The 57671-nt window shown below is 57.6% G+C and carries 55 protein-coding genes (1 of these 55 running past the window's edge); 27 read left to right on the top strand and 28 right to left on the bottom strand.

All coding sequences use genetic code 11. The features are described from left to right. From RC85_RS04545 to RC85_RS04590, 10 genes are all read left to right on the top strand, one after another. On the top strand, nt 1-491 hold a 491-nt coding region (locus RC85_RS04545), incomplete at its 5' end, for a cation efflux transmembrane domain-containing protein (RefSeq protein ID WP_068259091.1). Nucleotides 492-656: 165 nt separating this feature from the next. Next, nucleotides 657-2213, top strand: coding sequence for a TolC family protein (locus RC85_RS04550; protein ID WP_235033161.1), 1557 nt, complete (start codon nt 657-659; stop codon nt 2211-2213). A 127-nt stretch (nt 2214-2340) separates the two neighbouring features. Then, nucleotides 2341-2841 carry a hypothetical protein gene (locus RC85_RS28370; protein ID WP_235033162.1) on the top strand — a complete coding sequence of 167 codons (501 nt, stop codon included), beginning with the start codon at nt 2341-2343 and terminating at the stop codon, nt 2839-2841. 145 nt (nt 2842-2986) lie between these two features. Further along, nucleotides 2987-4528, top strand: coding sequence for an efflux RND transporter periplasmic adaptor subunit (locus tag RC85_RS04560; RefSeq protein WP_068259099.1), 1542 nt, complete (start codon nt 2987-2989; stop codon nt 4526-4528). 39 nt (nt 4529-4567) lie between these two features. Then, the gene (locus tag RC85_RS04565) at nt 4568-7951 is read left to right on the top strand and encodes an efflux RND transporter permease subunit (RefSeq protein WP_068259103.1); all 3384 of its coding nucleotides are present in this window, start codon (nt 4568-4570) and stop codon (nt 7949-7951) included. A gap of 67 nt (nt 7952-8018) precedes the next feature. Further along, nucleotides 8019-8363: a hypothetical protein gene (locus tag RC85_RS04570; protein ID WP_068259105.1), complete on the top strand. Its 345-nt coding sequence runs from the start codon at nt 8019-8021 to the stop codon at nt 8361-8363. A gap of 102 nt (nt 8364-8465) precedes the next feature. Next, nucleotides 8466-8975, top strand: coding sequence for a hypothetical protein (locus RC85_RS04575; RefSeq protein ID WP_068259108.1), 510 nt, complete (start codon nt 8466-8468; stop codon nt 8973-8975). A 166-nt stretch (nt 8976-9141) separates the two neighbouring features. After that, the gene (locus tag RC85_RS04580) at nt 9142-11643 is read left to right on the top strand and encodes a heavy metal translocating P-type ATPase (RefSeq protein ID WP_084422344.1); all 2502 of its coding nucleotides are present in this window, start codon (nt 9142-9144) and stop codon (nt 11641-11643) included. A gap of 13 nt (nt 11644-11656) precedes the next feature. Further along, nucleotides 11657-11854, top strand: coding sequence for a hypothetical protein (locus RC85_RS04585; RefSeq protein WP_068259110.1), 198 nt, complete (start codon nt 11657-11659; stop codon nt 11852-11854). After that, complete coding sequence (locus RC85_RS04590; RefSeq protein WP_200836740.1) at nt 11851-12522, top strand: cation diffusion facilitator family transporter; 672 nt, start codon at nt 11851-11853, stop codon at nt 12520-12522. The genes RC85_RS04585 and RC85_RS04590 overlap by 4 nt, the downstream gene beginning before the upstream one ends. 52 nt (nt 12523-12574) lie before the next feature. On the opposite strand, the gene RC85_RS04595 is transcribed toward RC85_RS04590, so the two are convergent. Beyond that, complete coding sequence (locus RC85_RS04595; protein WP_068259112.1) at nt 12575-13051, bottom strand: DUF305 domain-containing protein; 477 nt, start codon at nt 13049-13051, stop codon at nt 12575-12577. Between the two features lie 203 nt (nt 13052-13254). On the opposite strand from RC85_RS04595, the gene RC85_RS04600 reads away from it, so the two are divergent. Then, nucleotides 13255-14664 (top strand): PQQ-dependent sugar dehydrogenase, encoded by a 1410-nt coding sequence (locus RC85_RS04600; protein WP_068259115.1) that lies wholly within the window; start codon nt 13255-13257, stop codon nt 14662-14664. A gap of 23 nt (nt 14665-14687) precedes the next feature. Then, nucleotides 14688-15086, top strand: coding sequence for a class I SAM-dependent methyltransferase (locus RC85_RS04605; protein WP_084422356.1), 399 nt, complete (start codon nt 14688-14690; stop codon nt 15084-15086). Here the strand turns inward: RC85_RS04605 and RC85_RS04610 are convergent. Both RC85_RS04610 and RC85_RS04615 read right to left on the bottom strand, forming a co-directional pair. Continuing rightward, on the bottom strand, nt 15083-16549 hold the full coding sequence (locus tag RC85_RS04610; protein ID WP_068259352.1) for a TolC family protein: 1467 nt from the start codon (nt 16547-16549) through the stop codon (nt 15083-15085). The two genes, RC85_RS04605 and RC85_RS04610, sit on opposite strands and share 4 nt — an antisense overlap. Nucleotides 16550-16617: 68 nt before the next feature. Then, nucleotides 16618-17094 (bottom strand): hypothetical protein, encoded by a 477-nt coding sequence (locus RC85_RS04615; protein WP_068259119.1) that lies wholly within the window; start codon nt 17092-17094, stop codon nt 16618-16620. A 156-nt stretch (nt 17095-17250) separates the two neighbouring features. On the opposite strand from RC85_RS04615, the gene RC85_RS04620 reads away from it, so the two are divergent. Further along, nucleotides 17251-17550 carry a hypothetical protein gene (locus RC85_RS04620; RefSeq protein ID WP_068259122.1) on the top strand — a complete coding sequence of 100 codons (300 nt, stop codon included), beginning with the start codon at nt 17251-17253 and terminating at the stop codon, nt 17548-17550. 209 nt (nt 17551-17759) lie between these two features. Here RC85_RS04620 and RC85_RS28190 read toward each other — a convergent pair whose 3' ends face one another. From RC85_RS28190 to RC85_RS26605, 4 genes are all read right to left on the bottom strand, one after another. After that, entirely contained in the window at nt 17760-18914 is a 1155-nt protein-coding gene (locus tag RC85_RS28190) for a hypothetical protein (RefSeq protein WP_068259125.1), read from the bottom strand. A gap of 113 nt (nt 18915-19027) precedes the next feature. Then, on the bottom strand, nt 19028-22597 hold the full coding sequence (locus RC85_RS04630) for an efflux RND transporter permease subunit (RefSeq protein WP_068259127.1): 3570 nt from the start codon (nt 22595-22597) through the stop codon (nt 19028-19030). Between the two features lie 11 nt (nt 22598-22608). Further along, complete coding sequence (locus RC85_RS04635) at nt 22609-24543, bottom strand: heavy metal-binding domain-containing protein (protein WP_200836821.1); 1935 nt, start codon at nt 24541-24543, stop codon at nt 22609-22611. Between the two features lie 468 nt (nt 24544-25011). Next, on the bottom strand, nt 25012-25578 hold the full coding sequence (locus RC85_RS26605) for a hypothetical protein (protein WP_157593877.1): 567 nt from the start codon (nt 25576-25578) through the stop codon (nt 25012-25014). A gap of 133 nt (nt 25579-25711) precedes the next feature. On the opposite strand from RC85_RS26605, the gene RC85_RS04650 reads away from it, so the two are divergent. Both RC85_RS04650 and RC85_RS04655 read left to right on the top strand, forming a co-directional pair. Then, on the top strand, nt 25712-27466 hold the full coding sequence (locus RC85_RS04650; protein WP_068259135.1) for a TolC family protein: 1755 nt from the start codon (nt 25712-25714) through the stop codon (nt 27464-27466). A 65-nt stretch (nt 27467-27531) separates the two neighbouring features. Then, nucleotides 27532-28920: a hypothetical protein gene (locus tag RC85_RS04655; RefSeq protein WP_068259136.1), complete on the top strand. Its 1389-nt coding sequence runs from the start codon at nt 27532-27534 to the stop codon at nt 28918-28920. A 33-nt stretch (nt 28921-28953) separates the two neighbouring features. On the opposite strand, the gene RC85_RS04660 is transcribed toward RC85_RS04655, so the two are convergent. From RC85_RS04660 to RC85_RS04675, 4 genes are all read right to left on the bottom strand, one after another. Further along, nucleotides 28954-29499: an RNA polymerase sigma factor gene (locus RC85_RS04660; protein WP_084422347.1), complete on the bottom strand. Its 546-nt coding sequence runs from the start codon at nt 29497-29499 to the stop codon at nt 28954-28956. 123 nt (nt 29500-29622) lie between these two features. After that, a complete protein-coding gene (locus RC85_RS04665; protein WP_068259141.1) occupies nt 29623-29907 on the bottom strand; it encodes a metal-sensitive transcriptional regulator in 285 nt (94 codons plus the stop codon). A 109-nt stretch (nt 29908-30016) separates the two neighbouring features. Next, entirely contained in the window at nt 30017-31519 is a 1503-nt protein-coding gene (locus RC85_RS04670; RefSeq protein WP_068259144.1) for a multicopper oxidase domain-containing protein, read from the bottom strand. Between the two features lie 121 nt (nt 31520-31640). Continuing rightward, the gene (locus RC85_RS04675; RefSeq protein ID WP_068259146.1) at nt 31641-34091 is read right to left on the bottom strand and encodes a heavy metal translocating P-type ATPase; all 2451 of its coding nucleotides are present in this window, start codon (nt 34089-34091) and stop codon (nt 31641-31643) included. 116 nt (nt 34092-34207) lie between these two features. Between RC85_RS04675 and RC85_RS04680 the strand changes: the two genes are divergently transcribed. Further along, a complete protein-coding gene (locus RC85_RS04680; protein WP_068259148.1) occupies nt 34208-34540 on the top strand; it encodes a four-helix bundle copper-binding protein in 333 nt (110 codons plus the stop codon). A gap of 430 nt (nt 34541-34970) precedes the next feature. Continuing rightward, nucleotides 34971-35381 carry a hypothetical protein gene (locus RC85_RS04685; RefSeq protein ID WP_162273166.1) on the top strand — a complete coding sequence of 137 codons (411 nt, stop codon included), beginning with the start codon at nt 34971-34973 and terminating at the stop codon, nt 35379-35381. A 217-nt stretch (nt 35382-35598) separates the two neighbouring features. Here the strand turns inward: RC85_RS04685 and RC85_RS04690 are convergent, their stop codons facing one another. Genes RC85_RS04690 through RC85_RS04730 form a run of 9 tightly spaced genes read right to left on the bottom strand, consistent with a single transcriptional unit; the run spans nt 35599 to nt 42423 of the window. Beyond that, a complete protein-coding gene (locus RC85_RS04690) occupies nt 35599-36078 on the bottom strand; it encodes a hypothetical protein (RefSeq protein WP_068259154.1) in 480 nt (159 codons plus the stop codon). Further along, entirely contained in the window at nt 36078-36890 is an 813-nt protein-coding gene (locus RC85_RS04695) for a radical SAM family protein (RefSeq protein ID WP_068259157.1), read from the bottom strand. Before RC85_RS04695 ends, RC85_RS04690 begins: the two co-directional genes overlap by 1 nt. Next, nucleotides 36859-37893, bottom strand: a complete 1035-nt coding sequence (locus RC85_RS04700; RefSeq protein WP_235033163.1) for a glycosyltransferase family protein — start codon at nt 37891-37893, stop codon at nt 36859-36861. The genes RC85_RS04695 and RC85_RS04700 overlap by 32 nt, the downstream gene beginning before the upstream one ends. After that, nucleotides 37890-38603 carry a glycosyltransferase family 2 protein gene (locus RC85_RS04705; protein WP_068259163.1) on the bottom strand — a complete coding sequence of 238 codons (714 nt, stop codon included), beginning with the start codon at nt 38601-38603 and terminating at the stop codon, nt 37890-37892. Before RC85_RS04705 ends, RC85_RS04700 begins: the two co-directional genes overlap by 4 nt. Further along, the gene (locus RC85_RS04710; RefSeq protein WP_068259169.1) at nt 38596-39339 is read right to left on the bottom strand and encodes a glycosyltransferase family 2 protein; all 744 of its coding nucleotides are present in this window, start codon (nt 39337-39339) and stop codon (nt 38596-38598) included. The genes RC85_RS04705 and RC85_RS04710 overlap by 8 nt, the downstream gene beginning before the upstream one ends. Before the next feature lie 4 nt (nt 39340-39343). Beyond that, nucleotides 39344-39790 carry a hypothetical protein gene (locus RC85_RS04715; protein ID WP_068259172.1) on the bottom strand — a complete coding sequence of 149 codons (447 nt, stop codon included), beginning with the start codon at nt 39788-39790 and terminating at the stop codon, nt 39344-39346. After that, nucleotides 39787-40503, bottom strand: a complete 717-nt coding sequence (locus RC85_RS04720; RefSeq protein ID WP_068259175.1) for a hypothetical protein — start codon at nt 40501-40503, stop codon at nt 39787-39789. The genes RC85_RS04715 and RC85_RS04720 overlap by 4 nt, the downstream gene beginning before the upstream one ends. Continuing rightward, complete coding sequence (locus RC85_RS04725) at nt 40500-41870, bottom strand: glycosyltransferase family 25 protein (protein ID WP_235033164.1); 1371 nt, start codon at nt 41868-41870, stop codon at nt 40500-40502. The genes RC85_RS04720 and RC85_RS04725 overlap by 4 nt, the downstream gene beginning before the upstream one ends. After that, nucleotides 41863-42423 (bottom strand): hypothetical protein, encoded by a 561-nt coding sequence (locus RC85_RS04730; RefSeq protein WP_068259176.1) that lies wholly within the window; start codon nt 42421-42423, stop codon nt 41863-41865. The genes RC85_RS04725 and RC85_RS04730 overlap by 8 nt, the downstream gene beginning before the upstream one ends. Before the next feature lie 139 nt (nt 42424-42562). On the opposite strand from RC85_RS04730, the gene RC85_RS04735 reads away from it, so the two are divergent. Next, the gene (locus RC85_RS04735; RefSeq protein ID WP_202907961.1) at nt 42563-42874 is read left to right on the top strand and encodes a VOC family protein; all 312 of its coding nucleotides are present in this window, start codon (nt 42563-42565) and stop codon (nt 42872-42874) included. 18 nt (nt 42875-42892) lie between these two features. Here the strand turns inward: RC85_RS04735 and RC85_RS04740 are convergent, their stop codons facing one another. Beyond that, entirely contained in the window at nt 42893-44110 is a 1218-nt protein-coding gene (locus RC85_RS04740; protein WP_068259179.1) for a hypothetical protein, read from the bottom strand. A 124-nt stretch (nt 44111-44234) separates the two neighbouring features. Between RC85_RS04740 and RC85_RS04745 the strand changes: the two genes are divergently transcribed. The 8 genes from RC85_RS04745 to RC85_RS04780 all read left to right on the top strand — a co-directional run bounded on the left by RC85_RS04745 (nt 44235) and on the right by RC85_RS04780 (nt 50201). Further along, nucleotides 44235-44744, top strand: a complete 510-nt coding sequence (locus RC85_RS04745; RefSeq protein WP_068259181.1) for a hypothetical protein — start codon at nt 44235-44237, stop codon at nt 44742-44744. A gap of 14 nt (nt 44745-44758) precedes the next feature. After that, on the top strand, nt 44759-45115 hold the full coding sequence (locus RC85_RS04750; RefSeq protein ID WP_068259182.1) for a hypothetical protein: 357 nt from the start codon (nt 44759-44761) through the stop codon (nt 45113-45115). A gap of 216 nt (nt 45116-45331) precedes the next feature. Next, a complete protein-coding gene (locus RC85_RS04755; protein ID WP_068259183.1) occupies nt 45332-45658 on the top strand; it encodes a hypothetical protein in 327 nt (108 codons plus the stop codon). 239 nt (nt 45659-45897) lie between these two features. After that, the gene (locus RC85_RS04760) at nt 45898-46224 is read left to right on the top strand and encodes an ArsR/SmtB family transcription factor (protein WP_068259358.1); all 327 of its coding nucleotides are present in this window, start codon (nt 45898-45900) and stop codon (nt 46222-46224) included. A gap of 61 nt (nt 46225-46285) precedes the next feature. Next, entirely contained in the window at nt 46286-47539 is a 1254-nt protein-coding gene (arsB, locus tag RC85_RS04765) for an ACR3 family arsenite efflux transporter (RefSeq protein ID WP_420821370.1), read from the top strand. An 11-nt stretch (nt 47540-47550) separates the two neighbouring features. After that, complete coding sequence (gene arsD / locus RC85_RS04770; RefSeq protein WP_068259185.1) at nt 47551-47925, top strand: arsenite efflux transporter metallochaperone ArsD; 375 nt, start codon at nt 47551-47553, stop codon at nt 47923-47925. Between the two features lie 31 nt (nt 47926-47956). Beyond that, nucleotides 47957-49732 carry an arsenical pump-driving ATPase gene (arsA, locus tag RC85_RS04775; RefSeq protein WP_068259188.1) on the top strand — a complete coding sequence of 592 codons (1776 nt, stop codon included), beginning with the start codon at nt 47957-47959 and terminating at the stop codon, nt 49730-49732. Nucleotides 49733-49763: 31 nt separating this feature from the next. Beyond that, nucleotides 49764-50201 (top strand): arsenate reductase ArsC, encoded by a 438-nt coding sequence (locus RC85_RS04780; RefSeq protein ID WP_068259190.1) that lies wholly within the window; start codon nt 49764-49766, stop codon nt 50199-50201. 28 nt (nt 50202-50229) lie between these two features. On the opposite strand, the gene RC85_RS04785 is transcribed toward RC85_RS04780, so the two are convergent. From RC85_RS04785 to RC85_RS04800, 4 genes are read right to left on the bottom strand one after another with little or no spacing between them, the layout of a single operon-like run. Beyond that, nucleotides 50230-51021, bottom strand: coding sequence for a hypothetical protein (locus RC85_RS04785; RefSeq protein WP_068259193.1), 792 nt, complete (start codon nt 51019-51021; stop codon nt 50230-50232). Then, nucleotides 51021-54947: a phage tail tape measure protein gene (locus RC85_RS04790; protein WP_068259198.1), complete on the bottom strand. Its 3927-nt coding sequence runs from the start codon at nt 54945-54947 to the stop codon at nt 51021-51023. The genes RC85_RS04785 and RC85_RS04790 overlap by 1 nt, the downstream gene beginning before the upstream one ends. A 24-nt stretch (nt 54948-54971) precedes the next feature. Further along, nucleotides 54972-55184, bottom strand: a complete 213-nt coding sequence (locus RC85_RS04795; protein ID WP_068259201.1) for a hypothetical protein — start codon at nt 55182-55184, stop codon at nt 54972-54974. Nucleotides 55185-55204: 20 nt separating this feature from the next. After that, the gene (locus RC85_RS04800) at nt 55205-55705 is read right to left on the bottom strand and encodes a hypothetical protein (protein ID WP_068259208.1); all 501 of its coding nucleotides are present in this window, start codon (nt 55703-55705) and stop codon (nt 55205-55207) included. 134 nt (nt 55706-55839) lie between these two features. On the opposite strand from RC85_RS04800, the gene RC85_RS04805 reads away from it, so the two are divergent. Next, nucleotides 55840-56247 carry a hypothetical protein gene (locus tag RC85_RS04805; RefSeq protein ID WP_157593878.1) on the top strand — a complete coding sequence of 136 codons (408 nt, stop codon included), beginning with the start codon at nt 55840-55842 and terminating at the stop codon, nt 56245-56247. Between the two features lie 35 nt (nt 56248-56282). Here the strand turns inward: RC85_RS04805 and RC85_RS04810 are convergent, their stop codons facing one another. The 3 genes in view from RC85_RS04810 to RC85_RS04820 are tightly spaced (at most 33 nt apart) and all read right to left on the bottom strand, a layout consistent with a single transcriptional unit that may run on beyond the window. Next, nucleotides 56283-56693 carry a hypothetical protein gene (locus tag RC85_RS04810; protein ID WP_068259213.1) on the bottom strand — a complete coding sequence of 137 codons (411 nt, stop codon included), beginning with the start codon at nt 56691-56693 and terminating at the stop codon, nt 56283-56285. A gap of 33 nt (nt 56694-56726) precedes the next feature. After that, a complete protein-coding gene (locus RC85_RS04815) occupies nt 56727-57281 on the bottom strand; it encodes a hypothetical protein (RefSeq protein ID WP_068259215.1) in 555 nt (184 codons plus the stop codon). Further along, nucleotides 57281-57671: the 3' portion of a hypothetical protein gene (locus tag RC85_RS04820; protein ID WP_068259218.1), read on the bottom strand. It continues 62 nt past the right edge of the window; the window shows 391 of its 453 coding nt (coding positions 63-453); its start codon lies beyond the right edge, outside the window — the gene reads right to left on this strand; it ends in the stop codon at nt 57281-57283. Before RC85_RS04820 ends, RC85_RS04815 begins: the two co-directional genes overlap by 1 nt.

Raw genomic sequence — 57671 nt, forward strand, 5'->3', positions numbered from 1 at the left:
TCGTCGGGATCGTTGCCGGTTCGACGGGTCTGGTTGCGGACTCGCTAGACATGTTGGCTGACGCGAGCGTCTACGCGATCAGCCTCTACGCCGTCGGTCGAGCAGCCCGCATCCGACGTGGTGCGGCCACCGCCAGCGGAGTGTTGCAACTAATTTTGGGCATCGGTGTTCTCGTCGAGGCTGGCCGACGATTCGTTAGCGGCGGCGAACCTGTTGGTCTCTTGATGATGGGAATGGGTGTTGTCGCCCTGACCGCCAATTCGTATTGCCTGCGCCTGATCGCCAAGCACAAAGGCGGCGACGTCAACTTCCGCGCTTCCTACATCTTTTCCGCCAACGATGTGATCGCCAACATCGGTGTCATCATTTCCGGCCTGATCGTCAAGCTTAGCGGCTCACAAATCCCCGACCTGATCATCGGCATCCTGATCGCGGCCGTCGTGGTTCGCGGGGGAGTGAAAATTTTAACAGACGTCCGGCAGGAAACGTAATGCCGTTACGATAGTTTGATGGCGGCTGGCTTGACACCGTAATCCCTACAGCCGGACCTTTGCCTCGCGTTTCACGTTTGGTCGTGAGGTTTGTGCCTGATGTTTCGGTGTTGCTGAACCGATGGAACAAGTGGGCTGGTCTGTATTTTCATGGAGGAAGACGCGGTGATCGCGAACGATAGGACCAGTGCGCGCCGACGGCGGGCGAAATGCTTGTTGTTGTTGGCAGCCTTGGGTTTCACGAGTGGATGTCAGTCGGTTGGGCAGCATGTCGCTCAATCGACTTCGAGCGAACACGTCTCGGCAACGAGCCAAACGCGGGTTGCTGAACCGCCTATCGCCGTGCGGACGGTTGCGTTCACGGACGATGACGACTTGCAGGTCGACGATCTCGATCAGCTGGACGAACTCGACGTCGAGCTAAACGACGCCGATTCGGACGAGGCTGATCCAGCCAACGATCCCGCGTCTCTACGCGACGCGATGGCTTTGGACGCGGCGAACGAGACGGCTGAAACCGATCCGGTCATTCAGGACCAGTATTCTTATGGTTTTGAGCAACCTATAGGGCTGACGCTTGAGTCCATTGAGTCGATGGCGTTGGGTTCGCATCCGGCCATCGCGGAAGCTCGTGCTCGTGTCGAATCAACGCGCGGGCAATATGTCCAAGCCGGTTTGCCGTTCAATCCGGTGCTGCAATATCAGTCGGATGAGATTCGCAACGAAGACTCCACCGGTCTGCATTCGGTGCAGATGTCTCAGCAGTTCGTCACCGCCAACAAGCTGGGGATCGCTCAACAGGTTCAGGTCCGCGAGATCCAAAAACAGCAAGCTGCCCTGCGAATTGCGGAGCTTCGCGTTTTGACTCGCGTTCGTGCCGCGTTTGCGACAGCCATCGTATCGCAGCGAAGAGCCGAGATTGCTGACCAGATTGTCGAGCTAGCTGAGAAGTCGATCGAATCAGTGAATGCCCTATTGGAAGCCGAAGAGGTCTCCAAAATCGCTTTGTTGCAGGCTCGTGTCGAAGCCGAACAGGCGCGGATTACGGCGGAGAATGCTCAAACGCAGTTGCAAGCCAACCTGCGGACACTTGCAGCGGCTGCCGGGATGCAAACACTGCCGCCCGGACCGCTCGGCGGCAACGTGTGTGACGATCTGACCGCCGCGCCGTGGGAAGCATTGCTCGCAGAAATCTCGACCAACAGTCCCGAACTTTCGCGGGCCGGATCGGAACTTGAGCGAGCCAAATGGTCGTTGCAACTTGCCTGTGCGCAAGTGACTCCGAACGTGACGGGAACTGTCGGCGTTGGTGTCGATGCCGCTACGGACGATACGTTCGCGGTCATTGGCGTCAGCGTTCCGCTTCCCATTCGCAACCGCAATCAGGGCAACATACGCAGTGCCCGAGCCGACATCGCCGCGGCGTCCGCGGCGATTCAGAACACGCAACTCAGCCTAGAAGCCCGGCTCGCCGAAGCCGTCGGCCGCTACCAAGTCGCGTTAGAAAGGTACGAACGTTTGCAGGAGTCGGTCGTGCCGACCTCGGAGGAAACGTACAAGCTATCGCTGGAAGCGTTTGATGCCGGCGAAACCGATTTCCTACAACTATTAACGGCACAGCGAACGCTCTTCACGACGCAATTGAACGTCTTGGATGCCGCCGGACAAGCCAAACAAGCCGCCGCCGAGATCGAGGGTCTGTTGGTGACTTTGAGCCTGTGAAGACACCCCAACTCGGATAGCTAAGGTGGGGAGTCTGACGAAACATTGATAATTCGGTTGAACTGGTCTGGTCGTTTCCACCGTATCAACCGATAATACCGGTGTACCGTACCCGAAGGATGTTTTTGTGTCTGTCGTTTGTCGTCTCACCACCGTCGCCGCATTGCTGCTGCACCTGATTTTCGGGTGTTCGCTGCATCATGCTGACGCGTGTGGGCACCACGACCATGACGGATGTCAGCACACCTGTTCAACGGCCGATTCACCAGGTGTCCACGAAGATCACACGTGCGGCCACGATCACGAACATGATTGCTCGGGTGAAGACGAGACGGTCGAGTCGATCGACAATGCGGTTGACCTAACGGCTCCGTGTTGTGCCTGCGAATCGCAACCTTGTGATGGAAACCATCCGGGGTGCCATGGCGTCGTCGAATGCAGTTTTGTGCCTTCAAGTGATGTCGCGTTCATCATTGATGCTCCGTTGGTCGCGTTCGTGACTTATGAGCACGATCCGATGCTGAGCTTCATTGGTTCGCTGTCGACTCGTCATTTGGATCAGCGATCGCCACGGGTCGCGACGGACTCTCTTTCTCACTGTGCTTCTCTCTGCACGTGGATCATTTGATTGAAGATTGCTGATTGATCATTAGCGATTCGGATGTGCGTTTGCGCGCACGCTGAACACTGATTGAATCAATCGCTCCATCGTCTGGAACGCATCTTGCGTTTCTGATTTGCAATCAATCTTCTTCAATCATCCATGGTTCTGCATGTCCACGCTAAAAGCTTGGCTGGTGCGCCTGCGCGGCCCCGTTTTGACCGTCCTGGCGATGGCCGTCGCGATCGTCATTGGCGCGTTTGCCTTCACCGACTATCCACAACAACTTGGCCTCGTTACCGCGTCGGTCGATGAGTCCGATCCGCACGCGGGTCACGATCACGGTCCCGGCGAACACGATGACCATGATGAAGATGGCCATGACGAAGACGGTCATGCCGGTCACGATCACGAAGGTCACGAAGCGGGCCAGTCGATCGAATTGAGCCAGCAGGCTCGTGCGAACTTGCGGCTGAAGACGGAGGCCGTCACGGTCGGTCCGTACACGAGCTACATCGAAGTCCCCGGCATGGTGACGCGCTGGCCCGGTGAAACGCATGTTTCGATCACGTCGCCACTGACGGGCGTGATCAACGCGATCAATATCTCTCGTGGCGAGATGATTAAGAGCGGCGAGCCGTTGTTCACGCTTCGGCTGACGCATCAAGACCTCGTCAATACTCAAGAAGACTTCCTCTCGCAGCTCGGGCAACTGGATGTCGAGGAGCGGGAGATTCAGCGGCTGACTTCCGCATCCCGTTCGGGCGCGATCGCTGGGAAAACGCGAATTACTCGCGAGTACGAACGCGACAAATTGCAGGCGAAAGTCCGTGCGGCGAAGCAGTCGATGTTGCTGCACGGTTTGAGTGAAGACCAAATCGCGAGCATCGAACGCACTCGCACGTTGGTCCGCGAAGTGGTGGTTACCGCACCGCTGATTCACGAAGACGACTCGCTGCATCACGACGCTTTGGAAGAAGCCGCTAACCGAGTCGCGGGCAACCCGGCTGCTCGATTGGCCGCAATGCAACCGCCGCCGATGTCGCGGCCTTCGCACAATCACATTGACGCGGAGTTCTTGGTCACAGAATTAAATGTTCGACGTGGCGAATCCGTTGACGCCGGTCAGCAGATGGCTCAGTTGTCGAACTACAGCCGCTTGCTGATCGAAGGCCAAGCGTACCAGCGTGATGCAAGTCTGTTGCGAAAGGCCGCCGATTCGGGTGCCGAATTGCAAGCCACGATGACCGGTGCGGGCGACGAAGTCGAAACGATCACGGGATTGAACGTGGTCTACATCGGGAATGAAGTCGGCACCGAATCTCGATCGCTGCCGTTCTATGTCGGACTGACCAACGAGATCGAACGCAGCGAACAACGCGGTGACAAACGCTACGTCAGTTGGCGATACAAGCCCGGCCAACGACTGACCGTTCGGCTTCCGCAGTCGCAAGTCGATGACGCCATCGTTGTTCCCAAGGATGCGGTTGCCGAAGAAGGCCCCGAGCGATTCCTATTCGTTGAGAACGGCAACCATTTTGACCGTGTTCCGGTGGAAGTCATTGCGTCGGACAGCGTCAACGTCGCGATCAAGAACGACGGCCAAGTTTGGCCCGGTCAGACGATTGCCGTTAGCGGTGCTCATCAATTGCAGATGGCGATGAAGAACCAGGCGGGCGGAGCCATTGATCCCCACGCAGGGCACAACCACTGAGTTGTTCGCTTTGCCAAACCAAATCATTGAGGGATCAAGATGCTAGACAAAATCATTCACTTCTCGCTGAACAACCGGCTGATCGTCTTGGCGGTTGCCGCGATCATGCTGGGCGTCGGTGCGTGGCAATCATTGCAATTGCCGATCGACGTGTTTCCGAACCTGAACCGTCCTCGCGTGGTGGTCATCACCGAAGCGCCGGGAATGGCACCTGAAGAAGTCGAGACGTTGATCACATTTCCATTGGAGACCACGTTCAATGGTGCAAGCGGCGTCGAGGCAGTCCGCAGCAGCAGCGGCATCGGTCTGTCGGTGATCTATGTCGAGTTTGAATGGGACACGGACATCTACAACGACCGGCAAGTCGTCAATGAACGTTTGCAACTCGCCGCTGAGCAATTGCCCGACGGCGTGAAACCAACGCTCGCCCCCATCTCGTCGATCATGGGACAAATTCTCATGTACGGCATGTGGAGCGAAGGCGGCGAAACCGAACCGATGGAGGTTCGCACACTGGCCGATTGGGTCGTCCGTCAACGATTGCTGACCATCCCCGGCGTGTCGCAAGTCTTCTCGATGGGCGGCGGCCGGATGCAGTACCAAGTGCTGGTGAATCCCGACGCATTGCGTGAATTCGGCCTGACCATGGACGATGTCCACACCGCTGTCAGTGAGTCCAATCTGAACGCAACCGGTGGTTATCTGGATCAGCGGGGCGCGAACGAATTGCTGGTTCGTGGCCTCGGGCGGATCACCAGCCTAGCCGACCTGAAAGAGATTGCGATCACACTGCGGGACGGTCGCCCGATCACGTTGGGCGACGTGGCCAAAGTCGTCGAAGGCCCGCAGGTCATGCGTGGCGATTCGTCCGCGTATCTACGCACTGATGATGGGACGGTCGAAGGCGGCCCCGCAGTGGTCTTGACGATCAACAAACAGCCGGGCAGTGACACTCGCGCCGTCGATCAAGCGATTGCCGAAGCGTTGGAAGAATTGAAGGTGTCCCTGCCCGATGACATCCGAATCGCCAACGTCTACTCGCAGCGTTCGTTCATCGACCGAGCCATCGACAACGTCGTCGAAGCTCTCGCAGACGGCGGCGTGTTGGTCTTGGTGATCCTGTTCCTATTCTTGCTGAACTTTCGCACGACGTTCATCACGCTCACGGCGATTCCGCTTTCCATCATCGCGACTGCTTGCGTCTTTGCCGCGTTCGGTCTGTCAATCAACACGATGACGCTCGGCGGGTTAGCGGTTGCGATCGGCGAACTTGTTGACGATGCCATCGTTGACGTTGAAAACATCTTTCGGCGTTTAAAAGAGAACCGGCTATCGGAATCACCACGTCCGACACTCGCCGTGGTTTACGACGCCAGCATCGAGGTTCGTAGCAGCGTGGTCTACGGAACGGCGATTGTCGTTTTGGTATTCATCCCGCTGTTTGCTCTCGAAGGCATGGAAGGCAAGCTCTTTGTGCCGTTGGCGATGGGATACGTTGTCTCGCTGATCGCGTCGCTTGGCGTCTCGCTGACCGTCACGCCGGTGCTGGCATCGCTTCTTTTGGTCGGCAAACGAGTCTGGCAAGTCGTGGTGCCGATTCTAGCTTTCGGCATCGCTGCCCTAACGATGTACTGGGTCGTTCCGCGTGCGATTCACATTCTGCATTTGCCGTTTGAATTGCCCGGCAATCCGCTGTGGTGGTCGCTCGTCCTGACGCCAGTGGTTTGGGTTCTGATTCAAGTGACCGAAAGAATGCTCGGCGGTCCCGAAGCCGAAGAAGGCCGGTTGCTGGAGGGACTCAAAGGCGTTGCCGGTTTGGCGATTAACTTCAGCACCAAGTTTGCCGGTCCCGTATTGGGCGTTGCGGCCGTCATGGTGGCGTTCGCATTGTTCGCGGTTTCGCAACTCGAACGTGACTTCTTGCCGCCGTTCAACGAGGGAGCCGTTCAGGTCAACGCGTTGCTTGCACCGGGCACATCGCTGGCGACGAGCAACCAGATCGGGCAAAGCGTGCAAGAGGAGTTGATGAAAATCGAATCGGTCAAGTCGGTCGCGCGTCGAACGGGCCGAGCGGAGCTGGACGAACATGCCGAAGGCGTCAACGTCACGGAGTTGTTCTTGGAAATCGCTGACGACGCGGATCGTGAAGGCACGATCCAGCAAATTCGCGAAACGATGGAGGACATTCCGGGCGTGGTGTCGAGCACCGAGCAACCGCTGGCCCACCTGATCAGTCACATGATCTCGGGCGTCAAGGCGCAGATCGGCATCAAGCTTTTTGGTGACGATCTAGACGTGTTGCGAAAAAAGGCGGAAGAGATGAAACGACGCATCGCGGACGTGCCGGGTTTGGCAGACGTGATGATCGAACAGCAGACCAACATTCCGCAACTTCGGATCGAGCTGAATCGCAAAGCATTAACGCAAAACGGACTGCGACCCGCCAACGTCATGGAGTTGGTCGAGACGGCGATGAACGGGCAAGTCATCAGCCAAGTTCTGCTCGGCCAACGCACGTTTGATCTGATGTTGCGAATGGATGAATCGTATCGCGAGGACGTCACCAAACTCAAACGGCTCGCCGTCCCGCTTCCCGGCGGCGGCACGCTGCCGCTGGAGGAAGTGGCGAACATCTACGAAAGCGGCGGGCCGAACATGATCAAACGCGAACAGGTGCGTCGACGAATCGTGTTGCAGGCGAACGTGTCCGAGCGGGGCGTCGTGGACGTAGTTAGCGACATCAAATCGCGGCTGGCCGATATGGAATTGGAGCCGGGTTACTTCATCGAATACGGCGGCCAATTTGAAAGCCAGCAATCGGCAACGCGTCGATTGATGATTCTCTCGGGCGTCGCGCTGTTGGGCATGTTCCTGGTGCTCTACACACTTTTCGGCAACGTGAACTTTTCGATGCAAGTGTTGGTTGCGTTGCCAACGGCGTTCATCGGAGCGGTCGCGGCACTCGTCATTACGGATCAAAACCTGACAGTCGCGGCGATGGTCGGTTTCATCTCGTTGTGCGGCATCACCAGTCGCAACGGCATCCTGCTGCTGAATCACTACATCCACTTAGTCGAGCACGAAGGCGAATCATGGACTCGCGAAATGGTGCGTCGCGCAGGCCAAGAACGAATGGCTCCGGTGTTGATGACGGCACTGACGTCCGGCATAGGTTTGCTGCCACTGGCGCTCGCTGCGGGTGAACCCGGTAAAGAGATTTTGTACCCCATCGCGACCGTGATCGTCGGCGGTTTGTTGACCAGCACGTTGGCCGAGTTCTTCGTTCGTCCGGCGTTGTTTTGGACGATCGGTGTCGGGGCGGGCAAGCAGATTGTTCGCGATCACTCGGGAGACATTGGAGATGAGCAGGCGGGCATGGGGAAGAAAGAACTCAGTCCTGAACCTGAATTGGTCACAAGTTAGTTGTTCGTTCCGGTGCGTTGCCGGAGCGATTTTTTTGGTTTGAAAAGGTTTCCACGGAGGATTTGAAATGTTGAATTTACGGATGATTGCAGTCGCAGCTTTGGTGGCATCGGTTTCGTTGGGTGGCATCTTTGCAACGGCCGCTGAGCCGAACACGGCAGCCAAAGAACTGGTGTCGTATCGCTTGGAAAAGTGGAAGACCACGCACAGCGAAGGCGAGAAGGCGGACAAGTTGGTCGGCACGCTGAAGAAACTTCGCTGCGAAGTCAAAGTCGGCTCGCACGGCGGACACATGGACGTCAACTACCGCTGTCCAAAGTGGCAGCAGATGGCTTTGAAGAGCCACGAAGAAGCTCACCAGTGGGAAGCATGGTTGAAGAAGCTCGGCTTCGAGACCCAGCACGCCCACTAAGAAATACGGAATTGGGAATGGGGGATACGGAACTTCGTTCTATCCCCCATTCCATTCCCTAACTTTCAAACGCTCATCACAAAATTCTCATCGGTACTCAAAATGAAGATTCATCTATTCGCCCTGACGCTCGCTTGCTTCACTCTCCTCGGATGTTCCGAGAACGACGTGCAGGTCTCCGAAGCAACGCAAGCATCCGGCCCGGTCGAGATAGACGAAATGCCGCCAATGATTGAGATGGATGGGCATCCCGAGCACGGCCCCCACGGCGGCGAGCTGGTCGAACTTGGCAAAGAAGCGTTCCACATCGAAGTGATGCACGGCACCGGAGCGGTCGCCATGTATGTGCTCGACGGTTCGGCAACGCAGCCAGTCGCGATCGAAGCCGACAAGCTAACCGTCAGCCTAAAGCACGATGGCAAAGTGAAGTCATTCGAGCTTCCCGCCGACCCGCAAGCCGAAGACGCATCGGGTAAGTCATCACGATTCGCTTCGGCTAATGCCGAGATGGACCAGTGGCTCGAAGCCGAGGCCGAGGGTGCGGTCATCGTGCAAATCGAAGGCAAATCCTACACAGGCAAGATTTCGCATGATCACAATCATGACGATTAGAAACGAGAAGGCCAATATTGATGGTTGATTCGCTAATCCGAACCATCGTTTGATCCAGTCGTTTGCGGTGTGTCACCGTGAACGGCAAGGCTCCCGACCCATCATGCGACTAGCCCTCGTTGGGTTGGGAGCCGCTTTTATTGATAGACAAAAGACGACGAGTCCCATGATAGACAACAAAAGCCGCTTTCAGGTCAATGCTATCCTGCCCGGCGTTCACGACGATGATGATCGGTGCATGCCCCGCTTCATCGACTTGGTATCGGCGAAGCGTGGCGTGGATAAAGTTCACGTCGTCGAAAATGAAGCCATGTCGTCCGGCGATACGGAAACCACCAGCTTCTGCATTCACTTTGATCCTGATGCTATCTCGGTTTCTGAAGTTCGCCAGTTTGCTCACCAAGTCGGTGCGGAACTTGATCAACGATACGGGCATTGGCACAAGCGGATCTTACCGATGCACGCACGCCGAGCGTCCGCGATCGAATCGCGTCTTGCTCGAATCACTGGAGTCATCGAATCGGTCGTTGCGCCCGACGGTGCGGTTCGCGTCGAATACGATCGGCAAGCGACCGATGCTTCGGCAATCGAAACGGCTCTCGAAGAATGGTCATCGTCTGACTCACAAGCTCGCAACGAACACGAAGCCCAGAGGCACGACGAAGAAGGCCACGAAGACGATCATGGCCATGCCGGACACGACCACGCCCACGGCGGTATTTTCGGCCCGAAGTCGGAATTAATCTTTGCGGTCCTATGCGGCGTGTTCCTGTTGGTTGGTTGGCTGATCGAAACCTTCGCAGAATTGAACGAGTGGATTCCGCTGGGTTGCTACATCGCCGCCTACTTGTTTGGAGGCTACTACACCGTCACCGAAGCGATCGAGAAGATTCGGGCGGGCAAGTTCGAGATTGACTTCCTGATGATTATGGCTGCCGCCGGTGCTGCTTCGCTCGGAGCGTGGGCCGAAGGTGCGTTGCTGTTGTTCCTATTCAGCATCGGCCATGCGTTGGAAGGCTACGCGATGGGGCGAGCCAAACGTGCCATTGAAGCCTTGTCCGAACTGGCTCCCAAAACCGCACGGGTTCGACGCGACGGAAACGAATCGGAAGTTCCCGTCGAAGACTTAGTCGTTGGCGACATCGTCATCATCAAACCCGACGAGCGAGTACCGGCAGATGGGTTCGTGATCGTGGGCGATTCCAGCGTCAACCAAGCACCGATCACCGGCGAAAGTGTGCCCGTCGACAAACGCCCCGTCGATGATGTCGCCGCTGCGGCATCCGATCCCGAGTCGCTTCCGCCAGAGCATCGTGCCTTCGCCGGAACGATCAATCAATCGGGTTCGCTCGAAATCCAAGTCACCAAGCTCGCATCCGAAAACACGCTGGCTCGCGTCGTCACGATGGTCAGCGAAGCTGAAACGCGGGTGTCGCCTACGCAGAAGTTCACAAAGAAATTCGAGCGATACTTTGTCCCATCAGTTATTGCCGGTGTTGTTCTATTGATGTTTGCACCGCTCGTCATCGAAGAAACCTTCAGCGAATCGTTTTACCGAGCGATGGCGGTTCTGGTCGCCGCCAGCCCATGTGCGTTGGCGATCGCAACACCCAGTGCGGTGTTAAGCGGCGTCGCCCGAGCGGCACGCGGCGGAATACTTGTCAAAGGTGGCGGACCACTGGAAAGCCTCGGCAGTCTCGACTCGATTGCGTTTGACAAAACAGGAACGCTCACCGAAGGCGAACCCAAAGTCACTGATGTTCGCACCGCTGATGGCGTCGATGAAAACGAATTGCTACGAAATGCCATTGCGGTGGAAGACCTCAGCAAACATCCGCTCGCCAAAGCAGTTGTTCGCGACGGGAAGGAAAGATTGGGAGCGGGGGAATCTGGGAGTGGGGGAGCGATTCCCGACGCAACTGATTTGCAGAGTATCACTGGACGCGGCATTCGAGCGACGGTCGAGGGCGACGTAGTTCATATTGGCAAAGACGATCTGTTCGCCGAAGTCGACGGGCCACCGCTGCCAGACAGCGTCCGCGAGATCGTGGAATCGCTCGAAGAAAATGGACGAACGACAATGATCGTCCGACGAGGCGATCGCTACCTCGGCGTGATCGGTTTGATGGACACGCCGCGAGAAGCCTCTAAGCGAACCATCTCGCGGCTTCGCGAACTCGGCATCAAGCGAATGATCATGATCTCAGGCGACAACCAAAAAGTCGCCGACGCGGTCGCAAAAGAAGTCGGCCTCGATGAAGCAAGAGGCGACCTGATGCCCGACGACAAGGTCAACGAAATCAAGAAGCTGCAAAGCGAAGGCGGCGTCGCAATGGTTGGCGACGGAGTCAACGACGCCCCCGCCATGGCATCCGCCTCCGTCGGCATCGCGATGGGAGCCGCCGGTAGCGACGTTGCCCTCGAAACCGCCGACGTCGCCTTGATGGCTGACAATCTCGACCACTTACCGCTGGCCATCGGACTCAGCCGATCCACCAAATCAATCATCCGTCAAAATCTTTGGATGAGTCTCGGCATGGTCGCGTTCCTCGTCCCGGCCACAATTCTCGGCCTCAATATCGGCCCCGCAGTTGCATTGCACGAAGGAAGCACCCTCGTAGTCGTCTTCAATGCTCTACGCCTACTTGCTTACAAACCTCAATCCTAAAAGGAGAACTGAAATGGAAATTAAACACCTTATTCTTGGTCTGCTCGAAGGAGTCGTCTGGTACTTCTTTATCTACTACCTGATCGACACGATACGAAAACCGACGCGTAATCTGTGGGTCGCATCAGGTGTCTTGCTGGCACTGTTCTGTCTTGGCTTTGTGCTTTGCCCGTGGGTTCGGCACACTCCGGCGTGGGAGTCGTTGCAATGAGCGATGATGACGTTTCAAGCGAAGAGGGCCATGTTCAAGGTATCCGTCGCGGCCGATACGTCGAAATCACGAGTCTGATCTACAACATCACCGAAGTTGTCGTGTCACTTACAGCCGGTTTTGCTACTGGCAGTTCCGCCTTGGTTAGTTGGGGTGTCGACAGCATCGTCGAGAGTAATTCGGCAGCGTTCATGATTTGGCGGCTTCACGGCGAAGAGAAAGGCATCAGTGATCGCGAAGTGCGAAAACGGAAGAAGATCGCCTTGAGCGTCTTATCCGCCGCGTTCACGATCGCCGTCTTGTTTATTTGCTACGAAGCGATCAGCAAGTTCGTCAGCCGAGAGACCGCGTCGATGTCATGGTGGGGCATTGGCATTTTGCTGATCTCATTGGTCGTCAATCCGATCCTCGCATGGGGCAAGTATCACTACGGTAAGAAAACGGATTCACCATCACTCAAATACGACGCGATCGACACGATGATCTGCGAATATCAAACGATCGTTGTGCTCATCGGTATCGGCTTGGTCCAGTGGCAAGGATGGTGGTGGGCTGATCCGGTCGCAGCTCTGATGATCGTTCCCTACGTCGGTTGGGAAGCCTACGAAGCCGGTCGTGATGCTTGGTCAGTTGATGTCGACCAAAACGAAGACGGCGTCAAGGATTAGACAAAAGGCCCCAGCGTTGGCTACGCTCAACCGAAATTGACACGTCTCGCGATCAATCGTCTCGCGACGCTAGCCCGCCGATCTCATCACCTTCTAAATCAGCGATCAACTGTTTCATCTCGGCGATTTCTCTTCGCTGAGCTTCGATGATTTCGTCGGCGAGTTCGCGGACTCGCGGGTCGCTGATTTCGGCTCGTTCGCTGGTCAGGATCGCGATCGAGTGGTGGGGGATCATGGCTTTCATCCATGACACGTCTTGGACGGTTTCTTGGCTGCGGACCAACCACAGTGTTCCGAGAAAGACCACCACGCTTGTTGCAAAGATGCTGATGTTGGCTTTCTTGTTTTTGTACATGCCTAGCATGAATCCGAGCATGATCATTGCCATCGTTGCACCCATCAGCAGCGCCATGTAGAAACGCGTTTCGCTCCAGAAGACGTGATCGAAGGCGTAGGTGTTCAGATACATCAATCCGTACATGACCGTGGTCGATGTGGCGATCATGCCGGCGAATAGTTTGTAGGACATGGGGAGTTCTCCGTCGGGACCGCGGCCGGGTGTCGACGAAGAGACCCTATCGCGGTGCGGTAGTGAAATGGTCAGTGATTCTCAAGTACACCGACGTAGTAGCAAGCGACGTGCCAGAGGAAACCCTGGATGGGTATGCAGTTTGCTGGTGGCCGCAGGTGACGAACATCCCGAACAAACCTTCACATCCAAAGGATTGAACCATGCTGTTTCGCTATTCACTCGCAACGCTGCTCGTCGCCATTTCGCTTTGTAGCCAGAACGTACTGGCTGACGAGAATGGGCACTCTGACAGGTCAAACACGCTGCCGAAGGCGGACGCGTCGGCGGTTCGTGTTGCGGTGCCGGCAAATGTTCAGGTCGTCGCCAGCAAGCTGAACTTTCCGACTTCGGTCGAGGTCGATGATGAAGGGATGGTGTGGATTGGGTTGTCCGGTGCCAGCCATGGCAATCCCGGCGTGAAGCCCGCTGTGTTGAAAATTGCGAAGGACGGCAAGACCGAAACGGTGATCGAACAAGGGCTTGTCGCACCGCTTAACGACCTGCTCTTTCACGACGGCACCCTTTACGTTTCGCACCGTGGAAAGGTGTCGAAGTGGACGGGGTCAAAGCTCGAAGATGTCGTTACGGGATTACCAAGTCAGGGCGACCATACGAACAACCAGATTGACATCGGCCCCGATGGCAAGCTCTACATTGGTCAAGGCAGCGCGACCAATAGCGGCGTCGTGGGGCCAGACAACAAGAAATGGGTGAAGAAACACGCAGACTTTCATGACACTCTGCCCAAAGATGTCACGCTGATCGGAAAGGCCTTTACGAGCAAATCGTTCCTGGATTCCTCTGGCGACAAAGCAAAGACATCTGCATTCATGGCATACGGAGAAACACGCGAAGGAAAGCAACCCGCTGACGCAGTCGAAGTGCCGACTGCCTGCTTGCTACGCTGCGACCTGGATGGATCGAACATGGAAGTGTTCGCCTGGGGACTTCGCAATCCCTACGGCGTGCTGGTCAACGATGATGGCAGCGTCTTCGTCGGTGACCAAGGTTGTGACGTCCGCGGCAGCCGGCCGATCAAAGACGACTTGGAAGATCTGTATTTGTTGAAAGAAGGCGACTGGGCCGGTTGGCCGGACTTCTGCTATGGCGTCGCCGTAACCGATCCGCGGTTCAAGCCGGATGGCAAATCGCAACCAAAGTTCGTCATGGGCGAGCACCCAGACGTGGCAACGCCGGTGGCGACCTTTCCGAACCACTCGGCAATCGGCAAACTCGATCGGCTTGAAAGCGATTCGGCTCTCGGCAGCAAGGGTGATGTCTTCGTCGCATTGTTTGGCAACATGTCACCCAAGACCGGCACGGCTCCGAATCCGCCGGGCGGAATGCGAGTGATGCGTTTCAGTCCATCAACCAACGAGGTGACCGTTTTTGCTGAAGCGAAGGAACCGACGCCGACCGATTGGACCGCTGGTATCCGCCGCCCACTGGACGTCCACATCTCGTCGGACGGCAACACGCTGTACGTGGCCGACTACGGCACGCTCGGCGACGGCAAACATCTCAAAGCGGTCAAGAAGAGCGGCGTGATTTGGAAGATCGCGGCGAAGTAAGCGATCGCCAAGGATTTAACGCGATGCAGACTCAAGCCAAGATGATCGCCCTGTTGGATATTGGTGGCGAAGGTCGCTACGCAACCGCGATAAATCTAAATCCAAGCGGCGAAAAGACGCTTGGGCCGGACAAGGGTACTGCGATTCCGAACTGGATCGGCGGGCGTGCGGAGGATATTCCGCTGCCCGACCGATCGGTCCAGGCGATCGTGATGGAGAGAACGCCACTGCGAAAGGAGGCGATCGACGAAATTGCTCGTGTCGCCACCGAAGACGCGACGCTTGTCTTTCGGCATACAGTCGATCAACCTTCCGATCCGCATGCACGCATTGTTGAGCGGATCTCAGGTAAAGCTGAGGTGGCTCGCGTGACGTTGGACGGCCAGCCGGTTCAACAACTGACCATCCGACGTACCGCTTAACGAGGTTTCGGCACGGCTGAGATGTGTCCCGGTGGTTGCGGGCCGGTCGGTGGCATCAAGCCGCCGTTGAGTAGGTAGCCAGCAATCAGCGTTTCGTTGCTTCGCCATGCGATCAGGTGTTGCACGTACTGAGTCCGAAGTCGGTAGTACTCAACTTGGGCTTCGAGCACGAGCGGCCATGCGACGCGGTCTTCCTCATAGGCGTCCAATAAGACTTCGTACGCTTGTTTCGCTTCGGGCACCATCACCTCTTGATAGCTACGGACGTTTTGGACCGCCGTTAAATAGCTTTGATAGGTTTTGGCAAGTTGACGTTGCAACGTAAATTCGATGCGTTGAATCTCTCCTTGCTGACGCACGACATCGGCTTCCGCTTGACGGATCGTGCCTTGGTTCCAATCGTACAGAGGCACTTCGACTTGCAGTCCCAGACCATGACTGTTGTCGCGTGCTTCAAAGTTGCGTCCATAACCGTAGCTGACGACCACATCTGGAATCGGCTCGACGGTTTCGCGTTTCACTTTAATCTCATCGGCTTGCAGCTTTGAACGTGCGGCCAAGATTTGAGGGCTTTCGGAGATCAGGCGATCGAGAGCGATGTCGAAGTCGATCAGTTCGACCGGGCCTTCCAGTGCACCGGTCAGCGGCGTTGGGGTCTGCCGCGTGCCGGCGATGGCGGCGAGTTCGTACCAATTCGATTTGAGTTGGTTGCGGATCATCAAGACATCGAGCCGCGCCCGCTGCAGCATGATGTTCGCCTTGTGCATGTCGGCCCGCGTCGCTTGGCCGGCATTGTAAAGCTCGCGGGAAGTGACGACGGCGTCTTCGGCGTTCTTCAAGATTTCGTTGTGCAATTCGACGAGTTGTTGATGCCCCAGCGTGGTCCAGAACTGAATGCGAAGGTCGTTAAGCACCTGATACTGTTGTTCCAGTGCTCGCCATTCGGCCGACCGCGTCAGTTGCAGGAACTTCGCCCGGCTGAGTTGCAGTTTGCGAGCCGTCACGATGCGTTGTTGAAAGACGGCACCTTGCCATTCGCCAGCGGTGCCACCGATACCGACCTGCTCGCCGACGTACATCAGGTTTGGGTTGGGCACCAAACCGGCTTGGATCGCTTTGCCGAGTTGGCTTTGAATCTGTGCCTGGGCCTGCGCCAGCGTCGGGTTCCGACTGCACGCGATGGATTCGATGGTCTGCAACGTCAACGGAGCTTCGGCGGACGTGTAAACCGATTCGGTCAATGACTGCGGGACCGGGGGAACCGGCGGAGGCTCGGTAAACTTTTCGCCAACGCGTGCTCGCAGATCTTCGGGCGACGTCGGCGGCATCGGGTTGTTGAGCGTTGGGCTGTCCGATTCGATCATTTGCGAATCGGTGATCGGCTGTTGCGCGGTGGCGGTGCCGGAGGTGATCGCGACGAGTGCTGCGGCGAGCACATGGCGGAGGCGTCGTTGCGTTGACATGTTCAGATCCATCTGAGTCGGTAAGCGATTCATCCTGAATCGCGGTTGCGTGATTTGCGTTTGTAAATTCAGTGGTTGATGGCTTCGGCGATTGCCTTCTTTCGCGTAATCATGTTCCAAGCCTTGGTGTACCAGTGCGTCGTCTTCGCGTCGCAAACCTTCGGCGACATCGTCAGCACCGGATCATCATCGCAAGGATTGGTGCCGTAAAAGATACGCGGGTTACAGCCGCAGTAGTCCGGGCCTGTGCAGCGAACGTCGGGACGAAGCACACACGATCCGCGGGTCGGCAAGGCGTCAAAGACGAAGGGTCCGCCAGTTGCAAGTGGAAGAATGCCGCTGGGATTCGTCACGCTGGCTGGCAGTTCGGCCGGTGCAACGGTCGCCGGTGATGCTTCGGATTCTTGCAGCGTCAGCATCGACGCGAGCGTGACGGGCTGGGGCAGAGCCGCGTCAGGCTCGGTCGCGCCGACTGTGGTCGCAATCAGTGCGGCCAAGCCGAACGTTAATCCGGCGATGTGAAGTTGTAGTGATCGGATCGGCATTGACGGTTCCCTCCGTGGTTCAAACGATTTGCTAAGTTGTCTATCGTCTGTACCGGGGTAGGGTATGTAGCCGGCAGGGTCATTGAGATCCGATTTGGCAGACCAACACCGGGCTATAACGAATGTAACGACCAACAGGGAGCGATCTTGGCGACGATGCAATTCTGGATTTCAACCGTGGCTGGCGTCGCATTTACGATCGCAGGGGCTGGCGAAACATTCATGGCGGTGTTGTACCCAAGAGCGATCAACGGACCGATCACCGCGACGGTCAACCGAGTGTTCCATCGACTCTTGAAGTTGGGATGGATCGCCGGATGCCGCTTTATTGTTGCCGCCGGCCCGGCGTTGATCGTGACGCAGGTGTTGTGCTGGGCAACGTTGTTGCTTGCCGGCGTCAGCTTGATTGTCTGGCCACAATTGGGCACGGGGATTACCGCGAGAGGTTGCAGATGAGCGCAGCGGTAGCGCAGAACTTTCCTAGCGATTTCATGACGACGTCCTTGTCGTGAGTTGAAAACAAAAAGGCAGGGACGGCGTGGTGACGTCATCACTTGCGTGAATCAGACGCGACACCGCCCCCGCGAAAGCGAGATGGGGAGTTGGGAGTGAAGGAATTGGGAGAAGATTCTCCTTCGCTCCCACCTCCCTCACTCCCAACTTCGTTAGCGAATCGTTGGAGCGTCGACTCCTTGTGACTTCAGAACAGCTAACCACTTTTGCGGTTCTGCTGCGATCTTCTTCGCGCATCCAGGGCAGCAGATGTAGATCGCTTTGCCCGCTGCGTTGACTTTGTATGGCCCGCCCATCGCGTCGAGCGGTTCGTCCATCACAGGACAGTTCTTTTGTGCGGCAATGAAGGGGGCGTCGGCAGCAACCACTTTGAAAATGCCTTCACGAACCTGCTCGGTCCCTGGTGGAACTGCTGACGCGGTCGCGGTGCTGGTCTTACCGTTGCCGTAGACCATCGCTAGATATTTTGCTGGCTGGGCCTGAATCTTCTTGATGCATCCCTTGCAGCACAGATAGATCGGCTTGTCACCAACCATCACCTTGATCGGTGTGCCCATGCCACCGAGAGGTTCGTCCATCACGGGACAAACCTTCTGGGCTGCGATGGCTGCCGCGTCGGCTTGGGTTGCCGTCGTCACCGTGATCTGCGGACGGCCGGCGGCATATTTGGTCGGGTTTGACTTGACCGCGTTCACGCAGCCTGCACAGCAAACGTAGAGCTTCTGTCCGTTCACATCGACGGCCACTGGATCGCCCATGCTACCGAGCGGCTTGCCGCTGACGGGGCAGATTTTCTGGCGTGCGATTGCTGCTGCAGCGAGTTGTTGTTCGCTTGCGGGCACCGTGGCGACTTCGTTGAAGCTAACAGTGCTCCCGCCGGAAGCCTTCATGCCGACCAGTTGAACATCGACGTCGATTTGTCGACCTGCAAGCTGTGAAAGATTGACCGGAGCCGTCAGCGCTCCTTTGCCATCGGGCAACAAGTCGTAGCGATAGCGTTTCGCGTTGCCTTCGACTCGTACAGAGACAGCGCCGCGCCCCTGGTCGACCGAGACCGGTTGGCCAGCGCGGTCGTAGACAAACATTTGCAGTCCGCCTTGGGAAACAATCGTTTCAATTTGCAGGTTGCCGGTTTGTTTCAAGCTGCCGCCATGTGGACCAGCTTGTGTTACTTCGCGAGCCTGCGTCATGCCGGGCACCGCGTGGTTGTGTCCAGCGTGATTGTGCTGCGATTGACTCGTTTGCCCAAACACGCTCGATGTGGACATCGCGAGTGAGAAAGCGGTGATGATGAGTGTTCGTTTCATGGGAGAACTCCATTGGTAAAGTCAGGACGCCATCCGTTGGGTCCGTCGATCTTGGTGAGGTTGAGTGTTTGGATGCTTGAGCCGCAAACTTCTTCACGGTCAAACGAAAAGTTCTATGCCGCTTTCATGAGTTCCTCCTCCGGCATCGCTTCGGTGCCTTCCCAAAGCTCGTCTTGAAATCCGAATCGCATCTTCAATTCGAGGTAGCCGCAATAGAGCGTCGGCACGATGAACGACGTGAACGGTTCGGCGAGCATCCCGCCGAACACGGGAATCGCCATCGCTCGGGCCACGTCAGCCCCACGGCCGGTTGCGATCAACACGGGTATCAGTGCGGCGAGCGTCGTGACCGTTGTCATCATGCAGGGACGAATGCGTTTCAGTCCGGCTTCGTAAACCGTGTTGCGAATGTCGTTGACCGTTTCGACTTTGCGTTTCTTCAAAAGTTGGTGAATGTAAGTCGCCATCACGACCCCATCGTCGACCGCCAATCCGAACAACGCGATGAACCCAACCCAGACGGCAGTATTCAGTTCAACACCCATCGTGGCGACCGCGATCATGCCGCCCGCGAACGCGACTGGAATTCCCGAGAACACGGCCAGCGAAATCGAGAAGTTGCGAAACTCCATGTAGATCAACAGCAAGTTGATGCAGATCACGAGAGGAATGATCCACATCAAACGCCGGTTGGCTTCGATCTGGTTTCGGAAGCTGCCGACGGCTTCAAGCGAATAGCCGGCAGGGAGCGACAAACGATTCGGATCAGATGGCGGCAGCGACTGGGCCACGCGGAGTTGTTCTTCGATCGCGGAAACCAATTCCAGATCGCCCTTGCTGCCGTTGGTCATGAACGAAACGTGAGCGACCAGCCGACCGTTTTCACTGTTGATCGCACCCGGCCCCCAAGTCGTTTCCAACGTCGCGAGTTCTTCGAGCGGCACGACTGCCCCCGAATGCGTCACGACGGGCAATCGCTTCAGGCCGTCGATCTGTTCGCGGAGGTCACGGTTGTATCGCAGCCGCACGGGATAGCGCTCCCGGCCTTCAACCGTCTTGATCAGATTCATCCCACCGAGTGCAGTTTCGATAACTTGGTTCACCATCGACGAACTCATCCCGTACCGGGATGCCGCCTCACGGTCGACGGTGAATTCGACGTAGGGTTTGCCAAGCACGATGTCGGGATTGACGGTGCCGGCGTTGATTAGCGGTGACTTCTTCAATTCCGCCGAAACACTCATCGCCGCGTCGGCCAACTCGTCGAGCTGGTTTCCGTAGACTCGGATCGCCATCGGTGCCTTGATGCCAGACTGCAGCATCACGACGCGGCCTTCGATTGGTTGCAACGCCGACGCGGGCGTGACTCCGGGTAACGTGGCGACTCGATTGATCTCGTCCCACACATCGCGTGCAGTGACGCCTTCTCGCCACTCGCTTTCGGGCTTGAGCATCACATAGGTTTCGACCATCGCGGCCGGCGCGGGATCCAGTGCCGATTCCACCCGACCGATCTTGCCCAGCACGTCTTTGACTTCAGGAATCTGGCCGATCAAGACATCCTGCGTCTGCAACACCTGCATCGCTTGCGAGAAACTGGCCGCCGGATACAGCGTCGGCATGTAGAACCAACTTCCCTCGTCGAGCGCGATCCAATCGTCGCTTTGCAAACCGGTGAAGACGTGTTTGGCATCGACGTAGCCGGGGAAATTATTCAGTTCGGCACCAAAGAAGTTCGCGACCTTTTCAACTGGACGAAGTACGGTCGGCATTCCGACGTAGGCTCCCGCGCCGATGACCAACAGCACCAACGGAAACGAGAGTGCGAACGCTTTGTGATTGAGCGAGTGTCTTAAACGGGCGGCGTATACCCAGCGAACGAAACGGCTGGACGGGATTTCTTCGATCGGCCGGATTCGTTCTCGCAGTAATTGCCAACCGGCAATGAATCCGACGACGGCGGCGATCGCCGTCAAGATCCAGGTTTCCAAGCCAAAACGCCCGGCCAGTCGCGAACCCCAAAGAAAATGCGAAGCCACACCAAGAAGTCCGGCAAGCGAAACGCCAGCGAGCAAAGCCGCACTCTTGCGACGCACATTGCTTCGCAGCATCAAACGGCACAGTGCCGGCACGATCGTGACGGCGGTGATCATCGCGGCGGCGATCGCGAATGTCTTGGTGTAAGCGAGCGGCGAAAACAGTTTGTAGTCTCGCCCGGTCAGGAAGAAGACCGGCAAGAAACTGACGATGGTCGTTGCCACCGCGGTCACGACGGCCGGTGCGACTTCCACCGTTGCTTCGTAGACGACCGCTGCGCGAGTAGGTGAGGTGGGAGTTGGGAGTGAAGGAGATTTTTGCTTGCTCCCAACTCCTCCACTCCCAACTCCTCCACTCCCACCTCCCGACTCCCATTCTGCCAAATGTTGATAGATGTTCTCCGATACGATGATTGCCATGTCGACCATCGTGCCAATCGCGATCGCGATTCCGGCCAGCGACATGATGTTCGCACCGACGCCGACGAACCGCATCGCGATAAACGACATTAGCACGGCGGTCGGTAAACAGATCGCAACGACAAAGCTGCTGCGAATGTGCAACAAAAACAGCAGAATGATGATCGCCGTGATGATGATCTCGTCACGCAACGCATGCGTCAGCGTCGCCATCGTCTCGTCGATCAACCCGCTGCGATCGTAAACGCCATGAATGGTCACGCCCCCGAGCGACGGTGTGATCGCGGCAATCTTTTCCTTCACCCGGTCGATGACGACACGCGGGTTCTCGCCGTATCGCATCACCACCACGCCGCCGACCGCTTCGGCTCCGTTGTAGTCCAACGCACCGCGGCGAAAGTCTGGCCCGATCTGCACGCTGCCAATGTCGCGAACGCGAACCGGCACACCGTCCCGTTGCATGATGACAGTGTCCTCGATGTCCTCGACGGCCTTGTTCTTGTCACCATCGCTACCAAGGAAACCCTTGCTTCGGACGATGAATTCCATGCCCGTCGTTTCGACCGTTTTGGCACCGACGTCCATGTTCGATCCCTTGATCGCCATCGCCAGCTTATCGAGCGACACGTCGTGAAAGCGAAGTTTGTCGGGGTCCACTTCGACCTGATACTGACGAACGTAGCCGCCAATCGACGCGACTTCGCTGACGCCCTCGACCGCTTGCAATTCATACTTCACAACGAAGTCTTGCAGGCTGCGGAGTTCCGCCAGCCCCATGCCTTCGTCGGGCGGCTGAAGCCTGTAGTAGTAAACCTGCCCCAGTCCGGTCGCGTCCGGTCCAAGCTGCGGCACAACGCCATCGGGCAATTGTGACGCGGCACTGCCGAGTTGTTCCGATACGCGGCTGCGTGCCCAGTAAAAGTCGATCTCGTCTTTGAACGTGACCTGGACAAAGCTGTAGCCGAACATGCTCTTGCCGCGCACCGACTCGGCACCCGGAACCGCCAGCAACGAGACACTCAGCGGATAAGTGACTTGGTCTTCGATGTCCTTCGGAGAACGCCCCGGCCACGGCGTCAAAACGATGACCTGGTTCTCACCGATGTTGGGAATCGCGTCGATCGGAATCGACTTGAAGCTGACCCAACCGGCGATGCACAATCCGATCGTCAGCAAGACGACCAGCCAAGGTTCTTTGACGCAAAAGCGAATGATGAGGTTGAGCATGGGGAGTCTCCTTACTGCACCGTGCGGGCGATTGAAGGAACGATGCCCGCTGGCATCGCCATGTCACGAACGACTTCGCCGCACGTCAGCATTTCGCTGCCCCAATACGGGTTCTGCAATTCGCCGCCGGGCTGCATCCAGTCGCCACCGCCGCCGGGAACCATCGGGCAGTAGTAGTGCGTCAGCTTGGTCGCCGTTTTCGGGCCACGAGCGACCGTGGCGGCTCGCAACATCGCATGGCTGACTCCGCGATAGGCTTCGCGAGCGGTTTCCAGCGAACCGTCCATAAGTGTGGCCGCGCGGCGAGCGGTCGCGAACTTGCATTGAGCCTCATCGGGCACCCCGGCCGACATTTCTAGTTCGCGGAGTCCTTCGATCAGCGTGTTCAACGCGACCGGCGGCGGCGTTTGGTCGGCCGCCATCGCACACTGGATCTCAAAGTAGGCGTCGTAGGTGCGATCGAGCGATTTGCCTGATTCGCTGGCCAGCATGACAGGAGTCGTATTGGGCAGTTCGAGCGGTCCCGGCGAATAGCTGGGGGCTTTCGTTGGGTCCATCAACGATGGATTGCCGGCGAGTTGCATTTGCGAGTCGATCAAGAAGTTGCCGCCCGTTGCGACCGTTTCGCCAGCAGAAAGCCCTTCGACGATCACCGCTTCTTTGCGGTTCATCGGACCGATCGTCACCCGACGAATCTCAAAACGCCCCGGTTCCGTTTCGACATAAATCACGCTGTTCTCACCCGCAAGCAACACGGCGTCGCGCGGCACAGTCACAACTTGTTGCATTGGCAACGGTTCCGATGCGAAACCGAGCTGTGACGTCGGCACCAAATCCATATCGCAAAGCGGGCACGTTCCCGGTTCATCGCGGATGACTTGCGGGTGCATCGGGCTGATGTACTTATTCGCCAGAGCCGGATCGTAGACCTCGTCCATCGGGATCGCCGGCACGGTCACGCGAGCGGTCGCATAATCACCCGGTCGCAGCTTGCCGTCGAAGTTCATGATCTCAACGCGAACGCGAACTGTTCGCGTCTTCGGGTTCACGGTCGGGTCGATGAACGCAACGCGGCCGGTGAACACCTCGCCTGGCATTGACTGAATTTCAGCTTCGACTTGTTGACCAAACCGAACGGCCGAAGCGTCATCGGGGAACAGATCCAACATCAACCAAACGCTGGACAGATCGGCGACCCGATAAAGTTTGTGTCCCGTTTTGACATAGTCGCCTTCGACAGCCGACTTCTCGATCACCGTTCCGCTTTGCGGCGACTTGATGCGGATGCGTGACATCGGTTTACCAGACTTCGCAAGCTGGTCGATCTGCGACTGCGTCATGCCCAGCTCGGCCAGATTTTCGCGAGCCATCTGGTTCAGATCGCCGCTGTCGATTTGGAACCGACCGATCTTGCCGCCGCTGTTCATGCTGGTGATGAATTCGGTTTGAGCGGTGTAGAGCTGCGGGCTGTAGATCAACGCCAGATCGTCGCCTTCGTTGACCTTTACGCCGGCATAGTTCGCGTACATCTTTTCCAAACGGCCGTCGATGTACGCACTGATCGTGGACAAGCGGCTTTCGTCAAAGTCGATCGAGCCGATCGTGCGAATGGTGCGATTCACTTCGCCCATCTTCGACATCGCGGTTTGAATGCCGACCAACCGTCGCGCCGAGGATTCGATCGTGACCGAGATTCCGTCGCCGCCTCCGCCGCCAGTCGCTTCGACCAATTCCATCGCACACACCGGGCATCGTCCGGGTTCGGTCGACGGTGGCGTGCACATCATGGGGCAGATGTATCGCTTGTCTTCGCCGCCGCCGGAATCCGCAACGACATCACTTTGGCCGCCGGAAAAACCGTCAGCGGTCAGCCACTCCGTCCGCTGTGCGACACCGAGCAGGAAGAACACGAGACCGGCAACGACGACAACTGTGGCGGCTTGCACGCCAGTCCGGACCAGCCATTTCGCACCGCCATCGTTCTTACTGGCAACTGGCTTCGTTTCGGCTGGCGTTGGCGTTTCTTCGACCGTGGCTTCTTTGGTCTCGGTGTCCGCTTGCGCACCGGCGTCCACATCACTGACTTGTTCGTCAACGGCTTCGTCGTCGGGTTTGATTGGTTCGTCCTGACTCATCACATTTCTCGCGAAGTTGCCCGGCATGCGTCGGCGGTTCCATCCGCCAGCGTCGGCAAAGAGGCGACTGGTCGATGATGCGTCGGAGGAGATCGCATCGTCGACCAGTCACATGCCTCCAGGCTGTGACCGGTTCGTTGTTCTGGGTCGCGCGAATCGAATCGCGCAGGGAATGCATCGGGAAAGGCTTCACACGCAACGAGCGCGCAGCGTCACACGTATGAAAGCCAGCTTGAAATAGAAGAACTGCTAGCGCGCAGCTCTCCTACGAAGAGGGCGTCAAATCCGCCAGATGCAAAGAAACCGCTGTGAGAAATGCGGTGATAAGTCGCCAATGGGCAAACGAGACTTCAACGCCTTCGGACGAATCGTTTTGCCAGCGTCCGTTGCGACGTGATCTAAATAAGCGATCACAACCAAGTCGCGAACTTGCGGCACGGCAGCACGATTGGGTACCGGTGCGAAAGGAACCGAATGGACTCCGCACATGCACGAAGACAACGCACTTTCGCCGTCGGCCGATTGGCCATCCGCACTCGGTGGCTCGGGTACGACGTCGGAAATTTCACCGAACAAGTCATCGTGTTTCGGTTTGGCGTCTGCGTTCTTCGTGCAGCAACTGCCGGCGTCGTTCTTGCCACCACTGCAGCAACCACACAGGTCGCCGTCGGTTTCGACTTCGCAGCTCTTGCATCCATGGCAAACGGTTTTGGCCTGACAGCAACTTCCGTTCGACCCGCCTTGAGCACATGTCCCCCGCGCAGCCACAAACGCCATCGGCTGAATCACCATTACAGCGATCAGACAAAGATTAACGGCGGTGCGAATTAGGGGGGAGTTGCTCACTGTGACCTTCCGAAAAAGATACCCATGACCGGTATATGAACTGTATCGGAAATCTGGCCGAAAAGTTCAATAGGAATCACCCGGTTAGGCAAACTTTGATCTCTCTATTGTAACGGAACAGGACGGAAATGCCATGGATCGGCAATCTCGGACACCCGCAACGAAACAAGCCAGGCGAATGTTGCTCGCTGCCCTGATTGCTGCGTCCGTTTCCGGTTGTGCGACCCAACGTGGCGTCCAAGTCGCCTCGGACACGCAAAAAACGAACGCTATCGCCGCCGCCGAAACGGCCTCGCCAAGCTCGCAGCCAACCGCAATTGCCGATCAATCCGCGAAAGTGCCGGTGCAAATGGCCGGCTACAACAACGGTGTTGTCGTCGCCTCGCCAGTCGCGTTCACCATGCCGCAGGACGACGACGAGCTGGGATCGGACAGCAAGCAGGCCGGTTCATCGCGTCGCAGCTTCGGCGACTTCCTGCAATTGGATCCACCTGGGGAAAGTGAGGAGTCGGGAGCTGGGAGTGAGGAGAAGGAAGGCGGCGAGATGCCGCCGGAGATCAGCGACGGCGAGGTCGATGATATGGACGTCGACGACAAGGAAGAAGATGAACAAAACGATGAGTCGGAAACCGAAAACGACAACAAGTCCGCAGCATCTGACTCCCAACTCCCAGCTCCCGACTCGTCGCTTCCACTCGGCCAGCCCGTCGAGTTCTTCGTCAGCGAAGCACTGTCGCGGCACCCCAAAATCCTCGCCGCACGCCAACGCGTCGCCGCCGCCTCGAACGTCATCCCGCAAACCAAAGCACTTCCCGACCCAACGTTCAACAACACTTTCTGGCCGCTGCATGACAACGCACTGCAAACCGCCGGCGGTCGCGTTGGCAATCAAATGTCGGTCAACCAAATGGTCCCGTTCCCCGACAAACTGAAAACGAAAGCCGTCATCGCGAGCCGCGAAGTTCAGATCGCTCAAACCGAAGTCGACGCGATCGCTCGCGAAATCACCGAGTCCGTGCGGCTCGCGTACTACGAAGTCTGGTTCGCCACCCGAGCGATCACGATCATCGAAGAAACCAAAGACCTTGTCGCCGACTTGACCGATGTCGCCGAAGCACGTTACCGCAGCGGCGGTTCGCAACAAGACGTGCTGCGCGCTCAACTGGAAACCGATCGTCTCGACGAACAACTCATCACGCTTCGCCGACAAAAACAGGTCGCTCAAGCCGACCTTGCTACGCTACTTCAACAACCGGTCAACCTACTCCCCGAAGCGTCCAGCGAACTCGGTGTCAACGACACGCCCCAGCAAATCGAATCCTTGCTTGCGTTGGCCGAACAATGCAATCCAAAGTTGCGTGGCCTCGCGTGGGAGATCCAACGTGACCGCGACAAAGAACGTTTGGCGTGCTTGCAACAATACCCCGACTTCAGCGTTGGCCTGAACTGGGGATTGATCAGCGACGGTCACGATGTCATCAGCCCCGTCGCCAACGGCAACGACAATCTAAGCATCAGCTTTGGAACGACGCTGCCGATTTGGCGAGAAAAGATCAACGCCGGCATTCGCGAAGCCGCTCATCGACGCAGCAGCACCACCCGCCGTCTCGAAGCCGAACGTGACGAGTTATACGGAAAGATCCGTCGCCTGATCGTCCAAGCCGACGCCTTGGTCGAGCAACGCGACATCTACGAAGGCCGCATCATCCCCCGCACCGAAGACACGCTCAAACTCTCGATCGCCGACTACCGAGGCAAACGTACGGACTTCTTCACCCTGATCGAAACCTACCGCGAACTGCTAATGTTCGAGACCCAACTCGCCCGCATCGACGCCACACTGGCTGCCACGATCGCCCAGATCGACCGCACGGTAGGATGCCCGTAAAATCTCTGGTAATCAGTGATGGCTGAGGGCCACGCTATCTATAGGTTCAATGACGGGAGTTGTAAATGAGCGAGGCGATTTGGCTACGATTCCGGGGCACTCAGGCAGAAAAGATTTACAACGCGATCACTCTCAAGGGAGAGTTTACAGCAATCGTTTCGCGGTCGGAGGTCAAGCCAAAGCAACATCAACTCTGTTTGGTTTCGCTCGAGTACAAGGGAATGTACTCGTCTGGTAACGAGCCGGATTTCAGTGTTGATTACATCGGCGTCTCACGCAAAGGAACGCTTGTTGCAACCGATCAGGTCCGAGTCAAGATCAGCTCGATTTTGCAGACTGAGCACGTTGATGTTCAACCTATCATCGAGAAACTTCCAAATAAGTTTGCGAACCGTTTACCCTCCACCTACGGCGAACCACTCCGCTTACCGAAAGGTCTGAGTCAAGCGTTTATCGGGGCGTTGGAGGGAGCTTCGCAATGCGTTCGCAATGGACTTCCCGGAATTGACGCTCAGCTAAACGAGCTTCGCCAAATCGAGGTGAGTCCCGAGGGTGGACTCGAAACCTTCGAGCGTGACGCCGTCATTACTTCGCTCGAAACTTTTGGGGGCACGAAGTTCCGAAAGGAGATCCTTCGTGGGACGCAACCATCTACGGCAGCGACTCCCAGTTTCTTGAACCGGTTGTCTCATTATGACGTCCGCGAAGACGTACAGATCAACTTTGATGCGGTGACGTTTCCTGGATTCAAGGTGGCTCACTCGGAAGTTTTCGGAGCGGTGCAGCTTGTTAATTCCTCTGGCCAGCAGTTGACGATCATGAACTGCAACCGCCAACCGCTTGAGCAGACGCTGGGAGTCGACCTGATCTACTACAGCCACGCATACCGGTCTTTTGTGCTTGTTCAATACAAGCGACTGAAATCCGAGTCGGGAAGCACACCGGTTTACCGCCCTAAGTCTGATAAGAACTACGCAGGTGAGCTACAACGGATGAACGAGGCAGAGAAATTGATCACCTCACTCGAACCGAACGAGGTCGGAGTGAACGACTATCGACTTGGGACAGATGCCTTCTACTTCAAATTCTGCGAAGCTCGTCAAAAGTCATCACTCGATGCCGGTATGATATCGGGCATGTATATTCCCCTTGGATTGTGGAACCATTTTGTTCAAACGGGTTCCGCCACCGGACCAAGAGGAGGGTTGAGAATCGACTGGGACAATCACCCGCGCTCGTTCAATAACAGTCGATTTTGCCAACTTCTCAAAGAAGGTTGGATCGGATCTTCCGCCGCCCAGACCGAGAAACTCGATCAAATTATCGAAGGCACGCTGGCCGGTCAGCGTATGCTCGTGATCGCCGCGACGTCGCCTGCTACTGGACGCCCCGATCAATTGCGAGACGACCAAGGTCGTTTTGCCGATGCGGACGACCCGCTCGGTGAACGATGATCTCGAATACGGTGCTTTCTATGCGAGCATATGTCAGACTTCGAGAATCTTCCGCAGCTCACGTCGTGCGCGATTCAATCTTGAACCGACGGTTCCTTCGGGGATGCCGAGTGTGGCGGCGATCTCATGGTACGACAAACCGCTTTCTTCCTTGAGTGTGAAGATCGCTCGCAATTCTGGATCAAGTTGGTCCAGGGCGGATCGTACCATCGTGGCACGTTCGTCTTCTTCAACGCGGTCTGTTTGGTCTGCGGTCGGCTCAACCACCAACTCTTTCGTCCGCCGGTGTTTCTCGCGGCGGAGATGCTGTAACGCCTCGTTGGTGGCCAGTCGATACAGCCACGTTTCAAACTTTGATTCGCCACCGAATTGATCGAGCTTCGTGAACGCTCGCACAAATGTCTGTTGCGTCAGGTCGTCGGCGTCCTGCTGCCCCACCATCCGAACCATCAATCGAAACACGCGATCCGACGTTGCCTCGTAGATCGCCCGCTGCGCAGCTCGATCCCCATTCGTTGCCGATTGGACAACGCATTGGGAAAGGCTTTCATGGGCTGGGCGATCATCGGAAGACTCCATTCAACCCATTGTAGCGATACCCCAAGGGGGTAACAGCGGGCGAGGAAGTTGGGAGAAGATGAGTCTGGGAGTGGGGGAGCTTGGCAGAAATCATTCTCCGTGTCTCCGTGTCTCCCAACTCCCTCACTTCGTCTGAGCGTATTTCTCGAACAGCTTGATCAAATCTTGCAGCATCGCTTCGCGATCCGCCGCGTTGCTGTTGTCCGCGGCGTCGTGAAGGCACTGTTTGACGTGTTCGGTGAGAAGAAGCTGAGCGACTTTAGACAGCGCCCCCGTTGCAGCACTAATCTGCATCACGATGTCCACACACTCGGCATCCTCTTCGACCATGCGCGCAACCGCATCGACTTGACCGGTCACCCGGCGCAAGCGATTGAGCAGTTTCTTTCGTTCATCGTCGCTGTGCATGGGTTGTAGCACGCCGTGCGTTCCACCTGCCGTCGTTGTAGAGAAAGTGGCGATCGTCCGGATCGCCTGACGCCTCATTCTACCCGGTGGGGCATCGCAGGACAGGCGGCTACATGCCCATCATCTTCGGCGCGGCTTCGTAGGCTTCCGGGTCGCCAAAACGCCGGACAATCTCTGCAAACACCGCACCTATCTCGACCGCTTCATCGCTCTCCATCACCAATTGGTAAAGGTCATCGGGAAGCACACGCATCACGGTCATCAATCCTTTGACCGCCATCATGTAGTTCGCCCGCATGCCCTTCACCTCGCGGCGATTCCACAGCGTTTTCATTTGAGGCATCGTGCGTTCCATGCCCTGCATCTTTTGCGGATAGCCTGGCGTTGCAAAACCGGGATCGTTGCGAGTGAAATCGACGGCCGGACGTGTCGATGTGTTTTGCAGATAGCGATCCACGTTAACGCCCTTGCGAATTCGTGGGCCGACTTGCCGCGTCATGTGATTCATCATGTGGTGGACCATGTGGCAGTGAAAAATCCAATCACCCGGATTGTTCGCGATGAATTCAAAATTGGTCGCCTGTGCCACTCCGACCAACGATGTGTTGCGTGGAATCCAAGCACTGCTGGGCGTCCGAGCGCCCTCGTGACCGGTTTCCCAATACGTGTGTCCGTGCAAGTGAATCGGATGGTGTTGCATGGGAGCGAAGTTGACCAACCGCACGCGAACCCGCTCGCCGTGTTTGCAAACCAGCGGCGTTGTGTACGGACCGCTGCGGCCGTTGATCGTGTGCCAATTCCAATCCATTGCCCACGAGTCGCTGATCGTTTGCGTCGGGTCGACGTGAAAGTTCTGAAACATCAATCCGAAGTCACGATCGACCGGCGGATCGTAAGCTTTCTTCGGATGAACGATGAAAAATCCGACTTGCCCGAACGCTTCCTGCATCGCGACGTGCGAGTGGTAGTAAAAGGTGCCGTCCTCGTGAACGTCGAACTCATACACCATCGTTTCGCCCGGCTTGATCGGGTTCTGCGTCAGCGTCGCTGAGCCGTCGTACTGCACCGGCAACTCCAAGCCGTGCCAGTGCAAGAACGTGTCTTCGGGTAATTCGTTCGTTACCACGATGCGAACGCGATCGCCCTGCGTGATCTCGATCGTCGGCCCCGGCATGCTGCCGTTGTAGCCATAGACGTCGATGAAGTAGCCCGGCAAGAACTCACGCCGAACAGCCTGCGGCACGAGATGAAACTCTTTGGCACCATTGACCATTTTCCAAGGCAGCTTGTCCAAGTCCGGAGCCTCGAAGGGAGCCGGTCCAGCCGACGCGGGGCGGAAGCCGGGCATCTTCTTGCCAAGGTAATAGTCCGATTCTGGATCGTTGCCACGCGTCGGTTTGAATCGACTGAAACCGTCGATCTCTGCTTGGACATTCGACCCGGCAGGTACGTTGGTCTCCGCCGGAGCGTTGCCGACCGGCGGCGGAGCGTCCGGGTCGTTCGGCAGATTCAAATCGGCATTGCCTTCCTGAGCCGTTGCCTTGCCGGTTAGCCCAGCCGCAGCGGCGATGGTTCCTACTTTTAAGAATTTGCGTCGATCTTCGGTGCTCATGAGTTCTTGTTGTTTGCTGGGCTTTGTGAATTGGAAACGGCATACCTTGCAGGGGTATGCGTGATATTAGTTCGATACCGTTCCGTATTCAAACTTCCGTTCTGACGTTCTGAACTTGGCGCTAGGTCAGCTTCGCAGCCCGAAGACGCAGGGCGTTGGCAATCACCGATACGCTACTCAGGCTCATCGCTGCCGCCGCAATCATCGGACTCAGCAACACACCGAAGATCGGGTACAGCAATCCAGCGGCAACCGGAACGCCCAATGCGTTGTAAATGAATGCGAAGAACAGATTTTGACGAATGTTGCTCATCGTCTTGCGGCTTAGGTTTCCCGCCGCCGCAACGCCGCGAAGATCCCCACCGACCAACGTTACGCCTGCCGATTCGATCGCCACGCCGGTGCCCGTTCCCATCGCGATACCGACGTTCGATTCGGCCAGCGCCGGAGCGTCGTTGATCCCGTCGCCGCACATCGCAACCGTTTTTCCGTTGTTCTTCAGCTTGCGAACAAAGTCGTGCTTGGCCTCGGGCGATACACCAGCGTGAAATTCGTCGATGCCCAACTTGCCAGCCACCGCACGCGCCGTCGGTTCCGCATCGCCGGTCAACATGATCACCTTCAACCCAAGTTCGTGCAGCGTCTTTAAAGCCGCTGGCGTGCTCTCCTTGATCGGGTCGGTGATCGCCATGATCGCGGCAAGCTGATTGTCGATTGACACGAACACCACTGTCGCACCTTCGGACTGATGCGATCCCGCTTTCGATCTGCCGTCGTCAACATTCGCGACGCCCTGTTCATCCAGCATATCCGCTTTCCCGATCAGCACGTCATGATCGTACACGCGAGCACGCACGCCACCACCGGTGATGCTGTCGAAGTCCGTCGCTTCGACCGTTTGCAATCCATCGGCTTTCGCACGACGCACCACCGCTTGAGCCAACGGATGTTCGCTCTGTGCTTCCACCGCGGCGGCCAACGTCAACACATCGCTCTCGTTCCAGTCACCGAACGTCTCAACCGCCGTCACTTCGGGTCGCCCCTGCGTCAGCGTTCCCGTTTTATCAACGACGATCGTGTCGACCTTTTCCATCACTTCCAATACTTCCGCGTTCTTGATCAACACGCCTTCCTTCGCGCCGCGACCGACGCCGACCATCACCGACATGGGCGTCGCCAACCCCAATGCACACGGGCAAGCGATGATCAAAACGGCAACCGCCGCAACGAACGCGTGAGCAAGCTGCGGCTCCGGTCCGAACACTGCCCAACCAATGAACGCCGCAATCGAACAAACGATCACCGCCGGCACGAAGTAGCGAGCAACCACGTCGACCAACTTTTGAATCGGAGCACGACTCCGCTGGGCGTCCGCGACCATCTGCACGATCCGGTTCAGAACCGTGTCGCCGCCGACGCCGATCGCCTCCATCACCAACGCTCCGGTTTGATTCAGCGTCCCGCCGGTGACCTCATCGCCTTCGACCTTCTGCACCGGAATCGGCTCGCCCGTCAACATTGACTCATCCACGCTGCTCGAACCGCTAAGAACTTTCCCGTCGACCGGAACCTTCTCACCGGGACGCACACGCAAACGATCGCCCTTGTGGACCGCGTCGAGCGACACTTCTTCTTCGCCTTCATCGCTGATCCGCGTCGCCGTCTCGGGTGCCAATTGCATCAACTCGCGAATCGCGCCGCCGGTCTGTTGTCGGGCACGCAATTCCAAGACTTGCCCTAGCAACACCAACGTGATAATCACGGCCGCAGCCTCGAAGTACAACGGAGCGACACCGTTTTCGTAGAACGCTTCCGGGATCACGCCGGGCAACAACACGACGACCAAGCTGAACAAGTACGCTGCCAGTGTTCCCACCGCAATCAACGAGAACATGTTCAGGTTCCAGCTGCGAAACGATTTCGCGCCGCGAACCAACAAGGGCCACCCGCACCAAAACACCACCGGCGTCGCGAGAGCCAACTGCAGCCAACCAAACACGCTGTTGTTCATCCAATCGGCGACACGTAAGCCCACCATCGGCCCCATCGCGATCACCAGCAGCGGCACCGACAATGCCACACCGACCCAGAACCGTCGCTTCATGTCAGCGTATTGGTCGTCATCGCCATGGTCCGCCATGTCGACGAACTTCGGCTCCAAATCCATCCCGCAAATCGGGCAGTCGCCGGGGCCGACTTGCTCGATCTCCGGATGCATCGGACATGTGTAAATCGCCGTCGGGTCTGCGGGCGTATCGTTCGCACTGGACGATGAGTGACCACCGCAGCACGAGGACGCCGGTGGTTGCTCGCCAATTTGATGCACGGCTGCACCGCCTCCGCAGCATGATGTTCCCTTGTCCGCTTCCTTCTGAGCACGTTTCGCTAACACGCCGGCGGGATCGCTTTTGAACTTCGTCAAACAACCGTCGCTGCAAAACATGTAATTCTTGCCGTCAAACTCGGCCGATCGCGGGTTGTCCGCCGGAACGGTCATTCCACAAACGGGGTCGATCTGCGTTGGTGTATCGGCGACGGGCAGTGAATCTGGGTGGTGATGAGTATGGGCCATGGTCTCTCCGATCGGTCAATTTGTCATTTTTCAGGATACCCCATAATGGTATGCAACTTGCATTCCGATTTGACAGGTCACGGTGACCCCAGACAACACGAAACGGAGGAATTCCCATGGCAACCGCCACTGCATCCAAACAAGACTGCATCCAGAACTGCCAAGAATGTCAAACGGTGCTCAGCGACATGCTGACCGCCACGTGCTTGGCCGAAGGCGGCGATCACGTCGAACAAAACCACGTCAAACTGATGCTCGATTGCATCGCTGCCTGCAACGCGTGCGTCGGTTTCATGAGCCGCAACAGCGACTACCATTCGCACTACTGCAAAGCCTGTGCAGAAATCTGCAAGGCATGCGCGGACAGTTGCGAGAAGGTCGGCAGCATGGACAAATGCGTCGAGTGTTGCCGCAAGTGCCACGAGAGCTGTTCGTCGATGGCCGCGTAGCACCACCCAAAATCCGCAAACGAAAAAACGCCGACGCCCCAATTTGGGACGCCGGCGTTTTGCATGATTAGATCTTTTGTATCGGCGCGATTCAGAAGGCGGTGGGAAAGTGATTGACTTTTGTCGAAAGATCCGGTTCAATTCAGGAAGTATCCCATGCTGGCGAAGTAGCCAGCCGAATCTGTCGCTGCTCACGCGTGCCGCGTTCTAACCGAACCCCGCAACGTCTGACTGACCGAAGATCGTCTTTGGGAAGCTGAATAAGCGTTACCTTGAGCAACGGAGTTCCGTCATGCCACGCCCCAAACGTGCCAATGCTGAAGATGTGTCTGCATCTTTTGACGATTCTGGCAACATTCCTGACCAGCCAGTACCCAAAAAAGGACTGAACCGAAGGCGACGACCTTCTAGCAAACCGAAGGGACGGACGGTGTCAGCTGATACAGTCGACGCACTGAAGAAAATGGACGAGTCGATTGAAAAGGCCACTCGCCATCTGAAGAAGATGCCGGGATCACGCGAGCCAGATGCTCGCGCTTCCTTGAACAAAGTTCTTTGGCATCCAGACTACTGCGACGAGCTTGAATCCTTCGATTTGTGCTTTCACGACGAAACAATCAAGGTTTGTTGTACGACCGAAGATCCGCTTCACGATCATATCCGGCAAAGCTATCACGAGCTTGATAGCTACGACGTTTCTATGAGGCTCAAACTTTGCGCTTTCGTTCCGGATTTGATCATGGCGGCCAAATCCTCCGAATTGAAGATCAAGCAGGCGGCCGACGATGTGATCGCGAGTATCGAACAGGCGATCGCGCAGACGACGGAGGTGGACGAATGAGTCGCGGGAAACGAACAAGAAAACGTCCGTCTGGCGATCGCAATGACGAAAACCGGGATGGTCGCTGGCTTAAGTTCTGGACAGCGATCCTTCACTTTGCCGCTGCGACGGTCAAGGCTTTGTTCTAAACAGCCGACCCGGCAAATGCAAAAACGCCGGTTAGCGTCATTCGCTAGCCGGCGTTTCGGTTTGCGCCTTTTCACTCAAAGGTTGTTGATCAATCCTCCTCTTCCTCGTAGGTCGGCGGCCAGTCGTCGAGGATGCCGGGGTACTTGTACCAGTCTTCGCCCCAACTGCCGGGATGCACGACAGGGTAGTCGGGCATGCCGGGGTAGGCTTCGCCGGGGTGACCCGGTGGCAGGTTGTCGGGGTAAGAGTGACCGGGCGGCACGTGGTACGGATGGTCGGGCGGCAACCGTGGCCAGATGTGCGGCGGCAACGGGGCGTTGATGATGACCGGCGGCTCGGGCTGCGGCGGCCAGAAGTGTTCTTCGGGCCACCATGGTGGGCGTGGGCCGAAATCGGGGGTGCCCGGTGGGTAATCGTCAGGCCACACCGGCGGTTTTGGTTCCGGCGGTGGTGTCAGGATGATCGGGCCGTCGCGTTCCGGTGGTTCGTAGGGTGGCTCGTCTGCCGGCGGATCGAACGGTGGCACGAACGGGTACGGCGGCATGTTGGGTTCGTAGGGTCCGGGCATTATTCGGCAGTCCTTTGCAGCGGGTTGGGGTGGACGAAGGCGGTGCGTTTGCTCGGGCAAAGGCCGCACTGTGGGATGGCTTTGGTTTCGATGAAGGTGCGAAGTTCATCGTCGGTGGCGGCGGGCGTGATCGCCTTGTAGTCGCGGAAGAGTTGCCACTGCGGGAGATCTCGCAGGTTGAGCTTGGCTTCGAGTTGAGCGAAGTAGGCGAGCGCGGGGCACTTCCACAACATGCCGCGGTGAAGCTGTGTGCAAGTCTTCTGCATGCAGACTTTGAACGCGGCATCCGGTTTGGAATCGAACGGCATCGGTTTGCCGTTCTCGACTTTGTATTGCCGCATCCAACCGCGATGCGATTGGCGGATCTTGATTTGGATGCCGGGGTGTTGTTCTCGCCATTTCCAGACGAGTCGCTTTACTTCGCGGAATCGTTTGACGTAGTCGTCGTGGGTTCCGTGCTGGCTGACTTCTAGCCGGCATTTGGTGTCGACCAGAACCGCCGGCAACTCGGGTAAGCGATGCAGAAAGAAGCCGTTCGTGACCAGCATCAAGTTGCTGTCGGACCAATATTGTCTTGCGAGCCGAATGTGCTGAATGATTTGCGGGTTCAGCAGTGGTTCGCCGCCGAGTAACGCGAAGCGACGTGGCTTCAATCGGTGCGACCACTTCGCGTAGTCAGCTTCGGCGTCTTCGATCGTCGGCAACTTGCCGGCGACGTGGAAGTTCGAGTAGTGGCTGCATTGTTGGCACGATAGGTTGCAACCATGGGCCACGTGATATTCAAGTGCCGGCAACGGCAGTCGCTCGTCCATGAGCAGCACCCTCCGTGATACGAAGTCGGAAGCGGCGGGCGTTCACGCCGAGGCGAAGCAGAAAACGCGTTAGCACGAGGTGCGACGATGCGGTTTCGGCGTGCGAAAGTAAACGCGGATCCAGACGAAACGATTCGTGCGACCAATCGCCGGTCACGATCAGGTCTGGATAAACGGCCAGCAGGTTGGCGGCGTGGCGCGGAGTGAAGACCGGGCCGATGTCATGTTCGCCCGGCGGTTGCTTGCCCCAGTCGCGGATCAAGGCTTTCGCTTTGGCGTCGCCGGGGAATGGCAACTCCGGCGGGTCGAAGCGTCGCCACCGGCAAGGCTTCATGTATGGCTTGCTCTTGCCGATGAAGTGGTAGATGTACGACTGCATCACCGGGTTGGCCGCCCACTCGGGATTCTGCTGGACGCTGACATTGAAGTCGCCCGGCAGGAAGTTGATGTAACCAGCGTGATCGTTGAACAACTGATTAATGATCAACGATTCGTCGGTCGCCTGGTCGTTGGCTCCCCAGGTCGGAATCAAGTGCCGGATGATGCGGTCAAACATCGGTTCGTACATCGCGGTTTCGTACAGGTACAAACCGCCGTTGGGATGGAGCCAAGTGAACGCGGGCTGTAGACCACAACGCGTTGCCCAGATCGCGTGAGCACGTCGTTGCCAACCGCCGTCGTCGATTCGGTTCAACGCACATTGTCGCTCGGCCACCAAACCGAATTGCTTGGGTCCGACCAACTCGAACGGCGACGGACAATCCGATCGGATCAGCATGTCGTTGTCGAGTTGCAGCACATGGGCGTCGCCAAACATCCGCCGCACATGCTTGCAGACAAACATCTTCTGCCAGAACGGATGCACCGGATGCAAATTGCGGTCGATCCACAACAGTTCTGCACCCCACCGTTCTGCCGCGGCCTCGTAGCTCGCTCGCACGTTCTTCGGAGCACGCCGCGGCGGTAGGTCCAACACCGCGATGACTTTGGTGGGCGACTTCATTTCCATACAACTCTTTCCAATCCGTGTTTGCGAAGGCTGGCTTTCAGGAACTCCGGCCGCCGGCGCTGATAGCCGGGCGGATCAACGTGTTCGTGTTTGAACGAATGGTCGATGTCACACGCGACGTTGACGCCAGCGAGTTTGCATCGCCAGAAGAAGTCCCAGTGTTCTTCGACTTTTAGTGACTCGTCCCAGCGGATCGCTTGCAAGATGTCTCGGTAGGCAACGAAGCAATTGCCGACGTAGTGACACCAACGAATGCTTCCGCGACGTTTGTAGTTGCCGTGCGGGATGCGAAGCACCTTGTTCGCGACGCTCATCATCTTGGGACGTTCTTGTTGATTGCTCAGTGCCGCCAGCAAGTCGATGTCGTGATGTCGGTTCAGCTTGCGGACCAATTCCGGCAACCGTGTTTCCGCCGTCACTAAATGATCGTCGTCGGTGAACACCACGATCGGCGTGTCGCCGGCGTCCAGCAATTGGTTTCGCCCGGCTGATAACCCGATGTCGTAGTCGGTTTCAATCAGTCGATCGACCAATGCCGCTTCATCGGGGCAATTCGTCGAGAACCGCAACTCCGGTTTGCCGTCGTCGAGCACGTGGATCAACGGTCGATCGCCGCCGTAGTGCCGATGGATGCTGCGGACCAGTGCTGCGCAACACTGTGGCCGATGGATTGTCTTGACGCAAAAGGTGACTTGATCACGCACGGACAATACCTCCGCCGGGATAGCGCATCGAATGAAAACCGTGTTTGCGAAGCCCCATCGAGCGGTATTTGGCTCGCTTTCGGAGCCGCCGGTAGTCTTCGGATTCGACGTGAGCGTGTTTGACGAAGCAATCGCCGGCGACCGCAACTTTCAGTTCCGCGAGCTTGGCTCGATAGAAGAACTCCCAGTGCTCGAACGTCTTAATCTCCTCGTCCCATCGCAGCGTGCGGATGGTTTTGGTGCGGGCGAGAAACGCATTGGATGACATGTCGCACCAAGCGACGTAGCCGTTTCGTCGTGTCTCGCCGCGGTGGATCCAGATCCGCTTGCCGTTCATCAGCCTGGACAGCATCGTCGGTCGGCCACCACTACCTTGGCGAACGCCGAGGATGTCGGTTTCGTTCGGGTCGAACCGATCGCAAAGTCGATCAAGGTTAAAATTCCCGGTGATGACGTGGTCATCGTCGAGCAAGAACATGTGTTCGGTTCGTACGGCGTCAACGGCGATGTTGCGCCCCACTCCAACCCCAACATCGACGCGGGCCAATTGGATGACCTGGCACTTTGCGGCGGTCTCCGGGTACGCGGGCAGAAAACGACGGTCGGGCTGCCCATCGTCGACAACGATGATCTTGGGAGCGGCGATGTGCTTGCAGAGCGACTCGACCAGCCGGTGGCACGACCAAGGTCGATGGATGGTCTTGATGCAGAACGTGATGTCGGAGAGTTGGACCACAGCTTCACCAAATGTTGAGGATTTGCCGACCGATTCTCATCACGTGCCGGTAGTCTTTCGGCCGGCCCGCGTGCAACTTGCTTCGCAGCAACACTTTCAGCGGCGGCAGTCGCCCATATCGAGACTGCGTCGAGACCCAATAAAGCGGTTCAAAGTCGGCGTCGGTGTGACCGCTCGGCCGGCTGATGATGTCCATGTGCGGCGTGCAATGAATCCGAGCGGACTGGCAGGGCGGATCGGCTTCGGGATGATCTCGGAACAAGATCTCATGCGGGCCAGCAATCTCGCGTACCGCGTCTTTCCAACCCTCGTTACCCAAGGACGGATCGAGCCATAGATCAGTGTCTGGACTACCGAAGCTGAAGCCGTGGACTTGGAACGCGAACGTTCCAAATAACAGGTATCGTGCTCGGATACGACCAAGCACACCGCCAACGTCAGAACTGATCATCGAACAACGTCTCCGTGATTTTCAGCGACGCCAGTTTCCCACCAACGTTTGAGGAACTCTTCCGGCACCGATCCATCGGGCTGCACCAATCGCAGAACGTGGCGATGGTGCGTGATCCGGATCGCGGAATAGTGGCGGACTTGATCGCGAGCCCGACAGTTCCATTCGGCCGGCAGGACGTACGACGGAACGGCGTGCAAAAGCAAGGACCGCGTTAGCAAGATTTCATCGTTGCCTCCGTGATAACGTCGTCGCCAGAATGCCAGAGCATCGAGGACGCGTTGGCACTTCCGAAGCATGACGACGCCGGAGTTCATGGACGGAACGCCACAAATTCGAGTCTTGTCGCATCGCCGCGAGATGCCGTGAACGTACGTGGCCTCGTAGCCGAACTGATCCGTCAATAATCCGGCGGGTTCAATCGCCGATGGATGTAAAACGACCGTGTCAGCGTCGAGATAGACCGTGCGATCAAACGGCAACCAAGGGATGAACCGTGGCTTGACGTGGTACCCGCCCGTTGCTGACACCTCGAAGCGATACTCGACACTCGGGCAAGCATCCGCCGGTTGGTTGGTGAACAACGCGACCGGGACATCCGGACAATGATGCCGCAGGGAGGCGATGGATCGGCGAAGTTGCCAAAGCGACTTGCCGCCGATCGCGATGTACATCACGCCGAGGTCTTCGGTTGGCTTGGGGTGGTCGCTCATCCGTGTTTGCGTAGGTCCGGATTGACGTGGTCGATGGCCGATGCGATCTCCTCTTCGGTGGGCTCAATACCGAGGAACTCGATCAGGTTCTTGATGACTTCTTCGGGGTACGTGGTCAGCTCGGCGAATTCGATGCGGAAGACCGGCACGTCGGGGTGAGCGGCGATGAAGGCGTCGCGATGCTCAAGCAGACTGCGTTGGAGTTCTTCGCATTGCTCGTCGGTCGCGGCAAACCACTGACCGCGATGTTTTTCGGATCGGCTTTGCAGTGATCGGATCGACGCTTCGATGTCGCGATCGACACTGACGATGCGGAGTGAATCGCCCAGGCCGGCGTGAAGGTGTTCGACGAAGCGGCAGAGGTGCGGGTACTTCGCTCCGGCGACGGTTTTGTCGCGGTTCGCTTCGGCTTTGCGGGTGACGATCCAGGATTTGAGCTTTTGAGTGAGCTGTTCGTCCGACATGACAGGATCGACCGCCGGGAAACGCATCGCCTTTTCGCAAAGTTGGGCGAGTCCGACGGCTTCACCGCCACCGGTGGGTTCGTAGCCCGAGAGTTGGTTGCCCATGTGGACGCCGAGGTGGTGCATGACCATCGCGACGCAGGATGTGCCCGATCGGTGCGGGCCGAGGACTGCGAAGAATGGGGCGTCCGAATGGTCGGCGTTGCGGGCGTCGTTGAAGAAACGGGTTTGTTCCCACTTGCGTCCGCAGATGTTCGATTTGGTTGGCAATTGACCGACCAGCCAACGGTCGGGCGTGTAGACCGCGATGGATTCTTTGTCGACGTTCTTGCCTTGAACGAGGGCTTGGTAGCGACGCTGGGTGAGACGGCCGAGATGGTGGTCGATGTGATGTTTGGTGTGCCAATCGTTCCAGTGAAGATGCCGGTACAGAGCCTTCATGTTCTCGCGACCGCGGACCATGAACGCATGGGTGCGATTGACGTTGTAAGGTCGGTAAACGCGATCGCTAATTCTTTGCGGCGGATGTTTGCCGGCGTACAGGTGTTGTCCGCCGAGGTAGGCCAGTCCCCAGTCGGCCGGGAGTTCGTTGACGTAGGCTTGGACAGCGTCAGGAAAATCATCGACGAAGCCCGCGTCGTCTTCAAACACGACGTACGAGTCGATGCCTTCGAGCAGACACTTTTCCAGAATCAAACAATGCGATCGGTAACATCCCCACGCCCCGTTGCCGGCTTTCCATTGCGGTGGCGTTGCACAGCGGCGACCGTCGATCGCGGCGAAGCGTTCGGGCTGCGGGAACGGCCATGGCTTGGGGAGTTGGCCGAGCCAATCTTTGAGACGATCGTCGCGGCGGTCGAGGTTGATCAGGAAGCACCGCTCGATAATCTTGTTTTCACGCACGATCGTCATCGTCCTCTGGCTCGGGTGCCCCTTCGGGGAACTTGCGTTGGAACTTTCGGATGGCGGTTTGGACGAGTGACTTGGCGACAACGCGGGTGAACCTTCCATGGGGCATGCCTCGGGCTTCGGCCTCTTCGAGAAGCCAATCGGTGATGGTGTCAATGTTCCGGAGGCATCCTTCGACGCCCCAATCGTTCATCGTCTCAACGCGGGATTCGCAGTTGCACGAGTCGGATGGCTTGGCGAACCACGCGAGCATCTTCTTGAGTTCGTTACCCGGCCCAGGACGGAAGTCCGCGATCTTGAGCGTCGCCGGCATCTCGTCGCGATCGGGCAGGTAGTTCGCCAACATCGCTTCGAGTTCGACCACGTCTTTCTTGCGACGCCGTCGATTGACCAGTGCCATGCCGATCGTGACGACATTGATCGCTCGCGGGTTGGTTTCGTTTTGACAGGCGTTGCAAGCGGCCGGCGATGTTCGCACCGTGCAACCGGCTATGCCGGCGGCGACTTCGCATTGGTTGTCGTCGCCGAGGTGTGGACAATGAATCATGACAACACGGATTCCGAAGAACGGATACACTCACAACCGTACGAGCAACAAGAACCAAGAACCAAGAACCAAGAACCAAGAACCAAGATGATTGACTATGAAATCTCTGAGACCATTCGTTGGCTGCGCTGACTTCGCAGTGTCAAAATCTTTCTATTCGGCTATGGGCTTTGAGGAAGTTGTCATCTCACCGGACATGTCGTTGTTCCAGATACCAGGTGGGTTGGCTTTCTACTTGCAGGATGCTTACGTGAAAGATTGGGTCGACAACACGATGTTGTTCCTGGAAGTCGATGACTTGGACAAACATCACGCGGACACAATGGGTTTGAAGCTTCCTTCTCAATTCAAAGGTGTTCGCGTCAGCGGGATCCGGACAGAAGATTGGGGCCGCGAGTATTTCATTCACGATCCGTCCGGCGTACTTTGGCATGTCGGCACGTTTGTCTAGTGCCGAACGCAATCAGGGCTAGGCAGACACCGTGACTACTTCGCCGTCGTAGGAACCACTGCTCGATGGCGGGTCGCCTGCGTCTTCGCAGTCGCTGCCTTGCAATTCCCAACCGCACGACCAGATCCACGTCGACTCGCATGCATCGGATGAGCCTTCGCTGGTTGCACTTTCATCGTCGTCGTCTTGCGAATCGTCGTCATCTTGGGAGTCATCATCGTCGTCGTCAGATCCATCGTCGTTGGAATCGTCGTCGCTGCCGCCGCCTGATCCACCGCTGCCGCCGGAGCCACCACCGCCGCCCGACCCATCGCCACCAGATCCAACCCCAGACGTGTCTTCACTTCCACCTCCTGATTCTTCGCCAGAACCATCGCCGGAGTCTTCGACGCTCTCCTCTTCGGAACCATCGTCGCTGCCGGAGCCACTTCCGCCGCCACCGCCACCGGAATCTTCATCGTCTGATCCACCGCCGGAGTCGCCGGAGCCTTCGCTGCGGTCTGATCCAGAATCGCCGGATTCCTCACTGGCATCGGATCCCGAGTCGTCGCTCGTGTTGGATGATTCGTCGATGCCCGAATCATTATCGGAATCGGATTCGTCATCCGATTGCGACTCGTCATCTGATGCGGAATCATCGGACGTCGATGCATCCGAAACGGAGTCGTCGGATCCTGAATCGTCCGAGTTCGATCCGTCCGAAGTCGATTCATGCGACGATGGTGATCCGTCCCACACCGAGTAACTTGGATCGTCGACAGAGTCGCTTCCATCAACCGACGTGCTTTGGTCGGACGTGTCACTATCCGATCCGCTCTCCGATAGCGTTGAGCCAGAACCGGATTCGGACGGCGTCGATTCGCTCGATGGCGAACCGTCAGAGACCGAACTGTCGCTGACGTCGGATGACTGGTGACTCGATGACGACCATGAATCGTCAACTGTTGAATACGACGGGCTGCCCGATCCGCTGGGTGGTTCGGACGATGCGGAATCCGATGGTGTTGATTCGGAATCTGAGTCGGACTCTGAATCGCTTGATGGAGAACCGTCTGATACCGAACTGACGCTGCTGTCTGACGGACTGCCGGATGACGGTGATCCGCTGGAACTTGAATCGGTGACCGTTGAATAGGAATCGTCGGAAGTTGATGCCGACGACGTCGAGGGATCGCTGGCCGATGAATCGGAGATGCTCGATGATTGGGCGGACGAGTCGCTCGATGATGAATCCACGACCGAGGATGAACTCGGGCTTCCGGACGAGGATGGGTTGCTGGATGAACTGCTGCTCGACGAGTCCGTGACGGTTGAGTAGGAACTGGAACTTGGCGTTGCGGACGAGGATGAATCGGACGGCGTGCTGCTGGATGAGCCCGAGACGCTCGAAGATTTGCTGGATGACGAATCCGAAACGCTTGATGAATTGCTCGACGATGAGTCGCTGACCGAGGATGAACTCGGTGACGATGACTGGCTGCTAGAAGACGACGAGGGCGAGGTAGACGAACTGCTCGACGAAGGGGTGGACGACGAGCTTGGGTGCGAGCTGCTCGATGGTGAAGAGGAGCTGGGCGACGATGAACTTGAGCTTGGTGATGACGAGGAACTCGATGGCGTGCTGCTGGAACTGGATGACGAGAGGCTCGAGCTGGAACTGCTGATCGACGAGATGCTCGATGAACTGCTGCTCGGTGATGAGCTACTGCTACTTGATGACGGGCTGCTCGAGGACGAGGAAGATGGACTGCTCGACGATGGTGACGACGAGCTTGACGAGGACGAGACGCTCGATGACGAACTTTCCGAAGAAGACGACGAGCTGGATGAACTGCTTCCGTCGCAGCAACGACATCCGATCGTCACATAGCTGCCGGTGTCCTCGTGGAAGTGGCAGATGATCTGTTGCGACGCGAGCAACGCGTAGTCGCAGACGTTGTAGACCGAGACTCGTACGCCGATCGGTCGCCAACGTCCTCCATCGAAACGCAACTCACGGGCGGTGCCCCAGGACTTGGCTTTGAGTCGCTTGGTCGGTTTGCAAAGGAGCGTTTGCTTGGGCGGGTCGATGACCCAAGAGCGATGACCATCAAAGTTGACGACGAGGTATTGGTCTTCGCCGCTGCCTTCGATCGGACCGCGGATTCGCTGGGCCGAATGGTTGCGAGCGGTGATTCGGACCACGTCGCCGGTGGGATCATCAACGGGTTTGATCTCGCCGTCTTTGTTCAACTCGAATAGGTCGCAGTCCGCTGATCCGGTTCGCATCCCGCGTCGGGCTGCAATTCCGCCGGCCGGGACTTTGACGAGGTAAACCGGATCAGAAGGCCGGCCGACTCGAACGACCGCCCACTGTCGGCCAGTGTTTGACGGATCTTTCCGCCACAGGATCTGGGCCGATCCGTCGGGTTTCGACTGCAACGTGTCGCCGCCGGACTCGGCGACGTCGGCGAAACGATGCCATGTTTTGGTAACATCGACTTGGGCTGCGACGACTCCGTCAAAGACAACTCGGCCGACTTCGCCATCGCGGATTGGTTCAATCGCGACGCCGACTCGGCCGGTATGTTCGTCTTCGGTCGGGCGAACTGTTTTGATCGTCGCGTCGCGGACGAAGCGGGCCAGTTCAACCGGACCGGCTTCGGGATCCGTGATCGGCGAATCAAATCCGGCGATGCCGCCAATCGGGACAACCGCGCCCGACGTGTTGTGAACGCGAACGGTCGATGCGTTTCGCAGGTGCGTTCGCGGACCGCCACCGCCGGGCAGACGGTTGCGGTGTGACGCCTCGGCCGCCGCCAACAGTCGGTTGTATTCAACCGCGGTGATGTTGAGACTGTCGCCGGGTCGAACACGTCTTGCCAACTTGAAATTGTCCTGGTCGTGAAATCGGTGACGCTAGACGGGCAGACGATGAGCAAAACGATCCGAAATGCCTGGCCGGATTGCTTCTTCGAGAAAATGTCGGCCGCACTGACGAATCGTCTCTATCGTCGATCGGCGATAGCCGATACATTAAGGGTATGGCAAAGAAGAAAACCAACACGAAGTGCGACTCCACCCCGGTGAAGCTGAAAGCTGATCCGACGGCGGAGCCGTTTGCTCGGCTCGCTTGGGCGATTGCCCATCCGGCTCGTGTTCAGATCGTACGGTTGTTGATTGGTCGCGAAGCCTGCGTTTGCGGCGAAATCGTCGATCAGTTGCCGTTGGCTCAATCGACCGTTTCTCAGCACTTGAAGATTCTGAAAGAGTCGGGACTGATCCAAGGCGAAGTGGACGGGCCGAAGGTTTGCTACTGCATCAACCCCGAATGCCTCCAGCAACTCAAGGACTTCGTTGCCGGATTGTGACAGCGTGTTTTTTTTGCGGACAGTCATCGTTTAGCGGCGATGGACGATATTGAGACAGTAAATGGACGATAAAACAATGAACCAACCCGATACCTGCCCGACTGACGAAAAGGGCATTGGCTTTTTTGAACGCTACCTGACCGTTTGGGTCGGGCTGTGCATCGTTGCGGGAATTTTGCTCGGCAAGATCGCACCGGGTGTTGCCAAGTCGCTCGACGGCATGGCGATTCACGTCAACGACGCTCCGGTGATTTCGATCCCGATCGCGATTTGCCTGTTCTTCATGATGTACCCGATCATGGTCAAGATTGACTTCGGCGAAGTGGTGAAGGCGGGCAAGTCGATCAAGCCTGTCGGGTTGACGCTATTTCTGAACTGGGCGATCAAGCCGTTCACGATGTACGCGATCGCGAGCTTCTTCTTGGGCACGTTGTTTCTGGGATTCATCGGTCCCGATGCGGTCGATTATGTGAAAGCACCGCTGGGAAGCAATCTCGAAGTCGGAGCGACTTACGGCGCGGGCGAAGTGGTGCTGATCGACGGCGTGAAGATGCTGCAAGTTCCGCTTTGGCGAAGCTACTTGGCGGGCTGCATCTTGCTCGGCATCGCTCCCTGCACGGCAATGGTTTTGGTGTGGGGTTTTCTGGCGAAGGGCAACGACGGCCACACGTTGGTGATGGTCGCGATCAACTCGCTGACCATGCTGGTGTTGTACGGCGTGCTTGGGGGGTTCCTGCTTGGCGTCGGCCAGCTTCCTGTTCCTTGGCAAGCGTTGCTGTTGTCGATCGGCGTCTACGTCGCGCTGCCGTTGGTGGCTGGCTACGCCTCGCGCAAATGGCTGATCGCGACCAAGGGGGAAGACTGGTTTCGTGACAAGTTTTTGCATTTCTTGACGCCGATCACGATTACGGCGTTGTTGGCAACGCTGGTGCTGCTGTTTTCGTTCAAGGGTGAAACCATTGTCGAAAACCCGCTGACGATTCTCTGGATCGCGATTCCGTTGACGATTCAGACGCTGGTGATCTTCGCACTTGGTTACGGCATCAGCAAAGCGATGGGGTTCACTTACGAATCCGCTGCACCGACCGCCATGATCGGTGCGTCGAACCATTTTGAAGTCGCAATCGCGACGGCCACGATGTTGTACGGATTGTCGTCCGGTGCGGCACTGGCAACCGTCGTTGGCGTTTTGATCGAAGTGCCTTTGATGTTGGGCTTGGTCAAATTCTGCGTGCGAACGAAGGGTTGGTTTCCGGCAGAGGCCGTCGAAACAGAGACGTTGGACAGATCAAATTTAGAAGCTCACTCACCTTAGGAGAGAACGAAATGTCAAAAGTTCAAATCTACGACAAAGCCATGTGCTGCTCGACCGGAGTTTGCGGGCCGCAAGTCGATCCCGTGTTGCCAACGTTCGCCGCTGATCTCGATTGGCTCAAACAGCAAGGCCATGACGTTGCTCGTTTCAACTTGGCTCAAGACCCGACCAAGTTCGCAAACAACGCGACCGTGCAAAAGATGCTCACCGATGAAGGTGTCGAGTGCTTACCGCTGGTCATCGTTGACGACCGAGTGGTTAGCCGAAGCGAATACCCATCGCGTGAAAACTTAGCGATGTGGACCGGCACCGCGTTGAAGCCCAATGCATCGTTGCCGATGGCCGACGACTCGGGTTGCTGTAGCGGCGATACGGGTTGCTGCTAGTTCTTCCGTCATTCAAACAAGGAGAGTCGCAATGCAATTTCTTAACCGGCCAACTCGCAATCTGTTCTTTACAGGCAAGGGCGGTGTCGGCAAAACGTCGATGGCTTGTGCGAGTGCCGTTCAACTGGCCGATCGCGGTTTGCGAGTGTTACTCGTATCGACCGACCCGGCATCGAACCTCGATGAAGTGCTTGGAACGTCGCTGGCAAGCGAACCGACGCCGATTGAATCGGTGCCGAATCTGTTTGCGATGAATCTTGATCCCGAAGCCGCGGCGGCAGAATACCGTGAACGGATGGTCGGGCCTTATCGCGGCGTGTTGCCTGACGCTGCGGTCGCGAGCATGGAAGAACAGTTCTCCGGTTCTTGCACGTTGGAAATTGCGGCGTTCGATGAGTTCGCAAAATTGCTAGGCGACAAAGAGGCCACGTCGCAGTTCGATCACGTTGTTTTCGACACCGCACCAACCGGGCACACGTTGCGTTTGTTGACGTTGCCGTCGGCTTGGTCGGGATACATTGAGAACAACACAACCGGCACGTCTTGCCTCGGTCCGCTCGCTGGCTTGCAGGCTCAGACGCTGATCTACCAACAAACCGTCGAAGCGTTGGCCGACGGCGATCGCACGACGTTGGTTCTAGTCACGCGACCCGAACCATCGGCGTTTCGCGAAGCCGCTCGGACGAGCAGTGAGTTGCAAGAGCTAGGCGTTCGCAATCAGCATTTGATTGTCAACGGCGTCTTTACGAGTCAAACGCCGAGCGATGAGATTGCCACGGCGATGCAGCGTCGAGGTGACGAGGCCATCGCGTCGATGCCGGATGCGATCGCGGGGCTGGATCGTTCCTCGGTACCGTTAGCGTCTACCGGATTGATGGGCGTTGATGCGCTTCGTCGCGTCGGGCAGTCGTCAGTAGTGTCTTTCGACGATGCGGCCCAGGCTCCTGTGATCGACCAGCATCCAGAAGGTCTCGGTTCGCTGATTGATGAACTGTCCGCCGTTGGTCATGGCGTGATCTTGGCGATGGGCAAAGGTGGCGTCGGAAAAACGACGGTCGCTGCTTCCGTCGCGGTGGCGTTGGCGGAGCGTGGTTTTGACGTTCACCTATCAACCACCGACCCGGCGGCTCATGTTTCCGCGACCATCGCAGCCGATGAACTCGCGGGTTTGACCGTCGGACGAATCGACCCGGCGAAAGAGACCGCCGACTACACCGCCGAAGTGATGCAAACGGCGGGGAAAGATTTAGACGCGTCTGGCAAAGCGCTACTCGAAGAAGACTTGCGTTCGCCATGCACCGAAGAAATCGCCGTGTTCCGCGCGTTTGCCAAAGCGGTCTCGGAGGGCGAAAACCGTTTCGTTGTTCTCGACACCGCGCCGACGGGACACACGATTCTGTTGCTCGATTCGGCATTGGCGTACCACCGCGAAGTGACTCGCCAAGCGAGCCAGATGCCCGAGTCGGTCGAAAAGTTGTTGCCGCGATTGCGAGACCCGAACTTTACGCGAGTGTTGGTGGTGACGTTGCCCGAGGCGACTCCGGTTCACGAAGCGGCACGATTGCAACAAGACCTTCGGCGTGCAGAAATCGAGCCGTTCGCGTGGGTCATCAACCAGAGTCTCGTGCCGTTGTCTGTGACCGATCCGACTTTGCGGAAACGTCAGCATCACGAGTTCCCGTTCATCGAAGAAGTTAGATCAACGCTGGCGACTCGCGTGGCGCTGGTTCCTTGGCAAAGCGAACCGCCAACCGGACTCGCAGGATTACGTCGCATCGTCGCGACGGATTCGTCGCTCATTCAATAACAATCTGCAATTCACCAAAAAGCCAAAACCAATGACGAAAAAGAATGTTCTGTTTCTCTGCACCGGAAACTCCTGCCGCAGCCAAATGGCCGAAGGGTGGGCGAGACATTTTCACAGTGACACGATCGAAGCCTACTCGGCAGGCATCGAGGCACACGGCATGAACCCCAACGCGATGCAGGTGATGAAGGAGGCCGGTGTAGACATTTCGGGCCAGTCATCGAAACTGGCAAGCACACTCGCCGACGTTCCACTCGATCTGGTCATCACCGTATGCGGTCACGCCGACGAAAACTGCCCAGCCTTTCTGACGAAAGCCAAGCTCGTTCACATCGGCTTCGACGACCCGCCAAAGCTCGCCAAGGAGGCGTCGAGCGAAGAAGCAGCCTTGGATTGTTACCGTCGCGTGCGGGACGAAATTCGTGACTTCGTGGAAGGCAAGTTGCCTGACTTGATGGCTGGTGTGTAGTTGGAACCACGGAAGCCCGACTAAGGGCCTACGAAAGTCCTAACGCTGCGAAATTGCCATCGGGATAGACTTGTTCGACGTAGGCCGCCGCTGGCGTTTGCAGCACGCGATCGCCGACGACCTCTTCGTCATGTTTCACCCACAAGTAATCCCAACCGCGTTTGCTGACGCTGCCGATGTTGCCAAGCTGCAATGCCGGTTGGTTGGGGCGAGCGGCGAAGTGGTAGGTGATGTCGACCCAGTTGTTGTCGTCCTCGCCTCCTTCGCCACCGAGGAACAACGCTTCGCCGGGACCGAAGATCGACCATGCCATCGAATTGGTGCGGCCGGTCATGGAGACGACCGCCAACAAATACGATGTCGAAACGAACTCGAACTTCTTGCGGACCGAGAACTCGAACGCCGGAACCGTGACATCGACACCGGAGACACCTGAATCACTTACACCGATCGCGCCGCGGTAGTCGGGTGCGATCTTGCCGGGCGCGGCGTAGATGCCTCGCGTTAGCAAGCTTTGGTTGATGTGCGTGGTCGCTCCGGTGGTGTTGAACGAGACCGGATCGAGTTTGGTTTCGGTGAGCGTGACGCTGACCAACGCGTGCTTGGCGTTGATGAATTCCGCATCGACTTGCAGGAACGGGATCAGGTCAGGGAAGTTGTCTTCGTAGTACGAGCGGGCGGCACTCGCGGCGGCCGGTGGACTGACGTTTCCACCGTTGGTCGCGACGTAGGCGGTAAAGTCAGAGTTCGTTTTGCCACGCGACGCTTTCTCCGACAAAGCCGCGACGTCGAAGTTGTAGCCTCCGTATGAAAAGCTCATCAGCTGAACACCAACCCGCCGCCGGTGGATCGTTCGGCGAGCTTGCGAGTGTTGTTGGCGGTCTCGACGATCGCTCGTTGAACGTCTTCGCTGAGCCCAAGGCCGGAACGTTCACCGGACTCGCTGAGGTTTCCACTTCCGCCGGCGAGTAGTTCGTTGGACTTCATCAAGTATTGACCGATGGCGACGAGGCGATCGTTGATTTGCCGCAGTCCTGAATCAGCGATGGCTTCAGCATTAGGTTCTTGCTGGGCAATCGCGTCGTCGGGTTGGTCGTCGATGACCAGCTTCGGTGCGAGGATGACTTCAGGTTCATCGTCGAGCGGTTCAGGTTTCAGCTTTTCAGCCGGAGCATCGAGACCGATCGGTTCGAGCTTGCGGGCACCGCTGCCGATGTTCAGACCACGCGAATCGAACTTGCCCGTGACGGATTCGCTGGATTGTTCGCCAACATCGGTGCCTGCAAAATTGTCGATCGAGGCTTTGGCGTCGCGGTCGAGTTCCAACGCGACAGAATCGTCATCGAGTTCTGCGGGCGGCAGTTTGAGTTTTCCATCGTTGCCGGCTTGATCCGTGATCGCGGCCGCCTTGGCTTCCATCGCCGCGATGCCGGCCTTGAGTTTTTCGAGACGCTCATCGCCGGCGGAATCTTCGCCCGTGATGCCCGCGTCGGCTTGCGCGGCTTCGAGTGACGCTCTGGCTTCGGCGATCGCTGCGGCCAGGTCATCCGAGATTTGTGGCGATTTGGTTTCGGTGTCTGTTGTTTGCTCGTCGCCTTCTGGTTTCAGTGCGTTGGCTTTGTCTACGGCGGCTTGGAAGTCTGCTTCGGCTTCGGCGACCTTGGTTTGACGATCGGCTTCCGCGAGCGATCGTTCGGCTCGTTTCGCGGCAGCGTCGGCTTTCGCTTGACGTCGCATTTCGTCGAGCGTGTCGCGGACGCCGGCGGTGAACTCCTCGGTGTCGGCGGTCCGTTGTCCGTTGGCTTTCGCGTTGGAGTCGAACTGGCGATCGCGTTCGGCGTCCACCGCTGCGTTTTGTTGATCGGTCTCTGCGTCGATCGCGGCGAAGTCGGCGTCGAGGTCTTGGCCTTCGCGGGACTTCTTTCGCTGGTCGAGTTGGCGTTGCAGGTCTTCCTGCATCACCTTGCGGTTGGCTTCGATCTCCGACTTGCGTTTGCGGCGTTTGTCCGCTCGGCCGGCGATCGCGGTTTGGCGTTTGCGTTGTTCTTCCGCGTTGTTGGCGTTCGTTTCGTTGTCGATCTTTCGCACTTCGGCCTCGACGTTGATGTCGTCGTCGAAGAGCGATTTCAACTTCACCCATGCCTTGCGCAGGAACCCGACTGTGCTGTTCCACATCTTGCGGACTTCGCCGACGAACACCGCCCAGGAGTCGGCGAGGTAGTCGATCGTTTCCACCCACGCTCCTTCGACACCGGCCAGAGCGTTGACCAGCACACCGCCGATCTGGATCGCGACGTCGCCGGCGATGTCGACCAGTTCGTGAAGTTTGAGGAAACCTTTTTTCAGGAACCCGACTGTGTTGTTCCAACCTTTCTGCACGGCGGAAGTGAGGATCGTCCAACCGTCGGCGAGGTAGGCAACCGTGCTGTTCCAGATCGCTCGCAAGCCGCCGAAACCTTGCATGAGTTGGTCGGCGAGTTTGTAGACTGCGTCGCCCCAGGCGTCGGAGAGGTAAGCGGTGAAGCGTGACCACATGCCGGACAGCCAGGTCGTGCCTTTGGTCCATTGCAGTTTGATGTAGGACCACAGCACATCGACGGCCGCGTTGATGTCGCCTGCTCGCAGAGCGTTGGCGATTGCACCGAAGGCGGCCATGGTGTCGGCCTTCAGATTTTGGAACGCTCCTTTGAGGAAGTCGATTGAGCTGCCGATCGCACCCGACGTGTAGAGGAAGTAGGCACCGAGAGCGACAACGCCCGCGACGACCAGACCCAATGGCGAGAACAACAACGCCATCGCACCGGCCGCAGCACTGATCGCTCCGGTCAGCAATCCAAACGCTCCAGACAAGCCGGCGGTGACTGCGGCGTACACGCCAGCAAGTGCGATGTTGATCTTCTTGACCGCGGCCAAACCGATGAAGACCGCTTTGATGCCTGCACCGACCGTTTTCAACACGGCCCAAGTTGCCGCGAGCGTTTTCGATGCGACCGACAGGCCGAGCGTAATGCCCTTGAGTGCGATCATTGCGGCACCGACGCCGGTGGCAGCGACTTTCATCGCGGCGAAACCCGCCACCGCGGTCAGGATCGCGGTTCGGTTTTCGCTCGCCCACGCCAGTGTGCTGCGAAGCAAGCTGCCGACGGCCGATAACAAACCGCCGGCAAAACCATCGAGGCTTGATGACAATTGATCCCACGCATCGGCGAGTGCCGCGACGCCTTGTTTCCATAAGCCACGCAGATAGGCCCACATGACTTTGGCCGCACCGGTGATGTCACCCGAAGCGAGTGACGCAGCGATGGCTTTGAACGCGGCTTGCGAATCGACCGCGATCTGAGCAAACGCGGTTTTGAAGAACGCGGAGACTCGCGATAGCAGGCCCGATGTCTTGGCGAGGTAGAGACCCAGCCCCGCGACGCCGGCGACCACCAGACCGATCGGCGAAAGCAAAGCTGCGACCGCTGCGCCTGCCATACCCACGACGCTACCGATTGCGGAGAAGATGCCAAGTAAACCGCCAACCGCCACGGACGCTGCCGCCGCGGCCGATCCGATTGTCAGCAGAGCGGCACCAGCGGCGATCACTCCGGCCGCGACCATTGCGGCAACTTGGACCACTCGTTTGTTTTCTCCGATCCAGTCGGTGATGGATGACGCGGCGAGCGATACGTTTTCGGTCAGTCGCTGGATTGGCTTTTCGAGGGCTTCTCCGATCGCGATGCGGACCGCTTCAAAGGAGCTGGCGAGAACTCGGAACGCTCCGCCGAGACCTGATTCCATTTTGTCAGCGGTCTTCTTGGCGATGCCGCCGGCACCTTCCAATTCACCGAGTAGCTCGCGAGTGTCCGTGACCGTTTTGCCGATCGCGGACGCGGCTGTGATCCCGAGCATCCCGAAGACTTCGTTGAACTTGGCGGCACGGTCGGACGAACCGAGGTCTTTGGTGGCTTCGGCGACTTCGCCCAGTACATCGACCAACGGTCGAGCGTTGCCGGCTGCGTCTTTGGTCGCGACGCCGAACACCTTTTGAAACTTCTCGGATTCGGCGGCCGACAGGGTCAGCAATCGTTTCAGTGCGTTACCGGCGGATGAGCCTTGGATGCCGACGTTACCGAGCGTCCCCAGGATCGCGAGCGTTTCTTCCAGGCTCATGTTCGCATCGGCCGCGACGGGACCGGCGTACTTCAGTGCTTCACCGAGTGACTCGACGCTGTTGAAACTCTTGTTGGCGGCGGCCGTCAGTGCGTCGGCGACTCGCGGGGCTTGGCCGGCCTCCATGTTGAATTGGCGGATCGCAGCGGCGAAGATGCCCGACGCGAGCGTGGCATCGGTGCCGGTCGCTCGAGCGAGGTTCATCACGCTGCCGGTCATGTCTTCGATTTGCCGTGGATCAAAACCGGCTCGCCCAAGTTCGGTCATTAGGTTGGCAACTTCGACGGCGGAGAAACTGGTGGTCGCTCCGAGTTGTTTCGCTTTGGCGTTGAGTCGATCGAATGCGGCGCCCGTGGCTCCGGTGATCGCACCGACTTGGCGGATGGCGTCGTCGTATTCCGCGAACTTGCGGATGCCATCGCCCAGCGGTGCGGCCATTGCGATACCCAGCCCGGTCAGCTTTGCACCCATCATCGAGGTCGATGACGCGAACGATGAAAGTTGTTTCTGTGCCGATCGCAAACCCTTCACCAACGCAGAGTTCTTCAGCGTCAGTTCGACGAACGCGGCTCCGGCACGGACTTGAGACATGGGGAAGCGATTGGCCTTTAGCGGTTAGCGACTAGCTTTGGTGAACTTGGCACCCAGAAGCGATGCGACTTGTTCAACGCTTGCCTTTGCAGGAGCGGGCCGCGTTGTGACGCACGGGTTAAAATCGTCGGGCTTGAATGGTTTGCGGCGGCGTTTGCGATCGCGATTGACTTCGGCGGTGATCCATACAAGCGTGCTGGCGAGTTGCCAATCGTGTTTGCGTTTGGCGTCGATCATCCAGACCATTTGCCGCAGCGTTAACGGTCCGGGGTCGACGCCGAGGATGCCGGCGAGGTGACAGATTTCGCGTTCAAGCCGGGCACCTCCAGATTCGCTTCGAGCTGAGCGACCATGTTGTCCGCCAGGGTCGGATCGTCCAGCTTGCGATGCAGCATCTCCATCCCGCGTGCCGTCACCTCGCGTTGATGCGTCACCGCTTTGCTCAGCAGACGGCGTTGGTCCTCCGGGAGGAAGTCCAACAACGCTTCGACCAGTGCGTTGCGAGCTTCGGTCAAACAGTCGCCCGACAGACCGGACTCGAAGACTTCCTGGTCGACGGTGTCTTTATCCGCTTGTGGTTTGCAGACCGCGAACAGGACTTCGCCGAGCAACAGGAAGTCCTGCGTCATCTGCGGGATCAGGTCTCCGTCGACGGCATCGAGCAAGCGAACGCCGGTGAGCGTTTTCACGCGGCGAAGCGTGGTGTTGTCGATGTCGACGATCCAAACGCGACCGTGCCGGTCAACGAACTTTTGCATGGGATTCCATTCCGTGGTTTGGAGAGACGATTTCAGATAAACTAAACGTTGAAGAGGCGAGTCTCGATTCCATCGCAGCTCGTCACACAGATTCCACTAATTCGGCGGGAAAAATGAGCTGGGACGTCTTCATCATGAAAGCCGATGCTAAATCCGTTTCGGACCTGCCAAATGACTACAAGCCACATGCATTGGGCGATGCTGCTCAGTTGAGAGTGGAGCTTTCATCGTTTTTTGGTAATGCAATAGATTGGTCCGACCCTGCATGGGGAACTCTCAACGGCCAAGCATTTTCTTACGAATTCAATTTCAGCGAGTCCGGCATCGTCGATAGTTTCACGCTCCACGTACGCGGGGGCGGTGATGCAGTTTCTCCGATAGTTGCGATGTGCAAGCATTTTGACTGGAAAGCAGTTGATGCTTCCGAAGGCGAATTCATCGACCTAGAAGATCCATCAACCGATGGCTGGGATGGGTTTCAAGAGTTTCGTGACCGTGCCATCGGCCAAGCGGACGATGCGGACGGTAAGTCCTCCTCATGATTTGCGTTCAGCACTTTAAGTCAATCAGTCCACCATCACGTTCCACCACCAACGTTCATTCCGCTGCCGGACGATGACTGAGTCGGCTTGAGTGTCACATCAGCCGAGACGACTTCTTCGAGATTTTGGTTGACGTTGAAGTTCATGACTTCGCATGTGAGCGTGAGTGCTCCGCCGGCGTCGGTGATGCCGACATCGGTGGGTGAGCCGCTGGACCAGAGTCCTTGCAGCATGCCGAACGCGGTGTCGCCGGACTTGTTGAGCACGGTGAATTCGATCGACGCGTCTTTGAGCGTGCCGACGGTGGCTCGCCAACCGTTGTTGTCGCGGGTTGATGCATCGGCCTCCGCCTTTTCGAGCGTGACGGTCAGGTCTTTGACGTTCTTGATCTCGGCACCGTCGATCGTCAGGACGGCGTCGAGACCGAGTTTTACTTCAGCGGACATTGAGGTTTGGTTCCATCCGTGGATCGGAAAAAGTTACTTGACGGAGTCCCGCCAGAATTTGGGGAGTTGGGCGCGGTGGGTGTCGAGGGCGGGCTTCATGAACGGACGCTTGGGATAGCGTCCGGGTTTGGTTGCTCCGCGACGTTGGTTCTCTTCGTCGATCAGCCGGCGGGCGCGGTTGGCTTGGGCGGCGGTTCGCAGTTCGATCCGGGCGAACTTGCCGGGGCGAATCGCTCGAATCGGACCGTGTTGGCCGACTCGAAAACGATGGCGTTTGAGTCGCCGGCGTTTCTTCGCCTTGCCGCCGAACTCGTGGAGGTGCCACAGTTGGCCGGAGATTTCGTTGACCGGGCCGATGACGACGCCGGGGGCGCGACGGTCGACTTCGTAGCGGAACGAACGACGTAGTCGGCCAGTGGGTGAACTCGGTGGACTGCCGGGCCGCGAGGGGTTCTTGCGTTTGCGGATCGAGCGATACGCGGTTTTGCGGATCGCTCCGCCGGCGTGACCGAGCGAATTGAACGACGCCTTGTCGACCTTCTTCTTGACGCGGTTGGCATTGAAGCGAACTCGCGTCCGGATGTGCATCACTTGGCGAGTTCAAACGTCAAAGAAAGCAGGCTGGTGAATTGATTGAACTGCGTCCAATGTTCGGTGGAATACAGAACGGCGTTCTCGACCTTGATGCAGCGGGCGGCGACGTAGGAATTGAGTCGCTTCAAACGGAAGTAGTCGGCGATCTCTTCGACGAAGAACACCAGCGGGTCAATCTCTTTGGCGTCGCCTTTGTTGAACTTCTTTTGCACGGCAACGTCGATGGTGGCGTGATACTTGTTGGTGGCTCGGTCGAGCGGCAGGTATTCGACTTCGCGGGGCACGACGGAGACTCGCAGTTCCTTCATATCTTCGAGGTCGAAGTCGGGAACGTACAAGCGAGCCGCGTTGATGTTCTTTTTGGACAGGTCGGCGGCGTTGATT

Origin of the sequence: Rubripirellula obstinata, from assembly GCF_001642955.1 — a bacterium.
Classification (GTDB): domain Bacteria; phylum Planctomycetota; class Planctomycetia; order Pirellulales; family Pirellulaceae; genus Rubripirellula; species Rubripirellula obstinata.

Coding starts and splice junctions, on each gene's coding strand:
- RC85_RS04695 (WP_068259157.1), bottom strand. CDS start 36,890: ATGGACGAGCGACTGCCGTTGCCGGCACTTGAATATCACGTGGCCCAT.
- RC85_RS04755 (WP_068259183.1), top strand. CDS start 45,332: ATGCCATGTTTTGGTAACATCGACTTGGGCTGCGACGACTCCGTCAAA.
- RC85_RS04700 (WP_235033163.1), bottom strand. CDS start 37,893: ATGAAGTCGCCCACCAAAGTCATCGCGGTGTTGGACCTACCGCCGCGG.
- RC85_RS04760 (WP_068259358.1), top strand. CDS start 45,898: ATGGCAAAGAAGAAAACCAACACGAAGTGCGACTCCACCCCGGTGAAG.
- RC85_RS04565 (WP_068259103.1), top strand. CDS start 4,568: ATGCTAGACAAAATCATTCACTTCTCGCTGAACAACCGGCTGATCGTC.
- RC85_RS04610 (WP_068259352.1), bottom strand. CDS start 16,549: ATGTCAACGCAACGACGCCTCCGCCATGTGCTCGCCGCAGCACTCGTC.
- RC85_RS04720 (WP_068259175.1), bottom strand. CDS start 40,503: ATGAGCGACCACCCCAAGCCAACCGAAGACCTCGGCGTGATGTACATC.
- RC85_RS04810 (WP_068259213.1), bottom strand. CDS start 56,693: ATGTCCGCTGAAGTAAAACTCGGTCTCGACGCCGTCCTGACGATCGAC.
- RC85_RS04715 (WP_068259172.1), bottom strand. CDS start 39,790: ATGATCAGTTCTGACGTTGGCGGTGTGCTTGGTCGTATCCGAGCACGA.
- RC85_RS04590 (WP_200836740.1), top strand. CDS start 11,851: ATGAGCGATGATGACGTTTCAAGCGAAGAGGGCCATGTTCAAGGTATC.
- RC85_RS04790 (WP_068259198.1), bottom strand. CDS start 54,947: ATGTCTCAAGTCCGTGCCGGAGCCGCGTTCGTCGAACTGACGCTGAAG.
- arsB (WP_420821370.1), top strand. CDS start 46,286: ATGGACGATAAAACAATGAACCAACCCGATACCTGCCCGACTGACGAA.
- RC85_RS04615 (WP_068259119.1), bottom strand. CDS start 17,094: ATGCCGATCCGATCACTACAACTTCACATCGCCGGATTAACGTTCGGC.
- RC85_RS04675 (WP_068259146.1), bottom strand. CDS start 34,091: ATGGCCCATACTCATCACCACCCAGATTCACTGCCCGTCGCCGATACA.
- RC85_RS04785 (WP_068259193.1), bottom strand. CDS start 51,021: ATGAGCTTTTCATACGGAGGCTACAACTTCGACGTCGCGGCTTTGTCG.
- RC85_RS04605 (WP_084422356.1), top strand. CDS start 14,688: ATGCAGACTCAAGCCAAGATGATCGCCCTGTTGGATATTGGTGGCGAA.
- RC85_RS04780 (WP_068259190.1), top strand. CDS start 49,764: ATGACGAAAAAGAATGTTCTGTTTCTCTGCACCGGAAACTCCTGCCGC.
- RC85_RS04600 (WP_068259115.1), top strand. CDS start 13,255: ATGCTGTTTCGCTATTCACTCGCAACGCTGCTCGTCGCCATTTCGCTT.
- RC85_RS04585 (WP_068259110.1), top strand. CDS start 11,657: ATGGAAATTAAACACCTTATTCTTGGTCTGCTCGAAGGAGTCGTCTGG.
- RC85_RS04580 (WP_084422344.1), top strand. CDS start 9,142: ATGATAGACAACAAAAGCCGCTTTCAGGTCAATGCTATCCTGCCCGGC.
- RC85_RS04655 (WP_068259136.1), top strand. CDS start 27,532: ATGAGCGAGGCGATTTGGCTACGATTCCGGGGCACTCAGGCAGAAAAG.
- RC85_RS04560 (WP_068259099.1), top strand. CDS start 2,987: ATGTCCACGCTAAAAGCTTGGCTGGTGCGCCTGCGCGGCCCCGTTTTG.
- arsD (WP_068259185.1), top strand. CDS start 47,551: ATGTCAAAAGTTCAAATCTACGACAAAGCCATGTGCTGCTCGACCGGA.
- RC85_RS04665 (WP_068259141.1), bottom strand. CDS start 29,907: ATGCACAGCGACGATGAACGAAAGAAACTGCTCAATCGCTTGCGCCGG.
- RC85_RS04815 (WP_068259215.1), bottom strand. CDS start 57,281: ATGCACATCCGGACGCGAGTTCGCTTCAATGCCAACCGCGTCAAGAAG.
- RC85_RS04670 (WP_068259144.1), bottom strand. CDS start 31,519: ATGAGCACCGAAGATCGACGCAAATTCTTAAAAGTAGGAACCATCGCC.
- RC85_RS04620 (WP_068259122.1), top strand. CDS start 17,251: ATGCAATTCTGGATTTCAACCGTGGCTGGCGTCGCATTTACGATCGCA.
- RC85_RS04660 (WP_084422347.1), bottom strand. CDS start 29,499: ATGGAGTCTTCCGATGATCGCCCAGCCCATGAAAGCCTTTCCCAATGC.
- RC85_RS04805 (WP_157593878.1), top strand. CDS start 55,840: ATGAAAGCCGATGCTAAATCCGTTTCGGACCTGCCAAATGACTACAAG.
- RC85_RS04730 (WP_068259176.1), bottom strand. CDS start 42,423: ATGATTCATTGTCCACACCTCGGCGACGACAACCAATGCGAAGTCGCC.
- RC85_RS04650 (WP_068259135.1), top strand. CDS start 25,712: ATGGATCGGCAATCTCGGACACCCGCAACGAAACAAGCCAGGCGAATG.
- RC85_RS04690 (WP_068259154.1), bottom strand. CDS start 36,078: ATGCCCGGACCCTACGAACCCAACATGCCGCCGTACCCGTTCGTGCCA.
- RC85_RS04595 (WP_068259112.1), bottom strand. CDS start 13,051: ATGTCCTACAAACTATTCGCCGGCATGATCGCCACATCGACCACGGTC.
- RC85_RS04800 (WP_068259208.1), bottom strand. CDS start 55,705: ATGCAAAAGTTCGTTGACCGGCACGGTCGCGTTTGGATCGTCGACATC.
- RC85_RS04680 (WP_068259148.1), top strand. CDS start 34,208: ATGGCAACCGCCACTGCATCCAAACAAGACTGCATCCAGAACTGCCAA.
- RC85_RS28190 (WP_068259125.1), bottom strand. CDS start 18,914: ATGAAACGAACACTCATCATCACCGCTTTCTCACTCGCGATGTCCACA.
- RC85_RS04570 (WP_068259105.1), top strand. CDS start 8,019: ATGTTGAATTTACGGATGATTGCAGTCGCAGCTTTGGTGGCATCGGTT.
- RC85_RS04795 (WP_068259201.1), bottom strand. CDS start 55,184: ATGATCGACGCCAAACGCAAACACGATTGGCAACTCGCCAGCACGCTT.
- arsA (WP_068259188.1), top strand. CDS start 47,957: ATGCAATTTCTTAACCGGCCAACTCGCAATCTGTTCTTTACAGGCAAG.
- RC85_RS04575 (WP_068259108.1), top strand. CDS start 8,466: ATGAAGATTCATCTATTCGCCCTGACGCTCGCTTGCTTCACTCTCCTC.
- RC85_RS04630 (WP_068259127.1), bottom strand. CDS start 22,597: ATGCTCAACCTCATCATTCGCTTTTGCGTCAAAGAACCTTGGCTGGTC.